This window comes from Candidatus Pelagibacter communis, from assembly GCF_001179925.1.
Taxonomy (GTDB): Bacteria; Pseudomonadota; Alphaproteobacteria; order Pelagibacterales; family Pelagibacteraceae; genus Pelagibacter; species Pelagibacter ubique_E.
Genome location: NZ_CVSF01000067.1, coordinates 1 through 57671, shown reverse-complemented (window position 1 = coordinate 57671; position 57671 = coordinate 1). Strand labels below are relative to the sequence as shown.

At 27.3% G+C, this 57671-nt stretch carries 54 protein-coding genes and 1 tRNA gene (1 of these 55 running past the window's edge); 13 read left to right on the top strand and 42 right to left on the bottom strand.

Translation table 11 applies throughout. The features are described 5' to 3' along the window. The 6 genes from alaS to AMN70_RS04615 all read right to left on the bottom strand — a co-directional run. Positions 1-598: the 5' end (the start) of an alanine--tRNA ligase gene (alaS, locus tag AMN70_RS04640; RefSeq protein WP_075502235.1), read on the bottom strand. 2069 nt of this gene lie to the left of the window's left edge; only the first 598 of its 2667 coding nucleotides appear in the window; it begins with the start codon at positions 596-598; the stop codon falls past the left edge of the window. A gap of 101 nt (positions 599-699) precedes the next feature. Further along, positions 700-1848, bottom strand: a complete 1149-nt coding sequence (gene recA, locus AMN70_RS04635) for a recombinase RecA (RefSeq protein WP_075502233.1) — start codon at positions 1846-1848, stop codon at positions 700-702. Between the two features lie 107 nt (positions 1849-1955). Then, positions 1956-3251, bottom strand: a complete 1296-nt coding sequence (locus AMN70_RS04630) for a TolC family outer membrane protein (protein WP_075502231.1) — start codon at positions 3249-3251, stop codon at positions 1956-1958. Further along, on the bottom strand, positions 3252-4178 hold the full coding sequence (locus AMN70_RS04625; protein ID WP_075502229.1) for a uridine kinase: 927 nt from the start codon (positions 4176-4178) through the stop codon (positions 3252-3254). Between the two features lie 5 nt (positions 4179-4183). After that, on the bottom strand, positions 4184-4546 hold the full coding sequence (locus AMN70_RS04620) for a GFA family protein (RefSeq protein ID WP_075502227.1): 363 nt from the start codon (positions 4544-4546) through the stop codon (positions 4184-4186). A gap of 8 nt (positions 4547-4554) precedes the next feature. Further along, complete coding sequence (locus AMN70_RS04615; RefSeq protein ID WP_075502225.1) at positions 4555-5304, bottom strand: heparin lyase I family protein; 750 nt, start codon at positions 5302-5304, stop codon at positions 4555-4557. A gap of 159 nt (positions 5305-5463) precedes the next feature. On the opposite strand from AMN70_RS04615, the gene AMN70_RS04610 reads away from it, so the two are divergent. Both AMN70_RS04610 and AMN70_RS04605 read left to right on the top strand, forming a co-directional pair. Beyond that, entirely contained in the window at positions 5464-5859 is a 396-nt protein-coding gene (locus AMN70_RS04610) for a LexA family protein (protein WP_075502276.1), read from the top strand. Next, the gene (locus AMN70_RS04605) at positions 5837-7117 is read left to right on the top strand and encodes a Y-family DNA polymerase (protein ID WP_075502223.1); all 1281 of its coding nucleotides are present in this window, start codon (positions 5837-5839) and stop codon (positions 7115-7117) included. Before AMN70_RS04610 ends, AMN70_RS04605 begins: the two co-directional genes overlap by 23 nt. Here AMN70_RS04605 and AMN70_RS04600 read toward each other — a convergent pair. From AMN70_RS04600 to AMN70_RS04585, 4 genes are read right to left on the bottom strand one after another with little or no spacing between them, the layout of a single operon-like run. Then, positions 7114-7956 (bottom strand): heparin lyase I family protein, encoded by an 843-nt coding sequence (locus AMN70_RS04600; protein WP_075502221.1) that lies wholly within the window; start codon positions 7954-7956, stop codon positions 7114-7116. The two genes, AMN70_RS04605 and AMN70_RS04600, sit on opposite strands and share 4 nt — an antisense overlap. Further along, positions 7956-10643: a phosphoenolpyruvate carboxylase gene (ppc, locus tag AMN70_RS04595; RefSeq protein ID WP_075502219.1), complete on the bottom strand. Its 2688-nt coding sequence runs from the start codon at positions 10641-10643 to the stop codon at positions 7956-7958. Before ppc ends, AMN70_RS04600 begins: the two co-directional genes overlap by 1 nt. Further along, positions 10640-11509 (bottom strand): glycosyltransferase, encoded by an 870-nt coding sequence (locus AMN70_RS04590; RefSeq protein ID WP_075502217.1) that lies wholly within the window; start codon positions 11507-11509, stop codon positions 10640-10642. The genes ppc and AMN70_RS04590 overlap by 4 nt, the downstream gene beginning before the upstream one ends. A 3-nt stretch (positions 11510-11512) precedes the next feature. Then, on the bottom strand, positions 11513-12901 hold the full coding sequence (locus AMN70_RS04585; protein WP_075502215.1) for a glycosyltransferase family 39 protein: 1389 nt from the start codon (positions 12899-12901) through the stop codon (positions 11513-11515). Between the two features lie 79 nt (positions 12902-12980). On the opposite strand from AMN70_RS04585, the gene AMN70_RS04580 reads away from it, so the two are divergent. Continuing rightward, on the top strand, positions 12981-13481 hold the full coding sequence (locus AMN70_RS04580; protein ID WP_075502213.1) for a TraR/DksA family transcriptional regulator: 501 nt from the start codon (positions 12981-12983) through the stop codon (positions 13479-13481). Between the two features lie 218 nt (positions 13482-13699). On the opposite strand, the gene ehuA is transcribed toward AMN70_RS04580, so the two are convergent. The 5 genes from ehuA to AMN70_RS04555 all read right to left on the bottom strand — a co-directional run bounded on the left by ehuA (position 13700) and on the right by AMN70_RS04555 (position 17649). Continuing rightward, positions 13700-14491, bottom strand: a complete 792-nt coding sequence (gene ehuA / locus AMN70_RS04575; RefSeq protein WP_075502211.1) for an ectoine/hydroxyectoine ABC transporter ATP-binding protein EhuA — start codon at positions 14489-14491, stop codon at positions 13700-13702. A gap of 3 nt (positions 14492-14494) precedes the next feature. Beyond that, positions 14495-15172, bottom strand: a complete 678-nt coding sequence (gene ehuD, locus AMN70_RS04570) for an ectoine/hydroxyectoine ABC transporter permease subunit EhuD (protein WP_075502209.1) — start codon at positions 15170-15172, stop codon at positions 14495-14497. Between the two features lie 3 nt (positions 15173-15175). Further along, positions 15176-15847: an ectoine/hydroxyectoine ABC transporter permease subunit EhuC gene (gene ehuC / locus AMN70_RS04565; protein ID WP_075502207.1), complete on the bottom strand. Its 672-nt coding sequence runs from the start codon at positions 15845-15847 to the stop codon at positions 15176-15178. Positions 15848-15920: 73 nt separating this feature from the next. Then, positions 15921-16766 carry a transporter substrate-binding domain-containing protein gene (locus tag AMN70_RS04560; protein ID WP_075502205.1) on the bottom strand — a complete coding sequence of 282 codons (846 nt, stop codon included), beginning with the start codon at positions 16764-16766 and terminating at the stop codon, positions 15921-15923. A 94-nt stretch (positions 16767-16860) separates the two neighbouring features. Further along, positions 16861-17649 (bottom strand): MOSC domain-containing protein, encoded by a 789-nt coding sequence (locus AMN70_RS04555; protein WP_075502202.1) that lies wholly within the window; start codon positions 17647-17649, stop codon positions 16861-16863. A gap of 16 nt (positions 17650-17665) precedes the next feature. On the opposite strand from AMN70_RS04555, the gene AMN70_RS04550 reads away from it, so the two are divergent. Then, positions 17666-18493 (top strand): phytanoyl-CoA dioxygenase family protein, encoded by an 828-nt coding sequence (locus AMN70_RS04550; RefSeq protein WP_075502200.1) that lies wholly within the window; start codon positions 17666-17668, stop codon positions 18491-18493. Here the strand turns inward: AMN70_RS04550 and AMN70_RS04545 are convergent, their stop codons facing one another. The 4 genes from AMN70_RS04545 to AMN70_RS04530 all read right to left on the bottom strand — a co-directional run bounded on the left by AMN70_RS04545 (position 18494) and on the right by AMN70_RS04530 (position 21302). Continuing rightward, positions 18494-19120: a glutathione binding-like protein gene (locus AMN70_RS04545; RefSeq protein WP_075502198.1), complete on the bottom strand. Its 627-nt coding sequence runs from the start codon at positions 19118-19120 to the stop codon at positions 18494-18496. Beyond that, positions 19113-20132 carry an NAD(P)/FAD-dependent oxidoreductase gene (locus tag AMN70_RS04540; RefSeq protein ID WP_075502196.1) on the bottom strand — a complete coding sequence of 340 codons (1020 nt, stop codon included), beginning with the start codon at positions 20130-20132 and terminating at the stop codon, positions 19113-19115. Before AMN70_RS04540 ends, AMN70_RS04545 begins: the two co-directional genes overlap by 8 nt. Further along, positions 20133-20453 (bottom strand): 2Fe-2S iron-sulfur cluster-binding protein, encoded by a 321-nt coding sequence (locus AMN70_RS04535; RefSeq protein ID WP_075502194.1) that lies wholly within the window; start codon positions 20451-20453, stop codon positions 20133-20135. It lies immediately after the preceding gene. A gap of 78 nt (positions 20454-20531) precedes the next feature. Then, positions 20532-21302, bottom strand: a complete 771-nt coding sequence (locus AMN70_RS04530) for a bacteriorhodopsin-like (RefSeq protein WP_075502192.1) — start codon at positions 21300-21302, stop codon at positions 20532-20534. Between the two features lie 214 nt (positions 21303-21516). Between AMN70_RS04530 and AMN70_RS04525 the strand changes: the two genes are divergently transcribed. The 3 genes from AMN70_RS04525 to galE are packed head-to-tail and all read left to right on the top strand — an operon-like array spanning position 21517 to position 24727. Further along, entirely contained in the window at positions 21517-23418 is a 1902-nt protein-coding gene (locus AMN70_RS04525) for a propionyl-CoA synthetase (protein ID WP_075502190.1), read from the top strand. After that, on the top strand, positions 23411-23740 hold the full coding sequence (locus tag AMN70_RS04520; RefSeq protein ID WP_075502188.1) for a DMT family transporter: 330 nt from the start codon (positions 23411-23413) through the stop codon (positions 23738-23740). Before AMN70_RS04525 ends, AMN70_RS04520 begins: the two co-directional genes overlap by 8 nt. A 3-nt stretch (positions 23741-23743) precedes the next feature. After that, positions 23744-24727, top strand: a complete 984-nt coding sequence (galE, locus tag AMN70_RS04515) for a UDP-glucose 4-epimerase GalE (RefSeq protein WP_075502186.1) — start codon at positions 23744-23746, stop codon at positions 24725-24727. Here the strand turns inward: galE and AMN70_RS04510 are convergent. Continuing rightward, positions 24710-25522: a glycosyltransferase family 2 protein gene (locus AMN70_RS04510; protein WP_075502184.1), complete on the bottom strand. Its 813-nt coding sequence runs from the start codon at positions 25520-25522 to the stop codon at positions 24710-24712. The genes galE and AMN70_RS04510 overlap by 18 nt on opposite strands. Next, the gene (locus tag AMN70_RS04505) at positions 25519-26829 is read right to left on the bottom strand and encodes a dihydroorotase (protein WP_075502182.1); all 1311 of its coding nucleotides are present in this window, start codon (positions 26827-26829) and stop codon (positions 25519-25521) included. Before AMN70_RS04505 ends, AMN70_RS04510 begins: the two co-directional genes overlap by 4 nt. Before the next feature lie 43 nt (positions 26830-26872). On the opposite strand from AMN70_RS04505, the gene AMN70_RS04500 reads away from it, so the two are divergent. Further along, positions 26873-27763, top strand: coding sequence for a CAF17-like 4Fe-4S cluster assembly/insertion protein YgfZ (locus AMN70_RS04500; RefSeq protein WP_075502180.1), 891 nt, complete (start codon positions 26873-26875; stop codon positions 27761-27763). Positions 27764-27770: 7 nt separating this feature from the next. On the opposite strand, the gene AMN70_RS04495 is transcribed toward AMN70_RS04500, so the two are convergent. Both AMN70_RS04495 and AMN70_RS04490 read right to left on the bottom strand, forming a co-directional pair. Beyond that, positions 27771-28166 carry an adenylyltransferase/cytidyltransferase family protein gene (locus tag AMN70_RS04495; RefSeq protein ID WP_218836808.1) on the bottom strand — a complete coding sequence of 132 codons (396 nt, stop codon included), beginning with the start codon at positions 28164-28166 and terminating at the stop codon, positions 27771-27773. A 64-nt stretch (positions 28167-28230) separates the two neighbouring features. Next, positions 28231-28316 (bottom strand) — tRNA-Leu (locus AMN70_RS04490). A 56-nt stretch (positions 28317-28372) separates the two neighbouring features. Here AMN70_RS04490 and nadA point away from each other — a divergent pair. Further along, positions 28373-29362 (top strand): quinolinate synthase NadA, encoded by a 990-nt coding sequence (gene nadA, locus AMN70_RS04485; protein ID WP_075502176.1) that lies wholly within the window; start codon positions 28373-28375, stop codon positions 29360-29362. Between the two features lie 6 nt (positions 29363-29368). Then, a complete protein-coding gene (gene nadC, locus AMN70_RS04480; protein ID WP_075502174.1) occupies positions 29369-30202 on the top strand; it encodes a carboxylating nicotinate-nucleotide diphosphorylase in 834 nt (277 codons plus the stop codon). Here nadC and AMN70_RS04475 read toward each other — a convergent pair. After that, the gene (locus AMN70_RS04475; protein WP_075502172.1) at positions 30199-30570 is read right to left on the bottom strand and encodes a pyrophosphohydrolase domain-containing protein; all 372 of its coding nucleotides are present in this window, start codon (positions 30568-30570) and stop codon (positions 30199-30201) included. The two genes, nadC and AMN70_RS04475, sit on opposite strands and share 4 nt — an antisense overlap. 66 nt (positions 30571-30636) lie before the next feature. Between AMN70_RS04475 and fumC the strand changes: the two genes are divergently transcribed. After that, positions 30637-32025, top strand: a complete 1389-nt coding sequence (gene fumC / locus AMN70_RS04470) for a class II fumarate hydratase (RefSeq protein ID WP_075502170.1) — start codon at positions 30637-30639, stop codon at positions 32023-32025. On the opposite strand, the gene AMN70_RS04465 is transcribed toward fumC, so the two are convergent. Beyond that, positions 32022-33509 carry an AsmA family protein gene (locus AMN70_RS04465; protein ID WP_075502168.1) on the bottom strand — a complete coding sequence of 496 codons (1488 nt, stop codon included), beginning with the start codon at positions 33507-33509 and terminating at the stop codon, positions 32022-32024. The genes fumC and AMN70_RS04465 overlap by 4 nt on opposite strands. A gap of 29 nt (positions 33510-33538) precedes the next feature. On the opposite strand from AMN70_RS04465, the gene AMN70_RS04460 reads away from it, so the two are divergent. Continuing rightward, complete coding sequence (locus tag AMN70_RS04460; RefSeq protein ID WP_075502166.1) at positions 33539-35572, top strand: ATP-dependent helicase; 2034 nt, start codon at positions 33539-33541, stop codon at positions 35570-35572. 1 nt (position 35573) lies between these two features. Next, on the top strand, positions 35574-37268 hold the full coding sequence (locus tag AMN70_RS04455) for an aminopeptidase P family protein (RefSeq protein ID WP_075502164.1): 1695 nt from the start codon (positions 35574-35576) through the stop codon (positions 37266-37268). On the opposite strand, the gene ligA is transcribed toward AMN70_RS04455, so the two are convergent. From ligA to ftsZ, 17 genes are all read right to left on the bottom strand, one after another. Next, a complete protein-coding gene (gene ligA, locus AMN70_RS04450; RefSeq protein WP_075502162.1) occupies positions 37251-39281 on the bottom strand; it encodes an NAD-dependent DNA ligase LigA in 2031 nt (676 codons plus the stop codon). The genes AMN70_RS04455 and ligA overlap by 18 nt on opposite strands. Position 39282: 1 nt before the next feature. Next, positions 39283-40119 carry an outer membrane protein assembly factor BamD gene (locus tag AMN70_RS04445; RefSeq protein ID WP_075502160.1) on the bottom strand — a complete coding sequence of 279 codons (837 nt, stop codon included), beginning with the start codon at positions 40117-40119 and terminating at the stop codon, positions 39283-39285. 44 nt (positions 40120-40163) lie between these two features. Then, a complete protein-coding gene (gene lpxC / locus AMN70_RS04440) occupies positions 40164-41084 on the bottom strand; it encodes a UDP-3-O-acyl-N-acetylglucosamine deacetylase (RefSeq protein ID WP_075502158.1) in 921 nt (306 codons plus the stop codon). Between the two features lie 63 nt (positions 41085-41147). Further along, on the bottom strand, positions 41148-41849 hold the full coding sequence (locus tag AMN70_RS04435) for a hypothetical protein (protein WP_075502156.1): 702 nt from the start codon (positions 41847-41849) through the stop codon (positions 41148-41150). Beyond that, the gene (locus tag AMN70_RS04430; RefSeq protein ID WP_218836807.1) at positions 41842-42510 is read right to left on the bottom strand and encodes a cell division protein FtsQ/DivIB; all 669 of its coding nucleotides are present in this window, start codon (positions 42508-42510) and stop codon (positions 41842-41844) included. The genes AMN70_RS04435 and AMN70_RS04430 overlap by 8 nt, the downstream gene beginning before the upstream one ends. Beyond that, a complete protein-coding gene (locus tag AMN70_RS04425; RefSeq protein WP_075502152.1) occupies positions 42491-43405 on the bottom strand; it encodes a D-alanine--D-alanine ligase in 915 nt (304 codons plus the stop codon). Before AMN70_RS04425 ends, AMN70_RS04430 begins: the two co-directional genes overlap by 20 nt. Beyond that, positions 43402-44313, bottom strand: coding sequence for a UDP-N-acetylmuramate dehydrogenase (gene murB, locus AMN70_RS04420; protein ID WP_075502150.1), 912 nt, complete (start codon positions 44311-44313; stop codon positions 43402-43404). The genes AMN70_RS04425 and murB overlap by 4 nt, the downstream gene beginning before the upstream one ends. Beyond that, complete coding sequence (murC, locus tag AMN70_RS04415) at positions 44313-45707, bottom strand: UDP-N-acetylmuramate--L-alanine ligase (RefSeq protein ID WP_075502148.1); 1395 nt, start codon at positions 45705-45707, stop codon at positions 44313-44315. The genes murB and murC overlap by 1 nt, the downstream gene beginning before the upstream one ends. Beyond that, complete coding sequence (locus tag AMN70_RS04410) at positions 45697-46761, bottom strand: UDP-N-acetylglucosamine--N-acetylmuramyl-(pentapeptide) pyrophosphoryl-undecaprenol N-acetylglucosamine transferase (protein WP_075502146.1); 1065 nt, start codon at positions 46759-46761, stop codon at positions 45697-45699. Before AMN70_RS04410 ends, murC begins: the two co-directional genes overlap by 11 nt. Beyond that, positions 46758-47891: an FtsW/RodA/SpoVE family cell cycle protein gene (locus tag AMN70_RS04405; RefSeq protein WP_075502144.1), complete on the bottom strand. Its 1134-nt coding sequence runs from the start codon at positions 47889-47891 to the stop codon at positions 46758-46760. Before AMN70_RS04405 ends, AMN70_RS04410 begins: the two co-directional genes overlap by 4 nt. After that, a complete protein-coding gene (gene murD / locus AMN70_RS04400) occupies positions 47872-49182 on the bottom strand; it encodes a UDP-N-acetylmuramoyl-L-alanine--D-glutamate ligase (protein WP_256998037.1) in 1311 nt (436 codons plus the stop codon). The genes AMN70_RS04405 and murD overlap by 20 nt, the downstream gene beginning before the upstream one ends. Continuing rightward, a complete protein-coding gene (mraY, locus tag AMN70_RS04395; protein ID WP_075502142.1) occupies positions 49182-50267 on the bottom strand; it encodes a phospho-N-acetylmuramoyl-pentapeptide-transferase in 1086 nt (361 codons plus the stop codon). The genes murD and mraY overlap by 1 nt, the downstream gene beginning before the upstream one ends. Then, on the bottom strand, positions 50267-53110 hold the full coding sequence (locus AMN70_RS04390) for a UDP-N-acetylmuramoyl-L-alanyl-D-glutamate--2,6-diaminopimelate ligase (protein WP_075502140.1): 2844 nt from the start codon (positions 53108-53110) through the stop codon (positions 50267-50269). Before AMN70_RS04390 ends, mraY begins: the two co-directional genes overlap by 1 nt. Positions 53111-53112: 2 nt before the next feature. Further along, positions 53113-54795 (bottom strand): peptidoglycan D,D-transpeptidase FtsI family protein, encoded by a 1683-nt coding sequence (locus tag AMN70_RS04385; RefSeq protein WP_075502138.1) that lies wholly within the window; start codon positions 54793-54795, stop codon positions 53113-53115. Continuing rightward, complete coding sequence (locus tag AMN70_RS04380) at positions 54785-55102, bottom strand: hypothetical protein (RefSeq protein ID WP_075502137.1); 318 nt, start codon at positions 55100-55102, stop codon at positions 54785-54787. The genes AMN70_RS04385 and AMN70_RS04380 overlap by 11 nt, the downstream gene beginning before the upstream one ends. After that, positions 55099-56109, bottom strand: a complete 1011-nt coding sequence (gene rsmH / locus AMN70_RS04375) for a 16S rRNA (cytosine(1402)-N(4))-methyltransferase RsmH (RefSeq protein ID WP_075502135.1) — start codon at positions 56107-56109, stop codon at positions 55099-55101. The genes AMN70_RS04380 and rsmH overlap by 4 nt, the downstream gene beginning before the upstream one ends. 18 nt (positions 56110-56127) lie before the next feature. Beyond that, positions 56128-57609, bottom strand: a complete 1482-nt coding sequence (gene ftsZ / locus AMN70_RS04370; RefSeq protein WP_075502133.1) for a cell division protein FtsZ — start codon at positions 57607-57609, stop codon at positions 56128-56130. Between the last annotated feature and the right edge of the window lie 62 nt (positions 57610-57671).

Here is a 57671-nt window from a genome sequence, read left to right as displayed (position 1 = left end):
ATCTATCTCCATCTTCATCTTTACTACCAGGCAAACCTCCTTTTAGATGGTCTCCGTGATCATAAAAAATTTCTGAGCATGGTCCGCACGGACCTGTTTCACCCATTGACCAGAAGTTGTCTGAGGTTGAAATTCTTATAATTTTATGATCATTAAAACCAGCTATTTTCTTCCAAAAATTAAAGGCTTCATCATCTTCATGAAAAACTGTTACATAAAGTTTATTTTTATCTAATCCAAAATCTTTAGTAATTAAATCCCACGCATAGTGAATGGCTTTTTCTTTAAAATAGTCTCCAAACGAAAAATTACCTAACATTTCAAAAAATGTATGGTGTCTTGGGGTGTAACCAACATTTTCTAAATCATTATGTTTTCCACCAGCTCTGACACATTTTTGTGATGTTGTTGCTCTTTGATAGTCTCTTTTCTCTAAACCAGTAAACACATTTTTAAACTGAACCATTCCAGAATTAGCAAACATTAATGTTGGGTCATTATTTGGAACTAAATTGCTAGACTCTACAATCTTATGATCATTTTTCTCAAAATATTTTAAGAACGTCTCTCTTATTTGATTTAATGATTTTTGAGCCATATTTTTAAAATACAGCTTTTTTGTTCTATGTCTAGATAGCGATAAAGGGAAAAGGCGCTTATAATAAGCGCCTTTTATAATTTAAAGATGACCTTTAATACTTAATTCTTTTTAGGAGGAGTAGCTTCTTTAACAGCTTCTTCTTTTTCAGCTACTTTTTTCTCTTTTTCAATCTTTTCAGGATCTAATGGATTTCCTTCAATTTTTTTTGAAATCACACCAGCTTTTTCTCTAATTGCCATTTCTATTTCTGCAGCAACTTTAGGGTTTTGAGCAAGATAAGTTTTCGCATTTTCTCTACCTTGTCCAATTTTCTCACCTTTATAAGCATACCATGCTCCTGATTTTTCAATAATATCAGCCTTGGCACCTAGATCAACTAGTTCACCCATTTTGCTAATACCTCTTCCATACATCAAATCAAATTCAACTACTTTGAATGGTGGTGCAACTTTATTCTTAACTACTTTAACTCTTGTAGTGTTTCCAATAATTTCATCTTTATCTTTAATGGCACCAATTCTTCTGATGTCCATTCTAACTGATGAATAAAACTTAAGTGCATTTCCACCTGATGTTGTTTCAGGACTTCCAAACATAACTCCAATTTTCATTCTAATTTGATTAATGAAAATCATCATTGTGTTTGTGTTTGAAATTGAACTTGTCAATTTTCTTAAAGCCTGGCTCATTAATCTTGATTGAAGACCAACATGATGATCGCCCATCTCTCCTTCAATTTCTGCTTTTGGAGTTAAAGCTGCAACTGAGTCAATAACAATTACTGAAATAGAGCCTGATTTTACTAACGTATCGGCGATTTCTAAAGCTTGTTCACCAGCGTCTGGTTGCGAAATTAAAAGCTCTTCTGTGTTTACACCTAATTTTTTAGCATAAACCGGATCTAAAGCATGTTCGGCATCTACAAATGCACAGATTCCGCCAGCTTTTTGTGCTTCAGCAACTACTTGTAATGCTAATGTCGTTTTACCAGAAGATTCAGGTCCATAAACTTCTATAATTCTCCCTTTTGGTAATCCGCCAATTCCTAAAGCTAAATCTAGACTTAAAGATCCAGTAGATACAGACTCAATATCCATCGCTCTTTTCTGACCTAGTTTCATTACAGAGCCTTTTCCAAAATTATCTGTAATTTGACTAATTGCTGCTTCTAAAGCTTTATTCTTTTCTTTATTTTCCAATTCTTGATCTTTTGTAGATTTAACTACTTTTAAGTTATTTTTTGTCATTTTTTGCCTCATTTCTTGCTTTTTTTATCACTCGAATCATTATCTAAATGTACACATTTTGTTCTCATTATCAAGATTTAATTTATTAGCCTTAAAATAGATAATATTTACTTTATTTTTAAGTAATCGCTATGAAGCAAACCGATAGATTTGAGCAAATTGAACTTTGAAAGAATGAAATTTCTCTCTGAATTTGCAAGTGAAATTTGAGCATTGAGAAGAAGTGAGTTTGATTGAATTACTTCTAGAGTAGTTCTGCCTGCTCCACTGTTATATTCGGCAGTAATTCCTTCATTGGCAATTTCGGCAGCTCTAACTTGAGCTTGAACAGAGTTCAATAAACTTCTGCTAGATAAATAACTAGACCAAGCACTTGCAACATTAGTCTCGTTCTGTTTAGAAACACTTTCTAAAATTAATCGAGATCTAGTCTCTAAACTCGAACTTTTGTTTAATGAAGCTAAGTTTTTACCCCCTGAATAAAATGGCCAAGTGACTGTTGCTTTTAAAGTTTCTTTTTCCTTCTCATCATATGTTGCACTAAAATCATCTGTATAAGATTTTTCTAAAGATAAATTTGCAGTTGGTGCAAGATCTGATTTTGCAATAGTTTTGTCTTTTTGTGCTTGATTAAATTCTAATTCGGCAATTTTCAAATTAGGATTATTTTTTTTAGAAAGTTCTATTGCTGTGTTGAGGCTATCAGGTAAAGGGTAATCATTAATAGAGTTTTTATCTAAAGAATTTGGGTTACTTAATTTACCGATTATATTCTCATAATTTAATTTGCTTGTTAATAATTCATTTTCAGCTTGTATTAGTTTTGCTTGTGCTTCTGCTAGTGAAGATTCAGACTGAGACACATCAGATAAAGTTATTTGTCCTCTTTCAAGTCTAATTTGATCAGTCTCTACTTGTCTGCTCAAAAGTTCAACATTATCTGTATTAATTTTTAAGTTTTCATTTGCTAAAATTAGACCTGTATAAGCTTCTGAAGTCTTGTATAAAATATCTTGTTCTTTTTTTAATAATCTAGCTTTAGCTAAATCTAAACCTATTTTACTTTTTGAGAGCTCTGCACCTCTTCCAAAATCGATTAAAGTTTGTGAAATTGAAATTGATTTAGTAAGCGGGTTAACATCGTCAATCGAAGCATCACCACCTGATTGATTTGTAAGTTTTTTTGTATCTTCCTTAGTTTTAGTACCTGATAAAGTTAATGTAGGTAAATAATTTCCTTGAGAAATTTTTAATTCTTCTTCTGAAACAAATATATTTTCCCTTTCAGCATTAAGTTCTGAGTTATTTTTATATGCTTTCATCAAAGCTTCCATAAAGCTCTCTGAATTTGCATTTGAGATAATTAGTAAAGATCCAAATAATATTATTAAAAATTTTTTCATTTATTTTTTATATACTGCACTTTTGATTTGATGATTAGCATTTAAATTAAAAGTAATTGAGGCATATTTAGGCATATATCTAAACATATTTTGAGTTATTCTTTGATAAGTTTGCATAAAATTTAACACTTCTCCCCTGCTCATTATTTTTAAATTTAATTTCATTTTACTTTTAGCCCGAAGTTTTCTTTCTTGTTTTAATCTCCATCTTTGTAACAAGCTAAAATTTTTTGCTTTAAGATAAATCAAACAATTTAACTGAGAATATAAGTTTTTGTATTTTGATTGCAATTGATGGTTAACATATTTTCTCCATATCTGTTTTTGATCTCTTGTTTTTTCCATTGAATTTATTGTTTTCTTCAAAGTCATGTTTTTTTCTGATTTTGCACCAACACACCAACCTTCAAAAATAATTACGTCAGGTTTTTTTTCTAAATTATACCAATTTTTTTTATTAAATCTGTCGTCAACAGCTTTATTAAATGTTGGTAATTTTAATCTTTTAAATTTTTTACTTTTCACTTTTTTAAAAAAATTCAGCATCATATTAATATCATGAGTTCCAGGGACGCCTCTAACCAAAAGCATAGGATGAATTTTTTTTGATAAACCTATTCTTTCTTTTTTTGTTTTATAAAAATCATCTATGGAAATCCTAAAAACCTTTAATTTAAAGTATTTTATTAAAATTATTTTTAACAAAGAACTAATTGTTGTTTTGCCTGTTCCTTGACCACCCGCCAAACCTACAAAATATGGTTTGTTTTTATAGGCTTTTTTACTAATCCAAAAACATAAAGGAATTAAAAAAGATTTAATCATTCTTTCTTTATTTTTAAATTTATCAGCTTTTGTTTCTTGAGACTTAATGAACTTTAAACAGTCTTTTTTTACCTTATCAAAGCATAAGCTGAATTGTTGCATGAAAATTATTTTTTATCTAATGGGTGATTTTGGCCATCGTTTACTGGAACATCTTTGATATCAAAAGTATTTATTTCATCTATACATCCAATATTAAATCCTGTCATGGCTGGATTTATTCTTGGATTGTGATGAGTATAAATTCCACACTCAGAACAAAAATAATGTTTAGCAACTTTGGAATGAAATTGATAAAGTTTTAATTTATCTTCCCCTTTTACAATTTTAAAATCTTCATTTTTTACCATCGACATGATTGCTCCTTTTCTTTTGCAAATAGAACAATTGCATTTTATTACTTTAGCCAAATCCCCATCCAAATTAATTTCTGCTTCTATTGCACCACAATGGCATATTAATTTTTTCATATTCGTAATTACAAATTACCTTTTTTATTTTTTAGAACAATATTTTCATAAGAAAATGTTGTAGTTCCTGTATCCCCTATTCTATAAATTCCAATTTTAATATACGGTTTATTAGGTCCATAAGGTCCATCAGTCTGTTTTTTTGCTATAGGCACGTCCAAATGCTGAATAATCAATACGTCATTTAGATAATATTTAGATGATATTCTTTTTGCTTTTTGATCGTATTTAATTTCTGCTTTAAATTTTTTTTTTTCACCTGGTTTCAAATATGCATCATAGCTAATTTGTTTGCATTTTGGTTTAAAACATTCAGTGCTATGTTGATTTCTAACTGCCCAATCTTTAGTAACTTGAACCATAGAAGGTGGTTTTCCTGATGATCTACCATCGTGTATTTGAAAAAAGTGTGAACGATATTGAGGAGCACCTGAAGTAAGTATCATTGTTTCAAAAACTGTATTACCCGTTGGCAACCTATGAGTAATTTCTTGTCTACCAGAATATTTGTAGCCGCCTGTTGGTTTTTTATCTGTCTTACATTTACCAACTTCTCCTTTATCAAGCTTGAATACGACACTATCAACTTTAAATTCTCTTTTATTAAAACTTTTTTTTGGTTTTCCATTTACAGCTAAAGCTTCCTTATCTACTAGTCCGCAAGATATTTTCCACTTATTTTGAATTTTCCATTCGTCTGCAATTACATGCAAAGACCCGAAAAATATAAAAAAGATTATTAATAAAAATTTTTTCATTAGTTCAACAAACTATCTCTGGTTGAAGTTATCCACAAGCATACAAAATGTAGTTTTGATGTTCACGTTTTGATTCACTTTTGATTCAATTACGGACTCAAAATACAACCTCTTGCGTGCATTGTATAAATGGACTATAAAAGAGAACAAAATAAGAACATGAAACTAACTATCCCTTACTATTTACATAAAGCTGGTGCTGGTTTCCCATCACCTGCCACTGATTATATCGAAGAAGACATCGATCTAAACATGCATTTGATCAAAAATGTTCCAGCCACTTTCATCATCCGAGTTCAGGGAAAGTCGATGGTCGATGTTGGTATTAATGATGGAGATTTATTGGTTGTTGATAAAAGTTTAAAACCAAAAAATTTTTCGACAGTTATTGCAAATGTTCATGATGAACTTGTGGTTAAAACATTGGTTCAAGAAAGAGATAAAAAATTTCTAACATCTGGATCCAAAGATTTTTCTAATAGAATTTTAATTAACGAAGAAGAAGATATTTTTATTTGGGGAGTTGTAACTTATGTCATCCATTCAACGTACTAAAAAACTAGCTTTAGTTGATTGTAATTCTTTTTATGTTTCTTGTGAAAGATTGTTTAATCCAAGAATAAGAAAAAAACCTGTTGTGGTTTTATCTAATAATGATGGTTGTATTATTTCTAGATCCAATGAAGCAAAAGCCCTAGGAATTAAAATGGGTGAGCCTTACTTTAAGGGAAAGGATATTATCATCAAAAATAATGTTGAGGTTTTTTCTTCAAATTATTCTTTATACGGAGATTTATCTAGAAGAGTAATGAGAACACTGAAAAGATTTAATACAGAAATAGAAGTTTATTCAATTGATGAAGCATTTATAGATTTATCTAATTTTCCAGACTCTGAAATTGAAAAAGTTGGAAGAGAAATCAGAGAAACAGTTTTGCAATGGACTGGTATTCCAACAAGTATTGGTATTGCTAAAACTAAAACTTTAAGTAAAGTTGCAAATCATATTGCAAAGAAAAAACAATCAGGTGTTACCAGTTTAATTGGCGTTGAAAACTTAGATCCAATTTTAGAAAAAGTCAAAATTAATGATGTATGGGGTGTTGGCAGACAGCTTACAAAGTTTTATCAAAAAAATGGAATTTATAATGCTAAACAACTTAAGAATAAATCTAACACATGGATTAAAAAATGTTCAAATGTTTTAAGTTCAAGAACTGCAATGGAGCTTAGAGGTATTCCCTGTATCAATTTAGAAACTACACAAACAAAAAGAAAGAGTTGCGTTGTTTCAAGATCATTTGGAAAAAGAATTGAAAGTTTTCAAGAATTAAAAGAAGCAGTTGCAAACTATTGTTTGAATGCATCTGAAAAAATTAGATCAGAGTCTTTAGTTGCAAAAGCAATTACAGTTTTTGTCAGAACTAGTCCTTTTCAAAGAGACTATGGTTATTATTCAAATGCAAAGACGATTGATTTTCCAATTGCAACGAACAATAGTATTGAAACTGTTAAAACCGCAGTTTCAATTTTAGAAAGTATTTTCAAAAATGGATATCGGTACCAGAAAGCAGGTGTTATGTTGACAGGATTACGTAATGATGATGGAAGAAAAAATTTATTTTCATCAAAAAAAGATGAAAAAATAAAAAGTTTAATGCAATCAATTGATAATACTAATTACAGATATGGAAGATCAACATTAAGTCTTGCAAGTGCTGGCGTTCATAAAAAGTGGAACATGAGAAGACAGTACTCTTCTAAAATAGATACTGCTGATTTTTATTGTCTACCAACTATAAGAGCTGTCTAATTCTTAAATTTTTCTTCTTTTTTTGGTTTTCTAAATATGATGCTATCCAGATAAACTCTTTGATCTGGTAAACTTTCCCAATCAGAGTTCCAATAACCAATAGTACGATGTCTGTAAATTCCGAATTTCATATAACCACCTGTACAAGTGTCAGCTAAAGTTTTTATATTTTTAAGATCAGCTATAACTTCATTATTTCTATAAATCTTGAATCTTCCAGTCTCATCAAGTTTCCAAAGAACATGAAATTTTAAATGTGTCCACTTACCTTTTAAGTCCTCAATTTTTCCAATAATAACAGGCTCTGACGCATAAGCTGCTTTACTTGCCCAACTATAATAATGATCTCCTTTATATTTAAAATCTTGAGCCCAAAAATGACAGCAGCTATGACATCCTTTAGCTTTGTTATCAGTATGCATTTGGCCAATTATAACCACTGCTCCTTTCTCTAAAGGTTCATAAGTTTCATCAAAGTAAACAGCGTACTCAAAGATATGTTCTCTATTTTTCAATCTCATATCACCAAGGTGAATTTCTTGTCTGCTTCTATTGCCTTTGCCATCACATTGGATTTGTGTTGTTTGTGCTTTACCTTTACCACATCCTGCGTCATCTCTATTTACGGTAACTTGGATACTTGTTTTTCCTTCATAAACAGGAAAACCATCTGAAGCTTTAACCTCTTTTATTCTATTCACTTTTTTTTCTGACATTGAAAGAAATTGTTCTTTGTATCCTTTTATATCTTTAAAAAAAGTTTTATGATTATCTGAAAATACTGTTCCAGAAAATAAAAAAAATATTAAAATAATAAAACTTAAAAATTTTTTAAACATTATCCTGTATTTTTCATAGCTGCAGAAATTCCCGCAATGGAAGTTAATAAAGCATCTTCTAAATACTTTTTATCTTTGTAATTACCATTTTTTTTTAATCTATCAATCACTATAGGTTGAATTATATTTAAAACCTCAGAGTAAATACTTCTCACGATAACGGATTTTCTAAATTCTTTTCTTAATTTCGTTATTTCAATAGGAGTAATTTTTCTATTTAGTTTTTTGATAACATCGAATTGAAATCTCAATTTTTTTCCAACACGTTTTAAATTATCATCTGCTAAATATTCCTCATAAATTTTTGAGATTTCTGGGTCTGCTTTTGAAATAACCATATCTAAAATATCCAACATTGAATTAAAGAAAGGCCAGTTTTTTTCCATTTCATAGAGAGTTTTTCTAAATTCTTTAATATAAGAATATCTCAAAGCCTCAGCACTTCCTAGCCATGCTGGCAGCATAAGCCTAATTTGTGTCCATGCAAAAACCCATGGTATCGCTCTTAGGCTCTTAATATTATCAACATTTTTTCTTTTAGATGGTCTAGAGCCAATAAATAATTTTCCAAGAGCTTTATGTGGCGTTACTGTTTTGAAATATCTTATAAAATCTGAATTTTGATTAATATTTTTCCTGTATGAATTTTTTGATATTTCGGACATTTTTTCTATTAATGATCTCCAATTTTTTTTTGGTGGGGGCGGTGGATTTAATATAGCTTCGGTTACTGATCCGATGTAACTACATAAATTATATTTTGCTAATGGTTCATAACCATATTTCTGTTGTATTACTTCACCTTGGTCTGTTATTCTAATTTTTCCATTAACTGATTGAGGTGGTTGTGATCGCAATGTAGCTTGTATTGGCCCACCTCCTCTTCCTGCAGATCCACCTCGCCCATGAAAAAATGATACATTAATTTTGAATCTTTTACTAAGTTTTACAATTTCTTCTTGAGCTTTATATTGATGCCAATTAGCACAAATTTTACCAGCATCTTTACTTGAGTCTGAATACCCAATCATAACCTCTTGGTTATTATTTATCATTTTACGATACCATCTTTGAGAAAATAAGGTACTCATAATCTTTTTTGCATTTATTAAATCTTCTAAAGTTTCAAATAATGGAACTACTCTCAATTTATTTCTAATATTCGCTTCTTTTTGCAAAAAAGATACTGACAAGATATCGGATGCAGAAGTAGTCATTGAAATAACATATGCACCCAAACACTCTGGTGGTTCCTTTGCAAGTGTATTAAAAGTCGACCAAACTTCTTTATTTTCTTTATTTATAAATTTAAAATTTTTAAGTTTATTTTTTTTTGATGTAATTTGATTTTTTAGAAATTCTACTTTGTCTTTTTCATCTAAATTTAAATAGTCTTTATTATATTTTTTCCTGTAAAATTCATTAATTAATTGACTGTGCCTAGATGACTCTTGTCTGATATCAAGCCTAGCTAAATTAATACCAAAACACTTAGCTCTTCTCATCAAATCTAATAGTTCCCCACTAGCAATATTTTCATTATTATTTTGCTCTAATGACTCTCTCACAATCCTTAAAGGTTTTAATATTTCCTCTCTAGAACTAAGTAATTTTTTTTGATTTAACGGTTTTTTGTTAACTAGATGCTGTTCAATTGATCTGTGTGTTACTCTCATCTTATCTCTTAAAGGTCTCAAAAAAACTCTATAAGGTTCAAAAGATTGTCCAACTTGTTTTTGAATTTTTTTGGAACATTTTTCCATTGAATAAGATCTAATTATTTTTGTTAAAGCCTTTTCATATAGTTTTGCAGCTTCCCATCTTGACAGTAATATTACTTCTCTTGTTACTTTAGCTGTAACATTTGGATTACCGTCTCGATCCCCTCCCATCCAAGAACCAAATTCAATTGGATTAAAATTTTTAGGTAACCCTTTATTCATATTATGAACAAATATTGAATTTAACCTTCGATAAACTTTAGGTACAGTGTCCCATAAACTATCTTCTATTATTGCAAGTCCCCATCTAGCTTCATCAAACGGTGAAGGTTTAAATCTTTTTAAATCATCAGTGTTCCAGATTATAGTAAGCTCATCAAAAAGTTTTTTATCAAGAATTTTTAGTTTTGATGGATAAATTTTCAAAAGATCTCTTTGTTCAAGAATTTCAATAATATTGTGATACTTTTGAATTAAAGTTCTTCTTTTTACTTCTGTTGGATGTGCAGTTAAAACTATTCCTATTCTTAGATTTTTTGCCGTATTGTAAATCTTATTTTTAGAAATATCTTTATTATTAAATAAATCTTCAAAAATTTCTTCTATAAATAAATTATTATTAGAAATCTTTTTTTTACTATTTTCATATTCATTTAAACTTCTAGAGGTATCAATTATTTCAGCTAAATTAATAAAATTCATGAAATGAGAAAATGCTCTAGCTAATTTAAATATCTTTTTTGGGCTCAGATTTTTTATAGATCTAATAACTTTTTTGTTTGTTTGAACATGATATGATTTAATTTTATTTGCTTTTGATAATTTCCTTACTTTTTCAACTAATTGAAAAAACTTTTTTCCTTCTTGCTGTTTGATTACTTTTCCATAAATATTTCCCAAATATTGAACATTTTCTCTAAGGAATCTTGTTGGGATTCTCTCATAATAAAGATCTCTCTTTTTCATTTTATTTTTTCAACATCAGTAATGTTTGATAGTGATTTATCAAATTCTTCCATATTTTCTCTTAATGCTAAATTTGAAATAAAATAAACTGCTATTAATAACAGTATCAATGGTATTGCGGTAATAATTGAGGCGTTACTTTTTATAAATAAAATATATAGAACAATAAATATTGATGAACGAATTAAAAAAACTGTTCTAAATACACTCATAATTGATAAAGAGTGTTTCAATAAATTCAAGAAGCTCATTTTTGATGGGCCAAAATATCTAGTTCCTCTTATAGATGGAATAGTTTTCAAATTATTTTCAATTTTTCTTAAAGAACCTGAAAAACTATTCCAGGTTGCTTTATCATTGACTAACTTTTCTACAGTTGATTTTGGTAAACAAGTAAAATTACCAAATTTAATTGATTTACCTGTGAAAGTTAATGTTAGTAATTTATGAAATTGGTAACAAAGTTTAAAAATAAAATTTTCTGACCTTTTAACTCTTTCTCCAACAATTGGATTATTATCACAGTTTTTAATTTGTTTAATAAATTCTTTTATTTCCTCAGGTCTGTCCTCTCCATCTCCATCCATAGGAATAACATAATCAAAATCCTCTTTTTCAAAAACATATTTTAGTCCTGTTGCAATACATCTTGCATGGCCTTGATTAATCTTCATATTCAAAATCTTTATCGAATGAATATTTGCATAATCATTATTTTCATTATTTCGATCATGATTTGAGGCATCATTAATAATAATGATTGAGATTTCATGATCTAAATTCGATAAATTATAATTTATTTCATCAAGAAGTTTTAATACCGATTGCCAGTCATTATAAATAGGAATTAATATCTTAATTATCATAACTTAATATTTTGAACCAATCATGCAATAACCTAGTCTATCTATTTTACCAAAATCGCCTAGACATATCTCTTTTAATATTTCTGAATTACCTACATAAATAATTCCTCCTTTGGGATTTAACTTATTTATATTATCTTTAAGATCTAAAAACCATTTAGGCCTTGAAGGTAAGTGATATGATAAATTTCCAGCATACCATTCATCTCCTACGACATACATAATTTCATTTGAAAAATTCTTATTCCATCTTCTTTCAACAAGCTCTGATATTTCTTTTCCAAAATAGTCAGTTCTCTTATTAGTCTCTTTAATTGAAATATATGCATATAATGCTGGTGATAAAAAAAATAAAAAAATAAATCCATATAAAAAATTTTTAATTTTCTTTAAGTTAATTTTTGATTGAAAAACATAAACAGCAAATAAACCAAAAAATAAATAAAATGGTGTCATCCACATAGTTCTAATTCTAGAACCAGTTATCACCGAAGTAATTAACATTAAAATGATGGGCATGAAATTTACAAAAGTAAGAAAAATTAATTTTTTATCTTTAATATTAAATTTAAATCTTATTTTTTTAACAAGTAAAAAAACTAAAACAAAAAAAGGAATCAATAAACCGATTTGTTTTATAATAAATAATAAAGGATATTTAATGTGATCAATAAAGGTGGACTGTTCAAGTCCAGTTCTTTTTAATCCATATGATATGGTCACATAATCATTATTATTCAACCAAATCAAATGTGGGATTAAAATTACAATAAAAATTTCAAATATTATTAGATACTTAAAGTCAAATTTTTTAATCTTTTTAAAAATTAAATAAATGAATAAGAAAAAAACAGATAGTAATAAATATAAAAATAAATACTTTGATAAAAATCCAATTGCACCAAAAAGTCCCAAAAAAATACAATCTAAAACGCTAATATGATTTTTATTATAAATTTTCCAAGAATAATAAACTACCATTGCCCAAAATGGTAATTGACAAACATTCACGTTAAATTCAGGAGTTGTGAAATTATAAAAATAAATTGACTCTAACAAAAGAACCGACATCAAACTTAATAATGAATTTTTAAAAATTTCATTTGATAATTTAAACACATAAAAAAATGCTATTATTACAAATATCTGGCTTAATAAATAATAAGCCCAATCTTGTGGACCAAATATTCGATAAAACATTTCTGTAAAGAAGGCACTTCCCGGTGGATGTTTATTAAAACCCCAATCAAGATTACTCCCCCACGCTAAAGCCTCAATTAAATCCAAGGGTAAGTTATTATTTGTGAGTGATGGAACAGATGTCCAAATAATTAAATGAGAAAAGATAAAAATTAAAAAAATATTATTAATATTTCTTTTAAAACCATCCATAATTTAACATTTACATTAATTCACCTTACTTGACACCATAATTTTGCTGAATATACTCCGCCGCTGTTATTTTATTACCATGCCTAAAACATCAAAAGTAAAAAAAAAAGTTGTTAAAACAAAACCAAAAAAATCAACTAAATCTAAAGAAATCAAAAAAGGACCATTAAAAATTTCTAAAACTTATATTCCCAAAGATACTGAAAAATATATGTCAGAAAAACATAAAATATATTTTAGAATAAAATTACAAGAATGGAGAAAAGAATTGGTCAAGGCTAACAATGAAGCTTTATATAATGGAAGTATGGATGATAACAGTATCTCAGCAGATATTGTTGACCAAGCTAGCTCATATACTGACAAAAATGTAGAAATGAAAGCAATTAATAGACAAATCAAATTAATTTCTGAAATTGATAAAGCTCTTATGAGAATCAAGGACGATACTTATGGATATTGTCTGGATACTGCTGAACCAATAGGTTTGAAAAGATTAATGGCAAGACCTATTGCTAAATATACAATTGCTGCTCAAGAAAAACATGAAAAAAATGAGAAAGTTCATGCCGATGACTAAAAAAAGAAAAAAAAATACTCGAGTTGGAAATCCAATTACATATAATTTCACAAAAAAATATATTTATTATTATTATGCTTTTTTTTGGATATTGTTATTAATATTTGTGTTTGTTAAATGAATAAACAAATTCTTCTTATAATCATTATAGTTCTTGCTATTGAACTATCAGGTTATGGAATTTTAAGTTCATTTCTCAGATTAATTAATCCATAGAATTAATTTGCATCAAGAACAGCATGTAGAAATTGTTTTGTCCTTTCATTTTGAGGATTTCCAAATAATTCTTCGGGGGGTCCCTGCTCAAAAATTTTTCCTTCATTAAAAAAGCAAACTCTATCGGAAATCTCTCTAGCAAATCCCATTTGGTGCGTAACCATTATCATAGTTAAATTATGTTCTTTATTTAAAGACCTAATAACATTCAAAACTTCTCCAACAACTTCTGGATCCAACGCTGAGGTAATTTCGTCTAAAAGCATTACCTTGGGTCTCATAGCAAGTGCTCTTGCAATGGCTACTCTTTGCTGTTGACCACCTGACAATCTACTTGGGTGTTGATCTTTCTTATCTGTCAAACCAACAAGTTCTAATAATTCTAAAGCTCTTTCTTTTGCCTCTTCTTTCTTCATGCCCAATACCTCAACTGGAGCTTCAATGCAGTTTTGTAAAGCTGTCATATGTGGAAACAAATTAAATTGTTGAAACACCATACCTATTTTTGACCTTCTCTCTCTTAAGTATTTTTCATTTGCCTCAACTATGTTTCCATTTGAATTCATGTGTGTTAAAGGTTCTCCGTCTAAATGGATTACCCCACCATTTATCTTTTCCAAGGTCATTAAAACTCTTAACACTGTTGTTTTTCCTGAACCAGATGGGCCTATAATTGAAACCATTTCGTTTTTTTTAATTTCAAGATTAAGTTTATCTAATACAACTAGATCACCGTATTGTTTGGTTACATCATCAAACTTAACTATAATTTCATCTGTATTATTTTTTGCCATAACCTATTTCTTAATTTTTCCTTGAGATATATTAACATCTCTTTCAAGTTTTCTAACCCACATAGCTGCAGGTATCGATAACGTTAAAAATATAATACCTACTAAAGTATAAGGTTCTAAATATCTATAATTATAACCACCAACTGCTGTGGCTGCATGGAATAATTCCGCTACACCAATTGTTGATAAAAGAGGTGTATCTTTAAATATTCCAACCAAATAATTTCCCATTCCAGGTATGGCTATAGGAAATGCTTGAGGAAGGACTATCCTTCTATACGTATAAATTGTAGAAAAATTTAAAGCCCTACAAGCTTCCCATTGAGTCTTTGAAACTCCTTCAAGTGCTCCTCGATATACCTCTGACATATATGTTCCAAAGTGAAGACCAATAGTAATCATTCCACATACCCAGGCAGATAAAGTAATACCGAACTGCGGTAATACAAAATATACAAAAAATAATTGAATTAATAATGGAGTCGATCTTATAAATTCAACTATTTCTCTATTAACCCAATTAAATATTTTTGAAGGTGTTCTTTGTGCTAATAAAAAAAATAATCCAACAATCAAGGCGATTGCATAACCTACACCAGCTGCAAGAATAGTATTAAGTGTTGCAATTGCCATTTGAGGCAATATTTCATAAGTAAAATCCCATCTCCAACCCATTTCCATGATTTAAATTTTCTCCTTTCCAACTTTTCTAGCTGCTAAAACTTCCAACCATCTTAAAAATGGGACCAATGCAAATCTAGCCATTATGTAATAAATAAGTAATGCTGTTCCAAAACATTGTGCAGATAACCATGTTATAGAGTTAATTTGTTTTGCTTCAAAAGTAAGATCAACCACAGTAACTAATGCTACCAATGCAGTGGCTTTTAATAACTCTACAGTTAAATTTGCAGCAGGTGGTAATATTATTGGGAATATTTGAGGAATAATAATTCTTTTAATTCTTTTCGCTGGAGTAAAATTTAATGAATGAGCTGCCTCCCATTGCCCTTTAGGTACTGCTAATATTCCAGCTCTAACTATTTCTGCACCATAAGCTCCAAAATTCAAACCCAAAGCTACAACACCTGCAGTAAAAGCTTCTAGAGATATTCCAAAAAAAGGTAAAACATAGTACGCCCAAAATAATTGCACTAAAAGAGACGTCCCTCTAAAAAATTCTATATATACAGTAGCTGTGCCTTGTATTACCGGATTTTTGGAAAGCCTCATTAGGCCAAATATCATAGAAATAATTACATAAAGAATCATTGAACAAACAAGCACCTTCACAGTTGTAACTGTCCCAAGTAAAAGAGTTATTCCATGTTCATTTAAAAATTCAAAATAAGTCAATCAAATACCTTTAAATTTCAAAAACCAGGCAACAATTAAGTTGCCTGGTTTATTTTAATAACTTCTTATTAAATTATTTAGTTGAGCAAGCCCACTCGGTAGTCATGTCTGGTGGAGGAAGTTGAGCTTTATCATACCCATACTCTCCAGCTCTTTTCAACATAGTTGCCGGGTTAGCCATAACTTTAGCTAGAGCTGCATTAAATGCCTCTCTAAACTTGTCATCAGTTTTTCTAAATCCAATTCCTACAACGTTTAAAGTTTCTTTTGGCATTAATTTTGGATCAGTTACTTCAAACTTACCATTAGTTTTCTTTTCATGCTCTTTTGCACCAAAGAATGTTTGTACTGCAACATCTGCTCTTCCAGCTTTCATTGCTGCTAAAATACCAACTTCACCTTCAACTAAAAGCATTTGACTGTCTGGCACACCATATTTTTTAGCTGCCTCTACAGTATTAAATCCAGTTCCTGTAACTAATTTAGCTCCAGTTTTAATAACATCTGCATAATTGTTAATGTTTTTTGGATTTCCTTTTGGTACTAGCATTGCATCACCAAATACTCCTATAGGATCTGAAAAGTCCATGTTTGCACATCTACTTTTTAAAATATACATTCCGCCAGTAATCATATCTGCACGGTCTGCATTTAATCCTGGGATTAATCCTGACCATTCAAAAACTTTTGTTTCATGTTCAGTGATACCCATCTCTTCTAGAACTGTTAATGCTATCATATTAACAAATCCTAAGGCCTCACCACCATCTCCAGCGTAAGCCCATGGCACTGCTGTTCCAAAACCTAGTCTTAATTTGTGTCCATCCGCAAGTCTTTCAGTAAGAGTTTTCGCACTTACTGTAGAAATTGAAAAAAGAAGCACAAGTAAAACTGTTAATGACTTAAATATTTTACTCATATTTATCTCCTCATTATTTTTAATTAAGAAATAAGTAAATCAAAAAAGATTTAAAAAGTATAGTTGAAAAATTACAATCTCAAGTTGATAAAAATTATTTTATAGAAACATTATCTCTAATATTTACTTGTCCATTATCGAGTGCGGTTAGATAAAGTCCCATATCAAAATGATTATAATTTTTTTTTAAAGATTGAAGTAAATTTAAACTATTATCATCACTATTAGGTTTTAAATTAATTGCCACACACCTTGGTATATTTTTTTCAACCTTAAATGAAATATTGTTTATTTTAACAATTTTTCCAATCCAGTTTCTTTCTTCCCATGCTTCCATACCGTCGACATGAATATTACCCCTAAATCTTTGAGGTTCTATTCTATGATTGGTTTTTTTTTCAAAATCTTCAATACTTTTATTATTTAGAAAAGATATCGAATGAGTTAAGACAGTTTTGTTTGATATTGATGTATCAAAAAAAGGAGTGTCTTTGTTTTTCAACAAAAATAATGGTTTTTGAAGAGATTTTTCTAATTCTAAAATTTTATTTGAAAGTAGCTCGTATTCACTTATTTCATCACTATTTATTGTTATAATTTCATTGTCTCTTTGAGTTAGTGTCAATTTATTATTATTAAGTATAAAATTATATTTGTTTAAACAAGGTGAATTTTTAAGAGTTAAAATCTTATTCCATTTACCTCTTCTCTCATCAAGATTTTTTTCAAATAGCTGCGCTTGATTAAAATCTAAACCTTTAGAAAATGCAAAAATTCTATCTCCAACAATTCCAATGTTATTTCTAATTTCACAGCTTTTAATAGTTTGAAATGAAATAGATTTGACTGGGCAATAATTTATTGAAGAAATAGATATGCTCATATAATCTTTTAATAATATGTCTTATCTTTCTTCAAATCAACTCAAACAGTACGAGGATGAAGGATTCATATCTCCAATAAATATTTTTTCAAAAGATAAAGCTAAAGAAATAAGAAATGAAATTGAATTGATAGAAAACAATATGCCTGAAGAATTAGAAAATTCTGGGAGATATAATGCTCATTTGATATCACCTTTATTAGACGAAGTTACACATAATTCAAAAATTTTAGATGCTGTCCAAAGTTTAATTGGCGAAAATATTCTTGTTTGTGGGACTACTTTATTTATTAAAAATCCCAATGAGAAAGGATTTGTTAGCTATCATCAAGATGCAAAATATATTGGTTTAGAACCACATAATTGGGTTACAGCTTGGGTTGCTATAACAGATTCAAATGAAAAAAATGGCTGTATGAGAATGTGGTCAGGCTCACATAAAGATAATTTAAAGGAACATGAAGAAAAATTTAATGAAGGTAACTTGTTAACTAGAGGTCAAACAGTTAAAAATGTACCAAAGCTTGAAACTACTCCTTTAATTTTAGAGGCTGGACAAATGTCCCTGCATCATCCCACTATTGTTCATGGTTCGGAACTTAATATAAGTAATGATCGAAGAATAGGTTTTGTAATTCAAAGTTATATAGGAACAAATGTCAAACAAGTTCTAGGTAAAAACAGTGTCCAACTAGCAAGAGGAGTAGATGAATTTAATTATCATGAAAAAATTGGACGACCAAAAAAACTATTAGATGAGAATGATATTAAATTAAAAAAAAAAGAAAATAATAATCTTCAAGAAATTTTTTATAAAGGTTCTGATAAAAAAGGTAAGTTCTAATTAAGGTTTTGGAATAACTAAACCCTTTTTAAAAAAGTCATAACCTTTAATAACAGCTTCACGATTAGCAATATCTAAATACCACCTAGATAAATTTTTATATTTTTTTAGTCCTATGTCATGCCATTCATGTCGTGCTATCCATGGCCAAGTTGCAATATCTGCTATTGAATACTTCTTTCCTGCTAAATATTTAGAATTTGCTAATCGATCATCAAGATCTTGGTAAATTTTTTTTGTAATTTTAAAGTATCTTTCCTCACCAAAATTACTCTTACCAGGATTATAATGATGAAATTGATGGTGCTGACCAATCATGGGCCCTATATATCCTATTTGAGCCATTAGCCATTGATTAATTTTTAATCGATCTTCTTTATCGTAAAATTTTTTACTTTTTTCTGCTAGGTATATTAAAATTGCACCTGACTCAAAAACAGTTTCATTTACGTCATGATCTTTTATAACTGGAATTTTACTAAAAGGACTAATCTTAATAAATTCAGGTTTAAATTGTTCTCCACTCGAAATATCAATTTTAGTTAATTTATATTCATAACTAATTTCCTCAAGCATAATACTAATTTTTTTACCATTGGGTGTGTCAGCAGAAAATAGTTCAATCACTTTTTACACCAAGTCGATCTTTGATGGTCTTAGATGAGGTTGTAAATTCAAATCTATATTTTTCATTTGGTCTTGCTAACTTAAAGCATGCTCTTGCGGCCAAAGCACCCTCGTGAAAACCAGATAAAATAAGTTTTAATTTTCCAGGATAAGTGCAAATGTCTCCTACAGCGTAAATTCCTTTTTGATTTGTTTCAAATTTTTCAGTATCTACCTCAATAGTTTTTTTATTAATATTTAAGCCCCATTTTGCTATTGGGCCAAGCTGCATAATCAAACCAAAAAATCCTAAAACGTAATCAGTTTTTATATTTTTAATTTCTTCATTATCATGTTTAATATCTATGCCCTCAAGTTTTCCATTTCCTTTTACTCCGGCCATTTGATATTTGGTAAATAAATTTATTTTACCAGTCTTTTTAAGCTCATGAACCTTATCTACAGTTGCCTGAGCAGCTCTAAACTCATCTCTTCTATGAACCAAATTTACAGTCGAATTTTTTGATAATTCGACTGCCCAGTCTAAAGCACTATCTCCTCCTCCAAAAATAGTAACATTTTTTCCTTTAAATATATTTTTGTCCTTTACTGAATAAAATATTGATTTATTTTCAAATTTTTCACATTCTTTTGGGGCAAATTTTCTTGGTTCAAATGAACCTACCCCTCCAGCAATAATAACATTAGGGGTTGAAAAAGATTTGCCATTATTTGTTTTTACTATCCAATTACTATTATCTTTTTTTACTTCATCTACTCTTTCATTTAAATGAAATTTAATATCAAAAGGCTTTAGCTGATTGATTAAGTTATTTGTTAATTCTTCTCCTGTACATTCTGGTACTGCAGGAATATCGTAAATGGGTTTATCAGGATAAAGTTCAATACATTGTCCACCAATTTTATCTAAATTATCTACGATCTCACAATCTAACCCAATCAATTTTAATTGGTGAGCTGTAAATAATCCTGTAGGACCAGCTCCTATGATTAATGCATCTGTTTTATTCATTTAACCTTGTTTCGATGGTATATTTACAATTAAACCATCTAAATCATCTGAGACAATAAGTTGGCAACTTAATCTACTATTTTTTTTTGGTTCAAATGCCATATCTAACATATCTTCTTCACCATCTTCTTTTTTTGGAAGTTTATCTAACCATTCTTCTTTGACGTAAACATGGCAAGTCGCACATGCCATGCCCCCACCACAATCAGCGTCAATTCCAGGAACATCATTTTGAATAGCTCCTTCCATAACTGTTAATCCATTTTGCACATTTAATGTGTGATTTTGATTATCGTGCGTTATGTAAGTAATTTTAGCCATGAAATATATATAAGCTTATAAAAAAATAGGGCAAGTATGTAAAAACATACTCGCCCTAAAATTTATTTTAAACAGTAATTATCTGCTTCTTGCACCAGCTGAACTTACAGCAGCAGCCCAGATTACTAGACCGAATGCAATCTTATTAATAAAGTCAGCTAAGTTGTAAACTACGTTTAATGTATTTGCATCTACGCCACCAGTTAAGTAACCAAATACATAACCTAATGGGTAAATTGCCCAACCTACAGTTACAATCATTCTCATTGCACCGAACGCAGTTACTAATGCTTTATTACCGCTCTTAGCAGCAGCTTTTCCAGCTTCACCTGAGAATATTTCATAAAGAATGTATACCCAACCTGCCATACCGATTACAAAACCAAGTGTAGCGTTGATGTATCCAGCTTCTCCTAAATATCCACCGATTAACATTACTAATGAACCAATTAGCAATCTCCAGAAAATTCCTGAGTTTGCTTTTCTTACAGCTACTAGAATTAAGTAGAATTCTATCATCTGTAGTGGCACAGTAATTAACCAGTCAATATATCTATATACTGTTGGTGAATCGCCTGTAGTCACCCATACATCTCTCATGTACATGTAATGGATGAATGCAATACCAGTTACTAGACCAGCAACAGTTACTGACGTTTTCCAGCCAGGAGCAACAGTGTTTCTCTCCATAAAAAAGAACGCTGTAGCAGCCAACATACCCATTGAAATTACCCAAAAGGAAATTCCAACAAAGTCATCCTGTGCTAACATTGTGGTCGCAGCGTTTGCCACAGTTGTAATACCCGTTAGGGCTACAATTGTAAGAGCAAACAATTTAAGTTTTTTCATAAAAAACTCCCTCTTTAGTTAGTTTTTACTTTTTTAGTTTATATAAACTAGGCTTAAGCTTCCCTAAGCCAAAGTTGGGGTTAAATACCAAATATAGCTAGATAATAGAAGACAAAATTGTCATTAATTTGCATTGATTTTACTTATTTTTTAAAATTAAATACAATTTGTGATTTAAAAACCACATTAAATTTAAACTACGAATCAAAAAAGTATGCCTGATAAATTTAAGAAGATTTATGAACAATCAATACAAAAACCTGAGAAATTTTGGCAAGAGGCATCTAATGATATATTTTGGTATAAAAAACCGACTAAAATTTTAAATAAATCTAACCCTCCATTCTATAAATGGTTTGAAGATGGCATAACAAATACTTGCTATAACGCTTTAGATTTCCACATAGATCAAGGTAAAGGAGATAAAACTGCTTTAATTTATGATAGTCCTATTACTGGAGAAAAAAGTAAGTTCACTTATAAGGAATTAAAATTAAAAGTATCAAAATTTGCAGGTGCACTTAAAGATCAAGGTGCAGAAAAAGGAGATAGGATTATCATCTACATGCCTATGATACCAGAAGCGGTAATAGCGATGCTTGCATGTGCAAGAATTGGAGCAATACACTCAGTTGTTTTTGGTGGATTTGCTTCTAATGAACTAGCAAGTAGAATAGATGACAGTAAAGCAAAAATATTAGTCACTGCCTCTTGTGGTTTTGAACCTGGAAGAACTGTTGAGTATAAACCATTAGTAGACGAAGCAATTAAACAGGCTAAGCATAAAATTAGTAAAATGATCTTATTCCAAAGAAAAGGTCATGAAGTTAAATTAAATGCTCCAAAGGAGATAAGTTGGGATGAAGCGTATGCAAATGCTAATAACACAGATTGTGTTGAAATGAAATCAAATGAGTTTGCTTATATACTTTACACATCTGGAACCACTGGAACTCCAAAAGGTATTGTAAGAGACATTGGAGGACACATTGTTGCATTAAAATGGACAATGAAAAATATTTATAACATCAATGAAAATGATATTTGGTGGTCAGCAAGTGACATTGGTTGGATAGTTGGTCATTCGTACATTGTATACGCTCCACTTTTTAAAGGATGTACGACTGTACTTTTTGAAGGAAAACCAATTGGGACACCTGATGCCGGAGCTTTTTGGAAAATTATTTCTGATTATAAAGTTAAATCTTTATTCACAGCACCTACAGCTTTTAGAGCTATAAAAAAAGAAGATCCTGAAGGAAAATTCTTTTCAAAGTATGATTTGAGTAAATTTGAAAGTCTATTTCTTGCTGGGGAAAGAGCTGATCCAGATACTATTAAATGGGCAGAAAATCTTTTAAAAGTTCCAGTTATAGACCACTGGTGGCAAACAGAAACAAGTTGGGCAATCAGCTCAAATTGCACAGGTATTGAAATGATGAAAACTAAATATGGCTCAGCATGTAAAGCTGTTCCTGGATATGATGTAAAAATTATTAAGGCAGATCAAACTTTAGCAAAACCTAATGAAATGGGAGATATAGTTGTAAAACTCCCTTTGCCCCCAGGAACTTTTCCAACTCTTTGGAATGCAGATCAAAGATATAAAGAAAATTATATGTCAAATTATGAAGGGTATTATCAAACCTATGATGCAGGACATATAGATGAGGATGGATATATCTGGATTATGTCAAGGACTGATGACATTATAAATGTAGCAGGTCATAGACTCTCCACAGGTGCTATTGAAGAAGTTTTATCAGAACATCAATCAGTAGCGGAATGTGCTGTTCTTGGAATTGCAGATAAATTAAAAGGCCAATTGCCTATAGGTTTGATTGTGCTTAAAGCAGGTGTGGATAAAGATAATGAAACAATTTCTAAAGAGTGTATTCAAATGGTAAGAGATAAAATTGGTCCAGTTGCAGCGTTCAAAGTAGCTATTGTAATTAAAAGGCTTCCTAAAACAAGATCAGGTAAAATATTAAGAGGAACAATTAGAAAAATAGCAGATAATGTTGAATATAAAATGCCTCCTACTATTGATGATCCTGCAATTTTAGATGAAATTAAAGATGATTTAATAAAAAACAATATTCTAAAAAGTGCTTAAGACTTATTTATTTCTAATAGGGGCAATTTTTTGTGAAGTTGCTGGTACAATGCTTCTTCCAGTGTCACAAAATTTTACTAAAATAATTCCGACAACTTTTTTAGCAATTTTTTATTTAAGTGCTTTTTACTTGCTCACTTTTGTAGTTAATAAACTTCCTATAGCAATTGTTTACGCAAGTTGGAGTGGACTTGGAATATTTACTATAGCTATTTTAGGATATATATTTTTTAAACAGACTCTACAATGGCAAGCTATTGTAGGTTTATTTTTAATCGTTTTAGGAGTAATCCTAGTAAATATTTATAGTGCAAAACTCTAAGGAATGAAAACAATTTTGGTTACTGGTGGATGTGGTTTTATTGGTTCCCATCTCTCCTTATTCTTAAAAAAAAAAAAATATAATGTTATTGTTATTGATAGTCTAATTATTGGTAAAAAAAAATTATTTAAAGGAAATAAATTTTTTAAAATTAACATTACAAATAAAAATAAATTAGAAAAAATTTTCCAAAAATACAAGATTTTTGCGATTTACCATTTAGCTGGTTTAAGTAAACTTACAGAGTCTTTTAAAAAAAAAGCTTTATATCAAAAAAATAATATTCAAGGCACAAAAAATATTATTGAATTAACAAAAAAATATAAAATCAGATATTTAATTTTTTCTAGCTCAGCATCAGTTTATGGCAATAAAAGATCTTTCCCAATTAATGAAAGTTCATCCTTAAGACCTATTTCTTATTACGGAAAAACAAAACTAATATCTGAAAGATTGATAAAAAAAGAATGTTCAAAAAAATTTTTCAAATCAATATGTTTAAGATATTTTAATGTAGTTGGTTCAAATTTTAAAAATAAAATTGGAGAAATACATAATCCACCAATTCATCTTATTCCAATTCTAATAAAAAATATTATTCTTGGAAAACCTATAAATATAAGATCAAACTTTAATACAAAAGATAAAACCGGGGTAAGAGATTATATTGATGTAAATGATATGGCTAAAGCTCACTATTTATGTTTGAAAAAAATAGTAAAAACCAAAAAAAATTTTTTAGCATTAAATCTTGGATCAAAAAAATATTTAAGTGTTAAAGAAATTTTAAGAATTATTCAAAAGAAAATCAAAATTAAAAACATTAAGATAATCTTTACTAAGAAATTAAAAGGGGAACCTGATAAGCTGATGGCTAGTAGTAAATTAGCAATTAAAATATTAGGTTGGAAACCAAAAGTTAATATCAAAAATTCTATATCTAATATGATTTTATGGGAAAAATATAAATTAAAAAATAAAATTTAATTTATCAATTAGTTTTGTTAGTAAAAAATCGAATGAATATTTATTTTTTTTGAATTTCTTAGAATTTAAAAATAATATGAAATCAAAAGCTTGGCTTCTTCTATTCCACCATTGCAAATTAAGATATTTTTTAAATCTTTTATCATAGCTATCTTGGTAATTTCTATAAAAGGTCAAATTCGTCTTTAACAAATTAAATTGATTTTTATTTATTGCAAAATAAGTAGCTAATCGAAAATCTAACCATAATTCATCAAATTTTTTTACAAATATCTTTTTTGTAGCTTTTTTTAAGCTGTTTTTTCTTACACTTATACAGCTAGTGGGAGGAAACTTGGGCCATTTATTTTCTCTAAAAAAATAATTCTCTAAACTTGGTTTTTTGTCATTTTTATTTTTATAAATAAAAGGGCAATCAAATAAAATTTCTTGTCTTGGATTGTTGGAGAAAAAATTTACTATCTCTTTGACTTTGTTCTTCTTAAAAAAATCATCTGAGTCCATTAAACAAATAATTTTTCCTTTGCTTTTTTCAATGGACTTTTTGATACCAGCCATTTGATTAAATGAGTAAATGTTGCCCCGTACTTTATTTTTTATAATTTTAATCTTTTTTCTTAATTTTTTATTTAAATTTTCAATTCTTTTTAATGATTCATCATCAGAACAATCATCAAAAAAAATTATTTCAACTTTTTTATAACTTTGAAAACTTGCAGATCTTAAAGCTTGTACGCAATATTTTTGTTTATTATAATTATTGATTAGTATTGAAACTAAAGGTTGATATCTCATACATCAAATTTTAAAGGAGTGCCTTCAGGATCTCCCAAAATTTTACCATCTTGCATTTTTACTTTTCCAGCTATAATTGTTGATACAGGAGTTCCTTTAAATGTGTAACCATTAAATGGGGACCATCCACATTTGCTCTCTATATTTTTATTTTGAATTTTAATATTTTTATTCATATCTACAATTGTAAAATCTGCATCAAAGCCCTCTTTAATAAACCCTTTGTTTTTAATTCCAAAAATTCTAACTGGATTTTCGCAAACAAGACTAATCAACTGGTTAAGTGTTAATTTTCCATTATTAACATGATCAAGCATAACTGGCATAAGAGTCTGAACGCCTGGCATTCCAGAAGGTGAATTTGGATATTCTTTATTTTTATTCTCCTTTAAATGTGGTGCATGATCTGAGCCTATCGTATCATTCAAATTATTTTTAACTGCGTACCACAATCTATCATAGTGAGATTTATCTCTAATAGGTGGGTTCATTTGAGCATACGTTCCAAGTTTATTGTAGCAATCAGGTGAGTAAATTGTTAAATGTTGAGGAGTGATCTCGAAAGTAATATTGCCTTTGTGTTGAGACAAAAAATCTATTTCTTGTTTAGTCGTAATATGAAGAACATGAGCTTTTTTATTATAACGTTCAGCAATTCTCACTATTCTTCTCGTTGAAGACATTGCACATTCTTCACTTCTCCAAATTGGATGGGAATGTACATCGCCTTTTTTAATTAATTTTTTATTTGTATTTAAAATTTGTTCATCTTCAGAGTGAACTGCAACCACTTTTGAGCTATTTTTAAAAACTGTATCAATATCTTTTTCATCTGCAACTAAAAGGTTTCCTGTGGAGGACCCTGCAAAAAGTTTTATTCCACAACAACCCTCTAAATTTTTTAAATCAGCTAATTCATTGGCATTATCAGCAGTAGCACCAAAATAAAAAGCGTAATTACAATACATTCTGTTTTTTGCTAGATCTAATTTTTTTTGAAATTCTTTTTTCGTAGATGTTGGAGGATTGGTATTTGGCATTTCAAACACAGCTGTTATTCCACCCGCTACAGCTGCTCTGCTTCCAGAATTAAGATCCTCAGTATCTGTTGAGCCTGGTTCTCTAAAGTGAGTTTGCGTATCGATACATCCTGGTAAAACTATTAATTCCTTAGCATCAATTACCTCTTTTGCATCTTCAGAAATATCACTAAGTTTGTGAATTTTCCCATCTTTAACTGCAATATCTATATTTATTAATTCACCATCGATATGACATTGTCCATTTTTAATTATAAGATCTAACATTTGTGAAAAAAGTAATTATATTAAAAAATACAATCAATCAAATATGAATATTAAAAATGTTTACATTTTAGATGATAGAGCTATTCTTTATGTGAGCGGTCAAGATACTAAAGATTTTTTACAGAACCTAATAAGTAAGGATATCAATAAAGTTACCGAAAAAAATAGTTGTTTTAGCTCTTTATTATCTCCACAAGGAAAGTTTTTATACGAATTTATCATAATTAAACATAAGTCTGGTTATTTTCTTGATTGTGAGAAAGCTCAAGCTGATCAATTATTTAAGCAGCTTAATATGTACAAGCTACGATCTAAAGTAGAAATTTTAGATTTAAGTAATGAGTTTGTAGTAGCTACATTTAGTTATACTAAATTTTTAAGTTTAGAAAATGCAAATGGTATTGAAGGTTTTACTTTGAAATATGGAGAAGATCCTGTTTTTCTTGATCCAAGAAAAAAAGAGTTGGGTGCAAGATTAATTATTAATTTAGAAAAACTTTATTTATCTTTAAAAAAATTAAATTTAAATGATGCAAACATAAAAGAGTACTATACGTTTAGTCATAGACATGGAATAGTTCCTAAAGATTTAAATAAATTACAAAATAAGCTTTTTGGAATAGAGTGTAATTACGAAGAACTAAACGCCATAGATTTTAAAAAAGGTTGTTATGTTGGACAGGAAAATACAGCAAGAATAAAATTAAAAAATAAACTTTCAAAAAGATTATTTCCAATTAAAATTATAAAAGGGAAATTATATAAAGACGAAAGTATTTTTATCAATAAAATTGAAATAGGAAAAGTGCTTATTGACTCTGAATATCCTTTTGCTCTTATAAAATATTTAGACAAAAATTTTGATGAAAAAAAGAATTTTCAAACTAAGGAAGCCTCATTAAATATTATAAAACCTGATTGGATCAATAAATAGAATACACCTATTTATTTATTTTTCTTAGAATTTTTCTACTTCTTTTTCTTATTGTTGTACTGCTAATTCCTTTGGTTCTATTAAAAATTATAAGTCTTTGTTTATCAATCGAATTTGAATTGTCATTACCATGTACAAGTTTAAAAATTTTATTCTTTTTTAAAAATTTTTCGTCAATCAACCATTTTGACTTTATGACTTTATTAACAAACTTTATAGACTCTAAAATCTCTTTTCTTTGATTAAAATTTAATTCTGGTTTGTAACCTTTTATTTTTTTTATTTCTTTATCACTTGTCAAAGCAACCCAAACTTCTCCAAACTTACTAGCTTTTTTTAGTAAACGAATATGTCCGTGATGTAAAATTGTGGCTGACAAATCAACTAAGATTCTTTTTTTCATAATCATTTTAATTTAACAGATGGTTAATAAAGTGTCTAACAAGAGTATGTTTAATTGATAAATCTGGTGCGGCCAGAGAGACTCGAACTCTCATGGACTAGGTCCACACGGCCCTCAACCGTGCCTGTCTACCAATTTCAGCATGACCGCAAATATGACCCACATTAAATCAATGACAAGCAGGTTTCAAATTGATAGATTTCACCATGGAATTTAGTCAAGAAGTAAAAAAAGCAACAGATCCAATATATAAAAAAATTTCAAAGGTTATGCCTGAAATTGAATGGTCAGTTCACGCGCCATATATTCATAAAATTAATCAATTAAAAAAAGAGAAGAATGCTGTTATTCTTGCACATAATTATCAAACTCCAGAAATTTATCATGGTATTGCTGATTTTTCAGCTGACTCTTTAGCATTAGCTGTTGAGGCATCAAAAACTTCTGCTGATATAATTGTAATGGCAGGTGTGCACTTTATGGCAGAGACTGCAAAATTAATGAGTCCAAATAAAAAAGTTTTATTACCAGATATGAATGCAGGTTGCTCTTTATCCTCCTCTGTAACAGGAAAAGATGTTAGACTGCTTAAAGAAAAATATCCAGGCGTACCTGTAGTTTCTTATGTTAATACCTCAGCTGATGTAAAAGCTGAAACAGATGTATGCTGTACATCTGCAAATGCAGTTAAGATTGTAAAATCATTAGGAGCTAAAAGAGTAATTTTTTTACCAGATGATTACCTCGCAAAATATGTTGCTTCACAAGTAGATGTTGAAATTATTTCATGGAAAGGGATTTGTATTGTTCATGATCAATTTAATGAAAATGAAATTAAAAATATACGAAAAAATAATCCTGGAATTAAAATAATAGCACATCCGGAATGTCCACCTGAAGTGATAAAAGCAAGTGACTTTGCGGGCTCAACTTCCGGCATGATTAAATATGTTAAGGATAATCAACCTAAAAAAGTAATGATGGTTACTGAGTGTTCAATGAGTGATAATATACAAGTAGAAAATCCAAATGTAGAGTTTATAAGACCATGCAATATGTGTCCCCATATGAAAAAAATAACTTTGCCAAAAATTTTGAATTGTTTAGAAAATGAAACTGGTGAAATTCTTATGGATCAAAAGACAATTGATAAAGCAAGATTGTCTGTAGAAAAAATGGTTGCTATCGGTAGATAACTTTCTGTGTCAAAAATAAAACTGAGTGAAAAATTTATAAGAAACACTGTCAAACTCGCTCTAGCTGAGGATTTATATCCATTAGGAGATATAACTTCAAATTTGGTTCAAAATAATAAAATTGTTACAGCAAAATTATTATCTAATCAGAATGCTATAATTGGTGGTATATCATTTGTAAAAGAAGCATTTTCATTAATTGATAATAAAATCAAATTTATTTTGAAAAAAAAAGATGGTTCAAAAGTAAAAAAGGGGTCATTAATTTGTATCATTAAAGGAAAAGCTCAAAATATATTAATAGCAGAAAGAGTTGCATTAAATTTTTTATCTCACATATCAGGAATAGCCACTAAAACAAATCAATTTGTTAAATTAGCAGGTAAAAAATGTAAAATTTGTTGTACTCGTAAAACTATTCCCAATTTAAGAGTAATTCAAAAATATGCAGTTAAATTAGGCGGAGGTTCTAATCATAGATTTAATCTCAGTGATGAATATTTAATTAAAGACAATCATATTGCTACGGCAAATATCAAACAAATAGTTTTGTTGGCGATTAAAAATAAGAAAGAAAAAAAAATTACTGTTGAAATTGATAATTTAAAACAACTTAAAGAAATCGTAGGTTTGAAATTTAATCGAGTATTGTTTGATAACATGAGTATAAAAGATTTAAAAATAGGAGTAAAAATTGCTAAAAAATATTATCAAACTGAGGCATCAGGAAATGTAAGCCTTAAAACAGTTAAATCTATCGCATCAACTGGAGTTGATAGAATTTCAGTCGGAAGTATTACACATAGCGCTCCAGCTGTAGATTTTAAATTAGAAATTTAATTTAAAAATTTTGAAAGATCAGGTTTAAAATAATTTGGTCCTTTCATTACCTTTCCAGCCTCATTATATATTGGTTTACCATCTTTATCTAATTTACTCATGTTTGAGTTTTGTACTTCCTCAAAACACTTATCTAAATTAATTCCAAATGCATGTCCTGCACCATACGTAACATAAAGAATGTCTGTAAGTGCATCAGCAACTTCTATTAAATCATTATTTTTGATTGCTTCAGTAAGTTCATCTAACTCCTCTCTAATTAGATTTAATCTAAGTTTATTGATTTTATCTGTGCTAAATGAAGCTTTTGTTTTAACCTCTTGGCCAAAAGTTTTCATGAAAGTTCCTACTTTATCAAAATTTGTCATTTTGCTCCTGTAAGTTTGAATAAAATTCATATATATCTATTGTAAATACTTAAGGAAACAATATTCATGAAATTTAGAAAAGAATTTGATAGCATTGGAAAAATTAATGTTCCTAATGATAAATACTGGGGTGCTTCTACTCAAAGATCAAAAAAATATTTTGATATTGGTGAATTTCTAGTAAGGCCTGTATTAATCAAATCTATTGCAATTATTAAAAAAGCTGCTGCCATTGTTCATAGAAAAGAAAAACAAATTTTACCACAAACTTCCAAAGCTATTATTAAAGCATCTAATGAAGTAATTTCTGGTAAACTCAATTCTCACTTCCCTTTAAAAGTTTGGCAGACAGGTTCGGGCACTCAAACAAATATGAATGTAAATGAGGTAATAGCAAATAGAGCTATTGAAATTTTAGGTGGGAAAAAAGGCGCTAAAAAACCTGTTCATCCAAATGATCATGTAAATAAGTCACAATCAACAAATGATGTATTTCCAACTGCTATGCATATAGCGATTTCTATTGAAACAAAAAATAAATTATTACCCGCACTTGAATTACTTAATAAAGAATTAAAGAAAAAAGTCTCAAAATTTAGAAAAGTAATAAAAGTTGGTAGAACTCATTTGCAAGATGCAACTCCTTTATCATTAGGTCAAGAATTTTCAGGTTATCAATCTCAATTACAAGACTGTATTATAAGAATAAAAAACGCATTAAATGAGATATATTTTTTAGCGCAAGGTGGTACAGCAGTAGGAACTGGAATTAATAGCAAGAAAGGTTTTGATAAAAAAATTATAAAAGAAATTAAAAAAATTACAAAACTTCCATTCAAACCTTCGAAAAATAAATTTGCTTCATTGGCAGCTCATGATGAAATTGTCAATTTTTCTGGCACGCTAAACACCACCGCTGTTTGTTTAATGAAAATTGCCAACGATATAAGATTTTTAGGATCTGGACCAAGAGCAGGTTATGGCGAACTTATTTTACCTGCTAATGAGCCTGGATCTTCAATCATGCCTGGTAAAATAAATCCTACACAATCAGAGGCCGTCACAATGGTTTGTGTAAAAGTTATTGGAAATCATAATGGTATAACTATGGCAGGATCTCATGGACATTTTGAGCTCAATGTTTTTAAACCTTTAATTGCCCACAATATTTTACAATCTATTGATTTGTTAGCAGACAGCTCTAAAAATTTTGGATTATATTGTATTAAAGGACTAAAGGCAGACAAAATTAAAATTAAGCAATATTTAAATAATTCTTTAATGTTAGTAACAGCACTTGCACCGCATATTGGTTACGACAATTCAGCAAAGATAGCCAAATTAGCTTTAAAAAATAATACTACTTTAAAAGAAGAAGCTTTAAAAACAGGTTTAATAACTGAAAAGGAATATAATAAAATTGTAGATCCAAAAAAAATGATTAACCCGAGTTAGAAATTTTTAAAAAAATCTTTTACAAGATTTCTTCTTACGATTTTATTAAAAATATCTTTCTTTTCGGAATTAAAGTTATCTAGAAATCTCTCTAAATTTTGATTAGTATTTCCATCTACTTTTAAATTATCTATTTCAACGAGTTTATCATCCAGATTAAGAAGGAATCCAAAACTAATTTTTTTTAAATTTTTCCTATCTATTCTATCAATTTGGTAATGTCGAAAAAATTCACTAACATCTACGAATTCTAAAGTTATATAACCAGCAAATTTTAACTTATTATCATCAACAATTAATTGTACATCACCTATATTAATATTTACAGAGTCTTTAAAAGAAGTAATAAAATTTTGTATATATATATTACCTTCTTCAAGAAGAACTTCGAACTTAATTTGGTCAAGAAAATTTATCCCTTTAAAATTATTTGCATTAACATTTATTCTTCCATTTAAATTTTGATTATTTAACACTTCAGATTTTATTACATTTACCAATATTGAATTCACTTTAAAAACATCCTTTAAATTTATTTGATAAAATTTCAAATTTGATAATAAATAAAAAGGTTTTATGCTTATATCAGCATCAAATTTATTATCACTCGTATTAAATTTTAGATGGTTATTAGCTAAACTATAATTTATTCTTTTATTCTTATTTATTATATCGATATCTAATTCTCCAGATAATTTTCTTTCATTATATTTGGAATTATTTTTTAAATTTAATCTTAATGAAAATGATTTCATTTCGGAAAAAAATTTTTTATTTTTTATATCATGCTCTACATATAAACTTATTGGAATATTAAATATATCTAATTTAGAATTCAATTTTTTTAAAAGATTATCTTGATATAAATAATTCAATCTTTTTAAATTTGTAAGAAAAACAACATCATCATTTCTATCTAAATAGAAAAATTTACTATTTATAAAATTAATATCCTTATCACTTTTATTGATATTTAATAGATCAATGAAAAATTTAAAATTAGATTTTTTAACTCGAAATTCTGTTTTTCTAAATAGTAAATTTTTAATCTTGATTTTGTCTAATGAAATGAAATTATTCAAAGTTATAAAAATTTTGAGATTTTTTGTCTGAGCTATATCATTAGTATCATACTCAATTGTCGCATTCTCGGATACAAAATGAGGTTTTGGCAATAGACCGTATTTTAAGTTTTTATCAAATTTAACTTTTAAATTGTATTGATCTAATATTTGGTTTTCGAATTGAAGTTTAATTTTACTTTTATCATAAAAAGCTGGTACTAAAAAATAACTAATTGTTGTAATAACTATAGCTGCTATAGAAATAAATATTCTTTTATCAATATGTTGAAAATTCTCTGAAAATTTTTTTTTCTTTTTAAAGAAAATTTCTCTAAAAAAGTTAAAAAAACTTTCTATTCTCTTAGTAATTGATAATACTGATTTATTAATTTTTTTTTTAAAAATATTTTTTTTTTGCATTGAGGAAAACTTATAAATAAATAATTAAAATGGTAAACTTAGAATATTTAAAAAATCTAAATGAAGCCCAAAAACAGGCAGTAACCCATTTAGAAGGGCCCCTTTTAATTGTTGCTGGAGCGGGTTCTGGAAAAACTAAAGTTTTAACCAGTAGAATTGCTCACATAATTAAAGAAAAAAAAGCATATCCTAATCAAATTTTAGCTGTAACATTTACAAATAAAGCTGCGAAAGAAATGCAATCTAGGGTGAGCAAGATACTTGGAGCAACAGCCACAAGTTTGTCTTGGTTAGGAACTTTTCATTCAATTTGTGCAAAACTACTTAGAAAACACGCTACAGCAGTAAAATTAAACTCAAACTTTACAATCATAGACACTGATGATCAGATAAGGCTAATTAAAAATATTTGCAAAGCAGAAAATATAGATGTTAAGCAGCTAGCTCCAAGATTTGTTCTTGCAATCATAGACAAGTGGAAAAATAAAGGTCAATATCCAAATGAAGTAATTATTAATAATAAAGACATATACGAAAAAACAATCTTGCCTGTTTATAAGATTTATCAACAAAAGCTTTTTGATTTAAACGCATGTGACTTTGGTGACTTAATTTTACATGTTGTAAAAATTTTAGAAAATAATGATGATATAAGAGAAATATATTCAAAAAATTTTAAATATATTTTAGTTGATGAATATCAAGATACTAATTTTATTCAAAGCCGGTGGTTAAATTTACTAGCTCAAAAAAATAAAAATCTTTGTTGTGTTGGTGATGATGATCAGTCGATTTATAGTTGGCGAGGGGCTGAAATTAAAAATTTTTTGGAGTTTGACCAAATATATCAAAATACTAAAGTCATAAGATTAGAACAAAATTACAGATCAACACAAAACATTTTATCTGTTGCATCTCAACTGATTACAAATAATCAAAATAGAGTTGGTAAAACATTAAAGACTACAATGGAAGAGGGGGAGTTAGTGGCATTAAATTGCTTTAAAAATGGAAAAGATGAAGCAATCGGTATTTCTGATGAAATTGAAAAGATTGAAAAAAAATTTTCGTTAAATAACATTGCTATTCTTGTAAGAGCAATTTTTCAAACAAGAGAGTTCGAAGAAAGATTTTTAAAAATTGGCTTACCCTATAGAATAATTGGTGGTACAAAATTTTATGAAAGAGCAGAAATAAAAGATTGTGTAGCTTATCTAAGAATAGTATACCAAAATAAAGATGATCTAGCATTTGAAAGAATTGTGAATAATCCAAAGCGTTCTATTGGGGATGGCACATTAAAACAAATACACGATTTTGCAAAAAAAAAGTTGGTTAGTTTGGAGTTTGCATCTAGAAAAATGATTGATGAAAACTTGATTAAACCAAAAACCAAACAAGGTTTATCAATATTTTTAAATTCTCTCTCTAAATGGAGGAATGATTTAAATATAAAAAAAATAAATCACGTTAAATTGTTGCAAAATATATTGGATGAGTCTGGATATTCGTCAATGTTGAAAAATAAAAAAGATATAGATAACGAAAACAGGTTAGAAAATATAAAAGAATTATTAAGTGCTATGAAAGAATTTGATAATCTTGAAAGTTTTTTAGAACATGTATCTTTAGCAACGTCTATTGATCAAGATTGGGACGGAAAAAAAGTAAATATGATGACAATGCATGCTGCAAAAGGTTTAGAATTTGATGTTGTATTTTTACCTGGTTGGGAGGAAGGACTTTTTCCTCATCAAAAATCAATTGAAGAAAAAGGTCAAAATGGTTTAGAAGAAGAAAGAAGATTAGCATATGTTGGGATTACTAGAGCAAAAAAAAGAGGAATAATTTCTTTCTCAATGAGCAGATTTTATCAAGGGGACTGGATTGATAGTATAGCATCTAGATTTATTGATGAACTGCCAAATCAAAATATAGAAAAAAATTCTTTTTTTGATGAGGATAAAAATGTAATTGATGATTTTGAATTTAATCAAGACTTTGAAGTTGAGGATCAAACTAGAAGCCCTGGTTGGATAAGATATAAAAAGAGATTAAAATAAAGTGAGTGTAAAAATTAATATTTTAAGAAGTAAATTTAAAAAATATAATATTGATGGATATATCATTCCTAAGAATGACGATTATTTTACAGAATACTCAAAAATTAACCGACTAAAAATCATATCTAAATTTAGTGGTTCAGCAGGACTTGCTGTAATTTTAAAAAAGAAAAACTATTTATTCACAGATGGTAGATATACAATCCAAAGTCAAATTGAGTCTGGTAAAAATTTTAAAATTATTAATGCAGAAAAATTGATAAATTGTGATTTATTCAAAGGACTTAAGTTAGGTTTAGACCCAAAACTCTTTACGTATCAACAAATTAAAAAATTTTTTTTTAAACATAACAAGATTGAATTCATTCAAAATAATCTAATTGATCAAATCGAAAAACAAAAATTTAAAAATACATATCCTTTCTTCTCATTAAATAAAAACATTGTTGGAGAAAGTTCAAAGTCAAAGATAAATAAAATTTCAAATTATCTCAAACAAAATAAATCAGATTTTATTTTTATCAGTGCTCCTGAAAATGTTGCATGGTTGTTAAATATAAGAGGAAGTGATGTGCCGAATAGCCCAATACCTAATTCTAGATTAATTATAAGTAAAACAAAAAAAATACTATTAATAAGTGATATAAAAAAATGTAAAAAATTATTAAAAGATAAAATTTTGAATTTAAATCAATTAGTAGATACAAAAAAATTTCCCGATAAACTTATGAGATTAAAAGGTAAAAATTTTATTATTGATGGTAATTCTTGTTCAATTTTTTTTGAAGATATGATTAAGTCTAAATTCGAAATTATAAAGAGAGAAGATCCAACTTACTTTTACAAATCCATTAAAAATAAAATTGAAATTAATAATATGAAAAAAGCTCATATATATGATGGAGTTGCTTTAACAAAATTTATCTATTGGATAAAAAATATAAATAAAAAAAAAATTACTGAAGTAGATGCTCAAAATAAACTAGAAAAATTTAGAAAAATGAACAAAAATTTTCTTTATCCTAGTTTTGATACGATTGCTGGCTCAGGAAAAAATGGTGCAATAGTTCATTACCGTGCTAATAAGAAAAATTGTAAAATCATAAAAAACAAAGATATTTTTTTATGTGACTCTGGTGGTCAGTATAAATATGGAACAACTGATGTTACTAGAACAATTTGTTTTTCTAAGCCAGATTTATTTATAAAAAAAATTTTTACTTATGTTTTGAAAGGTCATATTGCAGTAGCTACAACAAATCTTAAAAAAGACTCTTTTGGAAAAAAAATTGACCAGAGAGCAAGAAATTATTTAAAAAAAAATAATTTAGATTACGCGCATGGAACTGGTCATGGAGTTGGTTTTTTTTTAAATGTTCATGAGGGACCACAATCTATTTCAAAATTTAACAAGATAAAAATCAAAGAGGGTATGATTTTAAGCAACGAACCCGGGTATTATAAAAAAGGTAAATTTGGAATAAGAATTGAAAACTTAGTTTATGTGAAAAAAATTAAAAATAAAATTTTTTTTGAAAATTTAACTCAGGCACCTATAGAAAAAGATTTAATAAATTTTGAACTCTTAAATTCATCGGAAAAAAATTACCTATTTAAATACCATCTAAACGTTTACACAAATATTTCAAAATATTTGAATCTTAAAGAAAAAAAATGGCTAGCTAGTTTTATTTAGCATCTTTAAGAATTGATCATGATTTATTATCTTTATTTTAAGTTCTTTTGCATTTAAAACTTTTTTTTTTGTTGGATTATCTCCAATGATTAGATAGTCTAATTTTTTGGAAACACTACTTACTGTTGTTCCAGAATTCTCCTCAATTAAGGATTTAATTTCAGCTCTACTAATCCCATTTAGTTTTCCGGTTACTAAAAAAGTTTTGTTTATTAATAATCCATCTTTTTTTATAGATACTGCATTACTTATTGATAAAATTTTTCCCAATTCATGTAAAATTTTTAAATTTGCCCTATTCAAAAAAAAATTTTTAATTGAACTTACTTGAGTTTCTCCTATTCCATCAATATTTATCAAATCATTATATTTATTATTATTTGATAAATCTTTAAATTTTGCAAATGATCCAAAATACTTAGATAATAATTTAGCATTTTCAAATCCTATATGTCTTATACCCAGTGCATAAATAAATCTTTCTAAAGAAATTTTCTTTTTAACTGTAATAGAAAATCTTAAATTTTGAACAGATAATCTGCCCCAACCATCTAATTTTTCAATTTTATTATAATCTAAACTAAAAATATCTTGTGGAAATTTAATTAAATTTAATTTCCAAAAATTTTCTACAATTTTTTTTCCAAATCCATCAATATTGAATGCTTCCTTAGATACAAAATGTTTCAATTTTTCAATAGCAATTTTTTCACAATCGTAACCTTCACTTGAACACCTTCTAACTGCATCCTTTTTTTTTGTAATTAAATTAAATTCTTTAATTGTTTTTGATCCACATGATGGACATTTATTTGGAAAAATAAATTTTTTGTAGGTTTTTGCTCTTTTTTTAAAATCTACTGAAAGAATATGTGGAATGACATCCCCAGCTCTTTCCACAGTTACTGTGTCCCCTATTCTGATATCTTTTCGATTTATTTCATCTTCATTATGTAATGTAGCATTAGAAACTAATACTCCACCAATATTAATAGGTTTTATTTTTGCTACTGGTGTTAAAGCACCTGTCCTTCCAATTTGAATATCAATATCTAAAATTTTTGAAATCCCCTTATTAGAGGAAAATTTATGTGCAATTGCCCACCTAGGAGCATTCGCAACAAATCCTAATCTATTTTGTAAGGCAAAGTCATTTACTTTATAAACAATGCCATCAATATCAAAATTTAGATCTGCTCTTTTTTTTTCAATTTCATTATAATTTATAAATAGATTATCTATCCCACTTATCAGTCTATTTAATGGGTTAGTTTTAAATCCCCATTCAGTTAACTTATTTAGAAAATCATATTGATTATTTACCTTAAGACCTTTCACAAAACCAAAAGTGTATGCAATAAATTTTAAAGGTATCTTTTTTGTATCCTCTGGATTTTTTTGTCTTAATGATCCTGATGCCGCATTCCTTGGATTAGCAAAATTATCTTTTAAAGCTTTAAAGTCAGAATTTTGTATAAACACTTCTCCTCTTACATCAATTTCTTCAGGAAAATCTTTTGTTAAAATTATTTTTGGAATATCTTTTATAGTGGAAAGGTTCGCAGTTATATCTTCCCCTTCCTTACCGTCACCTCTTGATAATCCATAAACTAATTTCCCATTCAAATAAGTTAAGGAAGCTGAAATACCATCAATTTTGGGTTCGGCAGTATATGAAATTGTTGTATTTTTACTTTTTGAGAGAAAATTAAGTATTTTTTTTTCAAAATTAACAAGATCTTCTTTAGTGAATGCATTTGCAAGTGAAAGCATTGGAACTTTATGTGAAATTTTTTTGAAATTTTTTGAAGGTTTGTAACCAATTGTTATTGAGGGTGAATTTGTTGATTTTAAAAATTTATACTTTTTCTCAAGCTCTATTATATTTTTTTTTAAATCATCGTACTCTGAGTCTGAGATTTCAGAAGTATTATCATTATAATATCTTTGGTTATAATATTTTAATGATTTAACTTTTTCTTTATATTCTTTTTGGATTAAATTTTTGTCCATATTAATCGAAAAGTTTTTTGAATTTATCTAAAACTCCTCTTTTATCTTTTTTAATTTTTTTTGGAACTTGAGCAGAATAATCTTTATTAAAAACCTTATATGACTTTTCATACCAATCACTAGATAAATAATTATAACCTAAAATACTCGCATATTTCTGCGCTTCCTCATCAAGACCTAATCTATAATTAATTTCAACTAACCTGTGTAGGGCCTCTTCTATAAAAATAGTTTGATCATAGTTTTCCACCACATTTTTAAATCTATTTATTGAAGCTATCCATTTTTCTTTTTTTAGATAATGTCTTCCTAAATACATTTCTTTAGCAGCTAAGATATCTTCTATCAGTTCAAGTTTAAATTCGGCATCTAATGCGAAATCAGTATTTGGATAATTTTTTACTATCAAACTAAATTTTTCTTTAGCTTTAAAAATAGGACCAGAGTCTCTTTTTTCATCCTCGATTGTTTCATAGAAACACATAGCAATCAGATATTCTGCATAAACTATGTCTTTTGAATTTGGATATGTAATCAAGAATCTTTCTAAATTTGCCAAAGCTTCTGTGTAATAGTTTTGTAAGTAATACGAGTAAGATGCCATTAATGCTGATCTTGGTGCCCATTCCGATTGTGGAAATAAAAGTTCAGCCTCTAAAAATTTTTTTGCAGCGAAGTAAGGGTCTCCTTCATTCAATGCAATGTAAGCTTCTTTATAAGCTGAAACCATTTCTAAATCTTGTCTGTTTTCTTTAATAACTGAAATATTATTTTTATCTTTGGAACACGCAGTTAAAATTAATAAAAAAGAAAATATAAATAATCTAAATTTATTCATAATTTTAGAATTTAGTCAGTTATAATTATAAAGATAAAAAAATATTATGCTATAGATCTTAATATACTTCTATTGATAATAGTATGAGGTAAATTTCTTTCTTGAATTTCAATAATAGAAAAGTTATCCGTATTTTTAAATACCTTTCTCAACATTTGATTAGTCAAATAATGCCCACCTTGAGAACATTTTACATGTCCTATGATTCTATAACCAGTAGTAAAAAGATCACCAATACAATCTAAAATTTTATGATTAACAAATTCTTTTGAATTTCTAAGACCATCTTCATTTAATATGTTTTCATCTTTTACAACTATAGCATTATCTAAACTGCCGCCTTTGGCCAATCCATTTTTTTTAATCATTTCAATATCTTCATAAAGACAGAAAGTTCTTGAATTAAGAATATCTTTTAATTCGTCATTATAAACATTTATTTTATTTTTTTGATTACCTATTATTTTATTTTTATATTTAAGTTCAAATTCAATATCTAAACTTAATTTTGATGGTTCTATTGATATAAATTTTTCACCATTTTTAAACTCAACTTTTTTATTTATCTTTATAATTTTAATTGGTTTGTTGCTGATAGTAAAATCAGCAATTAAAATTTTTTCTATAAACTCTTTAGCTGAGCCATCTAATATTGGTACTTCCTCATTATCTATTTCAATTAAAGCATTGTCTATACCTAAGCTAAACAATGCGCACATTAAATGTTCTATTGTAGAGACTTTAACTCCAAAATCATTTGAAATAGTTGTATTCAAAGATGTATTACTTACATTAAGATAGTTAGGATAAACTAAATTATTATTTTTTAAATCAATTCTCTTGAAGACTATACCTGTGTCTGGCTCTGAAGGTTTAATTGAAAGTTTAACTAATTTACCACTATGAAGACCGATGCCCTCAAACTCAACTGAATTTTTAAGTGTTTTTTGATTTAGTAAACTCACATGGAATTTTTACTCTTAGTTTTCCATTTAAAGAAAACAACAAATATTACTGTAAAATACAAATTATCTGAAAAAATTGAAAAATTTTTCAAAAAAACCTAGGGTTTTTGGTGAATTATTAGTTATGAGGACCTCGTTTTTGTTAAGTCCATTTAAGCTATAATCGGCTAATTTGAAAATATTCTTTCCGTCGTAATCGTTTAATTGCTTTAAATAATCATAACTAAGAATTTTTTTTACTGAAATCTGATATTTGAAAAATATTTCTTTCAAGTCGTTAACGATTTGATCTTTTAAACAAATAAATTTTACTTGAATTACTAAATTTTCATTTTTCATATTTTTTAGATTAACAAAATTATCATCTTCACTTGCAATATATTTATCAAAAATCATATGAATTATTTCATTACTGGATGAATATTTTTTAAATTGATTTTTTATTTCAACCAATGTGTCATTTATATCAGTAAATTTTATATTATTTTTTTGAGAATTATATTTGATTGAATTTGCAACAACAAAAAAAAGATCACTTTCTAATATAACACAAATTTCTTTGATATGATCATTCAAATGTTTCTCTAATTCAAAAATATTCTTTTCTAAAAAACTCCTTATTGAAACAAAATTATCTTTAGAAGCATTTTCTTGTATAAAATTTTCTTTAGTTAAGATTACTTTGTTTTCCATATCTAGAGCTTGAAACAATATTTTATTTTTCTTAATTAATATGAAATATCGATTGTAATAAATATCATTCATTAGTTATCATCAAATTATTTTGTCTAAAATCAATTATTTTGGCATTTTCAAACTTATCTTCTTTAATAATTTCAAATATTTGATTTAAATTTTCTAAAGTTAAATTAAAAGGCATCTTTATGATTATTCCATCTTTAGTTAAAATATCCCATCGATTTGATTTAAAATAATATAAATTTTTTATCTTTTTAAAATCAAAATTTGAAGCATCAACTAAATTTTTAAAAAATAAAAAATTTTTTACATTTATATCTCCAAAAATAAATGGTAATTCTAGACTAGAATGTTTTTTTTCTAGTAAATTTCCATTTTCTAAAACAATATAATTAATACCGCTTTTTTTTGTTAAAGCCAAAAAATTCGTTTTTTTTATTTCAATTTTTAATTTGGAAGGATAAATCTTTGTAATATTAAATTCTTGTACAGTCTTATTTGAATTAATTATTTTTGAAATATCCTTTTTATTAAATAAAAAAATATTATTATCTATTAAAATTTTTATATCTTCATAAAGATTCTTTGTTTCTAATTTATTTAATCCAATAATATTTAGTTCCTTAATCTTATAAAAGTCATTGGATAATTTATTATTACTTATAGTTACAGTGAAAAAAAAAATAAATAAGTAGATAAAAATTTTTTTACTTATTCGTTGATGCATCATCTAATAATAATCTAATCAATTTAATAAAACTTATTCCTCTATATGAGCAAATTTCTGGAACTAATGAGAGTTTAGTCATTCCTGGTTGAGTGTTTGTTTCTAAAAGATAAAAATTATTCTTATAATATTTAAAATCTGATCTTGTCACACCTCTGCACCCAAGCAGTTTATGTACTTTTAATGAAATATTCATTAATTCCTTAAATTTTTTTTTTGTCAAATCTACTGGGATAATATGTTTGGTTTTTGCTTTAGAATTGTATTTAGCTTCATAATCATAAAACTTTCTTTTAGGTATTAATTCAATAGCACCTAATTTGATATTGCCTAAAATTGCCGCTTGAATTTCACGACCAGGGATAAATTGCTCTATTAAAATTTCTTTGTAAAATTTAAGTTTTTTCAATCTTCTTTTTAAATTAGATTTATTGCATATATATACATTTACACTTGATCCTTCATTTATTGGTTTAATAACTACTGGAAAGCCAAATTTTTTTTTAATATTCAAATTTAATTCTGAATAAGATCTATCGTAAGAAAACTTAATGAATTTTGGTGTCAAAATTTTATTTTCTATAAATATTTTTTTAGAAATTTCTTTATCCATTGCTTTTGCAGAAGAAATAACTCCTGAATGAGTATATGGAATACCAATATTTTCTAGGATTGACTGAATATATCCATCCTCACCGTATTGCCCATGCAATGCATTAAATATCAAATTCGGCTTATATTTTTTTGTTATGTTAAATAACTCATAATCTGGTTCACAAGTTTTTATTTTATATCCATTTTTTTTTAATTCTTTCGCAACTTGACTACCAGTTTGGAGACTAATTTCTCGCTCTTTCGATATACCACCTGAAATTATTAAAATTTTTTTTTTCAATTTTCTAAAATCTTTATTTCTTTTTCTATATTAACACCTGTTTTTTTAAAAACGCTTTCCTCTACAAAATTAATCAGTCTTTTCATATCATTAAATGTTGCATTTCCTTTATTGACAAAAAAATTTGAATGTTTTTCTGAAATACAAGCATCACCAAATTTTGTATTAGCAGGCACAGACTCTTCAATTAATTCCCAAGCTTTTTTTGTAGTCTTCTTAGTTGGATTTTTGAATGTGCTACCACCAGTCTTAATTTTAGATGGTTGATTATTTTCTTTTTTTTCTTTTAATTCTGTCATTGTTTCGATGATTTTTCTTGTATCTTGTTTTTCACCTTTAAATGATGCACTTAAAAAAATCAAATCTTCAGATAAATTGTTATTTCTGTAATCAAAATTTATTTCTTTTGCTGGAATAGTTAATACATTTCCTTTTTTATCTATTGCTTGAATAGAAACTAAAATATCTTTTATTTCTCTATCAAAACATCCGGCATTCATTCTAATACCCCCACCTATAGTCCCAGGTATACAAGCCAAAAACTCAAAACCACCTAAAGAATTATTTGCAGCAAATTCTGCCAATTTTTTATCTAAAACAGCTGCACCTGATATAATTATATTTGAATTTAAGACAGATAATCTACTAAAATTTTTTCCAAGTTTAATTACTACCCCATCATAAATTTCGTCAGTAATTAGCGTGTTTGAGCCAGCTCCAATTATATGGATTTTTTCTTTATTATCTAAAATTTTTAAAAATTCTATCAAATCTTTTAATTCATTAGCTTTAAAAAAAACTTTTGCTTTACCACCAATATTAAACCAATTTTTTTTTTTTAAATCAGCGTTATAGACAATATTTGTATCAAAATTTTTAATTAATTTTTTTAATTCATTTGTTTTCATTATAATAAATCTGGAAGTTCTTTAATCCAATTAGATATAGATCCAGCTCCCATGCCTACAACTATCTTTTTACCATACATATTTTGTTTTAAATAATTTGCTAATTGATGATTATTCTCAACCATAAATAATTTAACGCTGGAATTTTTTATTATACTCCTTGCAAAGTCCTCATAACTAAATCCTAATTTTATTTTTTCTCCAGCTGAATAAATTGGGCAAAGAACAACTATATCTGCATCCTTAAAAGCATATGTAAAATCTTTTTTCAAATCCTTCAATCTTGAAATTCGATGGGGTTGAAAAATACATACTTTTTCATATTCATTAAAAACTTGTTTAACACCCTGTAAAACAACTTTAATTTCTGTTGGGTGATGAGCATAATCATCATAAAAATCAATTTTATTGTATGTAAATATTTTATTAAATCTTCTTTGCACACCTTTAAAGTTTTTTAACCCTATTTTTATTTTTTGAATTGGAATTCCAACTGTTAAAGCAACACCTATGGCACCAACTGCATTTCTTATATTATGGATGCCTAGCAGTGGTATTGTAATATCTTTGATATTTAAAACATCTTTATTGGGTAATTTTACTTGAAGATCAAATTTAGAGAAAGATTTGTACTGTTTAACATTTTTAATAATTAAATTTGCATTATCTTTTTGACCATAAGTATAAAAATTTTTGCTTTTAATTGACTTCAATAGCTGACGATTAATTTTATCATCTATGCATATAAATGATTTACCAAATGAAGGTACTTTATTAATAAATTCAATAAAATATTTCTTGAGATCATTCATAGATTTATAAAAATCCATATGTTCTCTATCGATATTTGTTATTATTGAATAAGTTGGAGAAATATGTACAAAACTTCCATCTGACTCATCAGCTTCTAAAATTGACCAATCGCTCTTACCTAATTTAGCAGTGTTTTTAATTGAATTAATCACACCACCATTAATTATTGTTGGATCAATTTTTGTCTCTTGAAATATCGAAGCAATTAAAGAGGTAGTTGTAGTTTTTCCATGCGAACCAACAACCACTATATTTTTCATCAAGGACACTATACTAGCTAACATTTTGCCTCTTCTAATTATTGGGATCTTTTTTCTTTTTGCTTCAATCAATTCAAGATTATTATTTTTAATTGCTGAAGAAATAACTACGATTGTAGCATCTTTTAGGTTTTTTTTTGAATGACCAGAATAAATTTTAATTTTTTCTTTTTTTAATCTCTCTATATTTTTATTATTACTAATATCACTTCCTTGAACTTTAAATCCTTGACCTTTCATTATTAACGAAAGACCACTCATACCTATTCCACCTATTCCGATAAAATGAATAATTTCTTTTTTTGCTAATTTAATTTTCATTTATTATTCTTTGTAATTTCTTATTCATTTCACTCCATGAGTTTTCATATCTCAGTTTCTCAAGATTTAATTTTTTCATTTTCAAATCAGAGTTTTCTTTCAATATATCAAATAAAATATTCAAGAGTTTTTCTTTGTTAAGATTTTTTTGCTCTAAAACCCAGCAACAACCCAATTCTTCATAGAATTGTGCATTTTTCATTTGATGATTATCTTTGGCAGTTGGGAGAGGAATCGCTAAGAAGGGCTTTTTTAAGAATGTAATTTCTGCTAATGAAGAAGCTCCAGCTCTAGTAATACAAAAATCAGACTTATTAATTAAATCATGAAATTTATTCTCAAAGCTAAAAATCTTATTTTCAATATTTTTTGAATCATAAAAATCTTTTAATTTTTGAATATTGTCTTTTCTTGTTTGCTGAAATACTTTTATTGAAAAATTTTTTGAAATATCAAATATTGTTTCTTTTATCAATTCATCAAAAACTTGGGCTCCCTGACTTCCACCAAATATTAAAAAACAAAACTTTTTATCTAAATTCTCATTTTTTTCTAATCCATAAAAAACTTTAGAAACTAAAGGTTTTATCAATTCCATTTTATGAATATGTCTTTTAGGAAAATTAGATAATTTGTTTGAATAACAAATTATTTTTTTAGAAAAATTTAGAAAAAATTTATTACCTCTGCCTAACACTAGATTGGGCTCTACCAATAAAATTGTGGTACCAAGAATCTTGGCAGCAATAATCACAGGAAATGACATATATCCACCTATAGAAATTACTTTTTCTATTTTTTTTTTTTTTAAAAAAAAAATTACTTTAAATATTAAATAAATTAATTTCACTAATCTAAATGGAAAATAGAGACTTAAAGTCAAGCTCGGAGTATCAATTATAAAAATTTTATTAGTTTCTGAAGAAAAATATTTTAATCCCCTGATATCTGAGGAATAAAAAATTTCAAAATTATTTTTTAAATGTTCTTTAATAATTTTTGCAGGTATTACATGCCCTCCAGTTCCACCTGTGGTGATTAATATTTTTTTCACTTTGAAAATAAAACTTTTCTTTTTGTCAAATTTAAGATTATACCAGATAATATTGAGACACTAATTATTGATGATCCTCCATAACTTAAAAATGGTAAAGTCATACCAGTTGTGGGAAATAATCTAATGTTAACTCCAATATGTATCATTGCTTGTAATAATATTAAACTAGCTGAACCTACTAAGATTAATCTTGCAGTGTTATTTGCTTCTTTATCTACTTTTTTTAAAATTGAGAAAATAAACACTAAAAATAAAAACAATATTAACATTATTACAATTACACCAAATTCTTCAGATATAACTGAAATAATATAATCCGTGTGTGCCTCTGGTACTCTATTTTTCAATGTTCCTTCTCCAATGCCTTTACCAAAAAAACCTCCACTTATGATTGAGTCCAGTGCTTTATCAGATTGAAAATTATGAGTACCTGTTTCTGTATCAAAAAAAGATAACAATCTATTTTTTATATATTCAAATTTTGGAATATAAAAAACTATATATAAAAGCAAAATTATACCAACTAAAGATATTGAAAAAAGAAAAAATAAATTAATTCCTGAAACAAAAATTAATATTAACCAACTAAGTCCAATTAATAAAGTCTGACCTAAGTCAGGCTGTAAAATTAACAAAAGTATGATTAATGCTGTTAATAAAAAAGATATTGAAAATTTTATAGTAAAATTAGCAAAGCTGTTATTTGAAATAATTAAAGCCAAAATTATTATAAAAAAAGGTTTTACTAATTCAACAGGTTGTAATCTTGGTAAAAAAAATAAATCTAACCATCTTGTTGATCCTTTCACTTCAATCCCAATAAATGGGACTAAAAGTAGTAAAATCAAAGAAAATAAAAAGATATAAACTGAAATTTTATATAATGTTTTTTGCTCAATATAAGAAAATATAAAAATAATAAACAACCCTATTAAAACGAAAACTAGATGTTTAAAGAAGAAAAAATAACTGTTTGTTTCAAGTTTATCAGATGCAATTAGAGAGGTTGATACTAGCGAGAAAAATAAACCAGTTAAAAATAAAGCAATTATTAAACTAAGAATAAATTTATCTAAATTTTTCCACCACTGATAATAAGAAAAGTAATTAAAAAATTTTTCTAGCATGAATATTCTTTTTTATTAATTTACTAAAATATTTTCCTCTATCTTCAAAATTTTTAAAATTATCAAAAGATGCTGCGGCAGGACTAAAAAGAATAGTTTTATTAGAAGAATTATCTTTTTTAACATCTTTAAACAATTCATTTAATGCTTTTGATAAATTAAAAAATTTTTTAATTTTAATTTTTTTTTTTAGATCTATAGAGAATTTTTTTTGATTAACTCCAAAAATATAACCTTGAACTTTCCTGCAATAATTTTTCGATAAATTAAATTTATCACCTATTTTTGGTATACCCCCTATTAACCAATAAATATTATTCTTTCTTTTCAGCATTTCAATTGAAGATGAATAACTGGTAGATTTTGAATCGTTGATAATTGAAATTTTTTTATTTTTAAAAATTATCTGCTGACGATAATTCAAACCCTTAAATTTTTTAACTGCTTTAATCAAATTGCTTTTTTTAACATTAAATTTTTTTGCTAATTCAATTACGAACGACAGATTTTCAATATTTGATGCTGATAAGAAATATTCATTATGAAACATATTAATAAATTTTTTTTTAAGTTTTGTATCAACTTCGATAATTTTACTTTTGTATTTAATTTTTTTAATTCTATTTTGAATATATTTATCGAATTTATTTATTAATACTATTGAGTTTTTATTTTGATTTTTGATAAGTTTAAATTTTGCTAAAATATAATTGTTTATTGTTCCATGTCTCTCTAAATGGTCTGGAGAGATATTAAGTATTGCAGCATATTTAGATTTAAATAATTTGCTATATTCTAATTGATAAGATGAAGCTTCAATAACAAAAATAGTGTCTTCTTTAATTTTTTTGATAGATAAAATTGGATAACCAATATTACCAGCCAATCTAGCGTCATATTTCTGTTGTTTTAGTACCTGATGTAATAACTGGCAGGTAGTAGATTTACCGTTTGTTCCTGTAATAGTAATACACAGATTTTTATAAAAAGAATAAAATATGTCTAAATCTGTATAAATGATTTTTGAATTTTTTTTTAAAAATTTATTTAATTTACATTTTTTATTATTTATGCCCGGACTTATTACAATCAAATCAAATTTGATTTTTTTAATAAGGCTTAATGAAATTAGATTTTTTTTGGTGTAACTATTTAATTTTATCTTATTATTATCATCAAATAAAAAAACCTGATTTCTTTTTTTTAAAAATTTAAAAGATGAAATACCACTTTTACCAAGACCATAAATTAGAATTTTTTTATTGATAAAAATATTTGAATTTTCATTCATTATCTTAATTTTAAGGTAGCTAAACCTATCATTGCTAAAATTATTGAAATAATCCAAAACCTAATCACAACTGTTGACTCAGGCCAGCCTTTCTTTTCAAAATGATGGTGTATTGGTGCCATCTTAAAGATTCTTTTTCCTGTAAGTTTATATGATATTACTTGGACCATTACAGAAACTGCTTCCAAAACAAAAAGACCTCCTGTAATTGCTAAAACAATTTCGTGTTTTGTAATTATCCCTACGGCTCCTAAAGAACCTCCTAAAGACAATGAGCCAGTATCACCCATAAAAATCTTAGCCGGAGGAGCATTAAACCATAAAAAACCTAAGCATGAACCTATTATTGCTCCACAAAAAATTGATACTTCTCCCGTGCCTTCTATGTAAGGTATTTGCAAATAATCAGAAAACACAACATTTCCTGTGACATAACTTATAAAAGCAAAACAAACTGCAACTAATATCACCGGCACTGTAGCTAAACCATCTAGGCCATCTGTAAGGTTTACAGCATTAGATGAACCAACAATTACAAATACTGAAAAAGGAATAAAAAACCAACCAAGATTTATGATTAGATTTTTAAAAAATGGAAAATATAAATTTGTGATTTCTTGATAATCTACAAAATATACAAAGAAACATACTCCCGTAATTGATATTATAATTTGTAAAATTATTTTCAATTTAGATGATATTCCTGAAGAATTACTATGTTTAATTTTTTTATAATCATCAAAGGCTCCTAACAGTCCAAAAGAAACTGCGATAAATATACAAAATAGAATATTAATATTAGATAAATCACCCCAACATAGTACTGATATCAATAAGCCTAGTAAGATAATTACTCCACCCATTGTTGGTGTTCCAATTTTTTTTATAATATGATCTTCTGGACCATCATCACGTATCGGATTTAAAATTTTTTGGTTTGAAAAAAATCTGATAAATGGGCCACCGATAATTAAAACAATTATCAAAGAAGTAAAAACTGATAAACCAGTTCTAAATGTTAAATATTTAAAAACATTTAAAAATCCAAAAGTATCAACAAAGTTTAGTAAAAATTGATATAGCATTATTTAAATCCTTTTATGTCTTTTACTATTTGATTAAAACCTGTCGCATTTGAGGCTTTGATCATTAAATAATCGTCATTATTTAAGTCTTTTTTTATAAATTCTATAATTTGAGACTTGTTATGCAAAACTCTGCCCTTTTTAGATTTAGAAAGTTTTTGAAATATTAATTTAACATTATTTCCTTTAACAAATACTTTATTAATTTTTGTTTTATTAATTATAGGAGCAATAGATTTATGAAGTTTTTTTGAGTGTCTTCCAAGTTCTAACATATCTCCAATTAAAAGATATTTTTTTGATTTTTTTGATTCAATTTTTTCAAAATTTAGAATAGCAGACTTAAGAGATAAAGGATTAGAATTGTAACTTTCATCAACTAAATTGATATTTTTATTCATAATCTTGATACGTGAAATATCACCGCGTCCTTTAGGTATTTCAAAATTTAAGAAAATATTTTTATTTAATTTAGAAATATCAAAATAAATGCTGATTACAGCTATTGCCCCTAAAATGTTGTAGATATTACTTTGAAAATTATTTGAAATTAAAAAATATTTTTTAAGATTATCATGCTTAATTTTAATCAAAAAATTCTTACCATTTCTATTTATATTTTTTAAACAAATATTAGATTTTTGGTCATTAATACCGAATGAAATCACTTTTAAATTTTTCTTAAAAGCGATCGTTTTATGCAATTTAAAAAACCTATCATCTGCATTTAACACAATATAACCCTTTGGTCTTGTATTATGAATAATTTCTGACTTGGCTAATGCAATATCTTTTATATTATTAAAATTTTTTGCATGTGCATAATTAATATTAGTAATGACACTTACATTTGGTTTAATAATTTTAGATAAATTATCTATTTCACCCTTTTTATCCATACCTACCTCTAAAACTCCATAATTGTCAGCATAATTTAAATTAAAAAGACTTAAAGGAACTCCATATTTATTATTAAATGATCTTGGAGATATACTAACCTTAGAAATTTTCTTTAATGTATTTCCCAACAATTCTTTAAGTGATGTTTTTCCACAACTTCCTGTTATAGCAATTATTTTAGTATTTATATTTTTTCTAAAAATTCCTGAAATATCTGTTAAAAATTTTAATGAATTTTTAACTTTGATTTGATTATGTATTTTTAATTTTTTTTGAATTTTATTTACTACTGCTAATGAAGCTTTATTTTTAAAAGATTGGCTTATAAATTTATTTCCATCATTTTTATTTCCTTTAATTGCAAAAAAAATGTCATCTTTTTTAACCTCTTTAGAATTAATTCTAGCTTGATTTAATTTAAGTGAAAAAGGGAACTTTTTATTGCCAGAAACTTCCCTAATGATATTTAATTTAAGATTATTAGATAAAGAATGATTTTTAGTTTTAATCGATTTCAAAATTATTTTTTTATCTGAGAAAAAAATTTTTCGTTTGCCAATATCTTGAACTTTTTCATGGCCTTTTCCAGCAACAAGCAAAATTTCTCCAGTTGTTAAATTTTTAATTGCCCGGGCTATTGCTTTACCTCTATCTGAAATTTCTATAACTTTTGTTTTTTTTATTCCGGTTCTAATATCTTTTCTAATTTTATGTGAACTCTCAAATCTTGGATTATCATCGGTAAGATATATTTCGTCTGAAAAGATATCAGCGATTTTTCCCATTTTGGAACGTTTGTTCTGGTCTCTATTTCCACCACATCCAAATAATAAAATTATTTTCTTATCTGGGAATTGTTCTTTTAAATTCAAAAGGCATGTTTTTAAAGCATCAGGAGTATGTGCATAATCTAAAACTACTTTTGATTTATTTTTAATCATACCTATTTTTTCAAATCTTCCCTCGATAGGTTTGAGACTTGGTAAAACATTCAAAATTTTGTTTAAATTTAATCCACTTTTTTCCGCAGCTATAAGTGCCATTAAGATATTTTTAATTTGGATTTTTCCAATTAGATTTATCCTTATAAGCTTAACAACACCTTTATATTTTATTTTAAGAATTTGAGATTCATCGTTAAAAGAATGAGTTAAAATTTTCAACTTTTCATTTTTACCCTCTAAGGTATTAAGTTTTAAAAATTTTTTTTTTGCGATTTTTTTAATCTTATCAAACTCGGGTATTTTTGAATCAGTTATTATATTTCCCTTTTTTTTTATAAGATTTCTAAATAAATAAAGTTTTGCATCTAAATAATCTTTCAAGTTTTTGTGATAATCTAGATGATCTTGAGATAAATTTGAAAATATTCCTGTATTAAAATTTAATCCATCTAATCTATTTTGATCTAAACCGTGGCTTGAAGCTTCCATGATCACATTTTCTATTCTATGATTTTTAAGCTTTTTTAAAATTTGCCCCAAATGTATTGGGTCGATTGTTGTATTTAATAAATCAAAATTTACTGTTTTGGAACGAACTCCTAAAGTTCCAATAGTTGCAGCTTTCTTATTATTTAAAGTTAATATTTGATAATAAAAATCTGCTATAGATGATTTTCCATTAGTTCCAGTGACAGCAATAAGATTAGCTGGTTTATTTTTTATCAGTTTAAAAGAAATTTCAGCTAATAATTTTCTTGGATTATTCTCTCTTAAAAAAATTATATTTTTATCTCTGAATTTAATATTTTTTTTTGAAATTATTATTTTTGCTCCATTATTTATTGCATCGAAAATATATTTATTTCCATCAAATTTAGTGCCTTCAATTGCAAAAAAAATATTATCTTTTTTAACCTGCTTGCTGTTAAAAGCTACACCAGAGAAATATGTTTTGTAATATTTTCTATTTATATTTTTTATGAAGTTTCCAAGAAGCATTTTTAATAAACTTCATTATATTTTGTGGCTAAAATAGGCCCAATTTTTTCAATAATTTGTCCAACAACTTCTACTGATGTCCAACCTGCAGTATTAAATGGTGTGCCTTTATATTTAATTCCCGAACCGTCTCTATAATTATAAATATATTCACTATTAGTTTTAGGTTCATCTAACATAACAATAAATACATATTTTGGATTGGAATATGGAAAAACTGATGCAAAAGTATTGATTTTTTTATTTGAATATCCGCCAACAATACTTGTCTGAGCAGTGCCTGTTTTTCCTCCAACTTGATATCCATCAACATTAGCTAGAGATGCAGTACCTTCTTTAGTAGTCACAATTTTTCTTAGAATTGGATTAATCTTTTTAGATACATCGTTATTCAGTATCTTTTTATTTTTAATCTTAGATTTATTTTTGATTAAAGTAGGATTAATCTTATAGCCACCATTTACTATTATTGAATAAGCGTTAGCTAATTGAAGAATAGTGGTTGTAATTCCATGACCGTAAGAAGTTGTTGCTAATTTACACTTTCCCCACCTAAAAGGTATAGGTACTCCCACTTCTTCAATATCAAATTTAATTGCACTTATTAAACTTAATTTATCCAAAAAATTTTTAAATTTTTCCAAACCAATAGCTTGGGCAATCCTAACTGACCCTATGTTACCTGATCTAATGAGTATTTGTTCAGCAGTTAGATCAGATGGAATTTTTTTATCATATTCACTAATTGTGTTTTTTCCACATTGAATGCTTTTTTCTAAATTTTTAAATTGTGTTTCTGGTTCTACAGCTTTTTCGTGAATACCTGCTGCAAGAGTAAAAGTCTTAAAAACAGAGCCAAATTCATAAACACCCTTTGTTACTCTATTAATATAATTCTCGTCGGTGATGTTAATTCTTTGATTTGGATTAAAATCTGGAAGTGATATTAAAGACAAAATTTCTCCAGAATTAACATCGATTAATATTGCTGCGCTTCCTTTAGTTTTAAAAACTTCATTAAATTTGATTAATTCTTCCCTTATTAAAAATTGAATATCTTTATCTACAGTTAAATGAATTTTATCTTTATCTTTTTTTAATTCTTTGTCTAAAGATTTTTCAAGTCCAGAGATACCATTATTGTCATCATCAATTTGTCCAATAATATGACTAAATAAGTTTTTTTGTGGATAAATCCTTGTAAGTTTTTCCTCAGATTTAATAGATTTGTCTCCAAGCATCATTATTTTTTCATAATTTTCGTCGGAAATTTTTTTTTCAAACCAAAAAAATTTTTTTTTCTTAAATTTTAATTTAATCGACTCATAATCTTTATTTGGAAAAATATACCTAAGATTTAATAATAATTTTTCTTCATCAATTATTTCAACTGGATTTATACCAATATCTATTGAGCTTACTGTTCTTGCCAAAAAATTATCATTTCTATCTACAATATCTGCCCGTTTAAGTTTACTAAAAACTTTTATCTGATTTTTATTTAAATCATCAGAATTTCTTGAGCCAAGATGAACTAAATGAATTGAATATATAATTGAAATAATAAAAAAAATAAAAAAAATAAACGCTACCCGATTGAATTTTATATTAATGTCAGATTTAGTTTTTGTGTATTCAAATTCATTGTTGTTATCGTATAAAATAAATCTTTCTTTATTTTTCATTAATTTTTCCTGATATTTTTAACTTAGTGATAACTAGCTCTTTATCTATAATTTCTAAAGTTTTTAATTCTTTTAGTGATTTCTTAATTAATAAATTTTCAAAATATAATTTTTGATATTCTAATAATTTTTCTGAAGAACTTAAATAATCAAATTCCAATTTTGTGTCATTCAATCTGTTTTCTAAAAATAATATATTTTCTCTTAAAGAATAAATTTGATCATCTAAATCTTTTGTGGAATTCTTTATTAAAGAGGTAGATATGATTAGGGTGAATATTACTGCAAAAACTATTAATTTTTTCATAGTTTTAAACCTAAATTTTCTATCTCAATTAATTCAGAAAATTTATTTAAAATATCGCTTTCAATTTCATATTCATCCGCTTGTTTTATAAGATACCTTAATTTAGCAGACCTTGAGGGTAGATTCTCTTTTAATTCTTTATCCGATGGAACAATTGGTTTTTTTAAAGGCATTTTAAATGAAATTTTTTTTTGCTGAACTTTTGGCTCGTATCTGGAAATACTTTTATTTTCAGATAAACTTTTAAAAAAATATTTGACTATTTTGTCTTCTAATGAATGAAATGTAACTACAGCTAAAATACCATCCTTCTTTAAAATTTTAGCAGAATTTATTAAACCATTAATTAATTCACTTATTTCTTTGTTTACAAAAATTCTTAATGCTTGAAAAGTTTTTGTAGAACTATGAACTCTATAGTTTTTTTTTCTTTTCGATTTTTCTATGATTCTAACAAGTTCTTGGGTATCAATTATTTTAAGCTGTCTTTCTTTTACAATATTTTTTGCTATAATTTTAGCATCGTTTTCATCACCAAAATATTTTAATATTTTTTCTATTTCTTTAACTTCAAGATTATTTATTGCTTCTTTGGCTGAGAAATCATTGAGGCCCATCATCATATTAAGTTCTCCTTGTGAGTTAAATGATAAACCTTTTTTAGGATCTTTTATTTGTGTAAATGAATAACCTAAATCGAAAACAATACCTTTTATATTTTCATTTTTTAATTTTAGATTATTTAACATACTGAATTTTAAATTTTTAAACAAAAAACGATCAGGAAATTTTTCTTGGATTATTTTTCCAATAATCTCACTGTTTATATCTCTATCTATACCAATTACTTTAGTATTTTGATATTTAAGGATTTCTTTTGTGTACCCTCCTTGACCAAGGGTACAATCAATAAATGTGCCACCATGTTGAGGGGAAATAACGCTAATAATTTCTTTTAGCAGTACAGGGTAGTGTTTTACATTATCCTGTACTATGGTGGCTTCCATTTATTTTTTCGAAGACCATTAATTTTTTTGTCTTCTTAAAAATGCTGGTATTTCAAGATCATCCTCATCTTGATCTTCATTTTCAGTCAACAAAAGTTCATCAGAATTAGAAATTTCACTATCATTGCTAAATAAATCTGGAGATTTAGTATCTACTCCAAATTCACTTAAATCATTATTTATAGCTTCGTTATTTTCTGAGAGCTCATTTGTATTTGTAGCTTCTTTAGTGAAAGATATTTCTTCATCATTTAAAGTATTCTCTACAATATTTTCTACTTCTTGATTTTTTAATAATTCCTTATGATATTCATTATTAACTTGATTGATGTCATCATGCGCAGTTTGTTGACTCATATTTTCAGAAACTATTTCATTTTCTAATTTTAATGCATTTGCACCATGTGAAATCGGATTTGAATTCGTATTTGAAAAACTAAATGAACCTGTCCCGTTAGATGAAAAATCAGAATAACCTGGATTACGATTTTGTATTCGATGTACCATATTGATAACTGATTTTGACTCAGGTTGTTGCCCGTCTAAAGCAGTTGCAACGATTGATACTCGAATTTTTCCATCTAAAGATGGGTCAATTATTGATCCATTTATAATTTCTGCTTCTGAATCAACCTCAGATCTAATCTTATTTACTATTTCATCTACCTCAAAAAGCTTTAAATCTTCTCCGCCTGTAATGTTTATTAATAAACCTTTTGCGCCTTTAAGAGAGTAATCATCTATCAAAGGATTATTTAAAGCCAATTCTGTCGCTTTATCTGCTCTATTTTCTCCTTCAGCTTCACCCGTGCCCATCATCGCTTTACCCATTGAACTCATTACAGTTTCAACATCTGCAAAATCTAAATTAACTAATCCATCCTTCACCATCAAATCAGTTACACTTTGAACTCCATGCCTTAAAATACTATTAGATAATTGAAATGACTCTTTATAAGTTGTTTGTTCATTTGCAATTTTAAACAAATTTTGATTTGGTATTACGATAATAGTATCCACATGTTTTCTTAACTCTTCTAATCCCTGCTGTGCTCTTCGCATTCTTGATGGTGCTTCGTATAAAAAAGGAAGTGTCACAACACCCACTGTTAAAATATTTAATTCTTTAGCAGCTCTGGCAATTACGTGGGCCGCTCCAGTTCCAGTACCTCCGCCCATACCAGCAGTTATAAAAACCATATTTGCACCTTTAAGAATATCCACAATGTCATTTAAAGATTCATCAGCTGCGGCTTGACCTATTTCATGTTTTGCTCCTGCTCCCAAACCTTTGGTTAAATTTAAACCAATTTGTATTCTTGTTTTAGACTTACTAGTCTTTAAATCTTGAGCATCAGTATTAACAGCTACAAATTCAACTCCATCTACACCTGCATCAATCATTTCATTAATTGCATTTCCTCCAGCTCCCCCAACTCCAAGAACTAATATTCTAGGTTTTAATTCTTTTATTTCTGGTACTTTAAAATTAATTGTCATCTTATCATCCCCTCATTATTTATTTAGTTGTTGCTCCCATCTAAGACTAGCTCGATTAATAT

Bases quoted from the DNA above. Each gene is read 5' to 3' on its own strand.
- AMN70_RS04495 (WP_218836808.1), bottom strand. From the start codon at position 28,166: ATGAAAAAAAGAATCTTAGTTGATTTGTCAGCCACAATTTTACATCAC.
- AMN70_RS04405 (WP_075502144.1), bottom strand. From the start codon at position 47,891: ATGCTAGAAAAATTTTTTAATTACTTTTCTTATTATCAGTGGTGGAAA.
- rsmH (WP_075502135.1), bottom strand. From the start codon at position 56,109: ATGGAAGCCACCATAGTACAGGATAATGTAAAACACTACCCTGTACTG.
- murC (WP_075502148.1), bottom strand. From the start codon at position 45,707: ATGAAAATTAAATTAGCAAAAAAAGAAATTATTCATTTTATCGGAATA.
- AMN70_RS04630 (WP_075502231.1), bottom strand. From the start codon at position 3,251: ATGAAAAAATTTTTAATAATATTATTTGGATCTTTACTAATTATCTCA.
- AMN70_RS04605 (WP_075502223.1), top strand. From the start codon at position 5,837: ATGTCATCCATTCAACGTACTAAAAAACTAGCTTTAGTTGATTGTAAT.
- ehuD (WP_075502209.1), bottom strand. From the start codon at position 15,172: ATGGAAATGGGTTGGAGATGGGATTTTACTTATGAAATATTGCCTCAA.
- AMN70_RS04460 (WP_075502166.1), top strand. From the start codon at position 33,539: ATGGTAAACTTAGAATATTTAAAAAATCTAAATGAAGCCCAAAAACAG.
- AMN70_RS04550 (WP_075502200.1), top strand. From the start codon at position 17,666: ATGTCTTATCTTTCTTCAAATCAACTCAAACAGTACGAGGATGAAGGA.
- AMN70_RS04465 (WP_075502168.1), bottom strand. From the start codon at position 33,509: ATGCAAAAAAAAAATATTTTTAAAAAAAAAATTAATAAATCAGTATTA.
- AMN70_RS04525 (WP_075502190.1), top strand. From the start codon at position 21,517: ATGCCTGATAAATTTAAGAAGATTTATGAACAATCAATACAAAAACCT.
- AMN70_RS04530 (WP_075502192.1), bottom strand. From the start codon at position 21,302: ATGAAAAAACTTAAATTGTTTGCTCTTACAATTGTAGCCCTAACGGGT.
- AMN70_RS04385 (WP_075502138.1), bottom strand. From the start codon at position 54,795: ATGAAAAATAAAGAAAGATTTATTTTATACGATAACAACAATGAATTT.
- AMN70_RS04430 (WP_218836807.1), bottom strand. From the start codon at position 42,510: ATGCATCAACGAATAAGTAAAAAAATTTTTATCTACTTATTTATTTTT.
- AMN70_RS04590 (WP_075502217.1), bottom strand. From the start codon at position 11,509: ATGATAATTAAGATATTAATTCCTATTTATAATGACTGGCAATCGGTA.
- ftsZ (WP_075502133.1), bottom strand. From the start codon at position 57,609: ATGACAATTAATTTTAAAGTACCAGAAATAAAAGAATTAAAACCTAGA.
- nadA (WP_075502176.1), top strand. From the start codon at position 28,373: ATGGAATTTAGTCAAGAAGTAAAAAAAGCAACAGATCCAATATATAAA.
- AMN70_RS04380 (WP_075502137.1), bottom strand. From the start codon at position 55,102: ATGAAAAAATTAATAGTTTTTGCAGTAATATTCACCCTAATCATATCT.
- AMN70_RS04505 (WP_075502182.1), bottom strand. From the start codon at position 26,829: ATGTTAGATCTTATAATTAAAAATGGACAATGTCATATCGATGGTGAA.
- AMN70_RS04510 (WP_075502184.1), bottom strand. From the start codon at position 25,522: ATGAGATATCAACCTTTAGTTTCAATACTAATCAATAATTATAATAAA.
- AMN70_RS04475 (WP_075502172.1), bottom strand. From the start codon at position 30,570: ATGACAAATTTTGATAAAGTAGGAACTTTCATGAAAACTTTTGGCCAA.
- recA (WP_075502233.1), bottom strand. From the start codon at position 1,848: ATGACAAAAAATAACTTAAAAGTAGTTAAATCTACAAAAGATCAAGAA.
- AMN70_RS04610 (WP_075502276.1), top strand. From the start codon at position 5,464: ATGAAACTAACTATCCCTTACTATTTACATAAAGCTGGTGCTGGTTTC.
- AMN70_RS04540 (WP_075502196.1), bottom strand. From the start codon at position 20,132: ATGAATAAAACAGATGCATTAATCATAGGAGCTGGTCCTACAGGATTA.
- ligA (WP_075502162.1), bottom strand. From the start codon at position 39,281: ATGGACAAAAATTTAATCCAAAAAGAATATAAAGAAAAAGTTAAATCA.
- ehuA (WP_075502211.1), bottom strand. From the start codon at position 14,491: ATGGCAAAAAATAATACAGATGAAATTATAGTTAAGTTTGATGATGTA.
- murD (WP_256998037.1), bottom strand. From the start codon at position 49,182: ATGAATGAAAATTCAAATATTTTTATCAATAAAAAAATTCTAATTTAT.
- AMN70_RS04435 (WP_075502156.1), bottom strand. From the start codon at position 41,849: ATGAATGATATTTATTACAATCGATATTTCATATTAATTAAGAAAAAT.
- AMN70_RS04560 (WP_075502205.1), bottom strand. From the start codon at position 16,766: ATGAGTAAAATATTTAAGTCATTAACAGTTTTACTTGTGCTTCTTTTT.
- ppc (WP_075502219.1), bottom strand. From the start codon at position 10,643: ATGAAAAAGAGAGATCTTTATTATGAGAGAATCCCAACAAGATTCCTT.
- AMN70_RS04600 (WP_075502221.1), bottom strand. From the start codon at position 7,956: ATGTTTAAAAAATTTTTAAGTTTTATTATTTTAATATTTTTTTTATTT.
- galE (WP_075502186.1), top strand. From the start codon at position 23,744: ATGAAAACAATTTTGGTTACTGGTGGATGTGGTTTTATTGGTTCCCAT.
- AMN70_RS04390 (WP_075502140.1), bottom strand. From the start codon at position 53,110: ATGCTTCTTGGAAACTTCATAAAAAATATAAATAGAAAATATTACAAA.
- AMN70_RS04585 (WP_075502215.1), bottom strand. From the start codon at position 12,901: ATGGATGGTTTTAAAAGAAATATTAATAATATTTTTTTAATTTTTATC.
- fumC (WP_075502170.1), top strand. From the start codon at position 30,637: ATGAAATTTAGAAAAGAATTTGATAGCATTGGAAAAATTAATGTTCCT.
- murB (WP_075502150.1), bottom strand. From the start codon at position 44,313: ATGAAAACAAATGAATTAAAAAAATTAATTAAAAATTTTGATACAAAT.
- AMN70_RS04620 (WP_075502227.1), bottom strand. From the start codon at position 4,546: ATGAAAAAATTAATATGCCATTGTGGTGCAATAGAAGCAGAAATTAAT.
- AMN70_RS04445 (WP_075502160.1), bottom strand. From the start codon at position 40,119: ATGAATAAATTTAGATTATTTATATTTTCTTTTTTATTAATTTTAACT.
- AMN70_RS04555 (WP_075502202.1), bottom strand. From the start codon at position 17,649: ATGAGCATATCTATTTCTTCAATAAATTATTGCCCAGTCAAATCTATT.
- AMN70_RS04615 (WP_075502225.1), bottom strand. From the start codon at position 5,304: ATGAAAAAATTTTTATTAATAATCTTTTTTATATTTTTCGGGTCTTTG.
- mraY (WP_075502142.1), bottom strand. From the start codon at position 50,267: ATGCTATATCAATTTTTACTAAACTTTGTTGATACTTTTGGATTTTTA.
- AMN70_RS04625 (WP_075502229.1), bottom strand. From the start codon at position 4,178: ATGCAACAATTCAGCTTATGCTTTGATAAGGTAAAAAAAGACTGTTTA.
- AMN70_RS04535 (WP_075502194.1), bottom strand. From the start codon at position 20,453: ATGGCTAAAATTACTTACATAACGCACGATAATCAAAATCACACATTA.
- AMN70_RS04580 (WP_075502213.1), top strand. From the start codon at position 12,981: ATGCCTAAAACATCAAAAGTAAAAAAAAAAGTTGTTAAAACAAAACCA.
- AMN70_RS04500 (WP_075502180.1), top strand. From the start codon at position 26,873: ATGAATATTAAAAATGTTTACATTTTAGATGATAGAGCTATTCTTTAT.